This window comes from Methylocaldum szegediense, assembly GCF_949769195.1.
GTDB classification, from domain to species: domain Bacteria; phylum Pseudomonadota; class Gammaproteobacteria; order Methylococcales; family Methylococcaceae; genus Methylocaldum; species Methylocaldum szegediense.
Window position 1 is genome coordinate 346,028 of sequence record NZ_OX458333.1, and the last position, 57,671, is coordinate 403,698.

Below are 57,671 nucleotides of genomic sequence, written 5' to 3' on the forward strand. Positions count from 1 at the left end.
ATCTATCTGTTGAAACAGATGCTGGAAGGGCAGAAGGTCACGACGCGGACGCAGTTACACCTGGACCGTTGCCTAAGCTGCCGAGCCTGCGAAACGACCTGTCCGTCGGGTGTCCGCTACGGCAGGCTGGCCGATATCGGCCGTGACCTGTTGGAAAGAAAGGTCCAGCGTCCCTGGCTGCAGCGCTTGCAGCGGCTAGCTCTGCGCAAGCTGCTGCCTTACCCCAGGCGCTTCGCAACAATTTTGACGTTGGCTCGATTGATCCGGCCCATGCTTCCCGCGGCCTTACGCGCCAAGATACCGCCCAAGGTCTCAGCCCCGCAATGGCCAGCCGCGAGACACACTCGTCGGGTTTTGATGCTGAAAGGGTGCGTACAGCCTGCCATGGCACCGGCCATCGACGCTGCTGCCGCGAACGTTCTGGATCGCCTCGGTATCAGCGCGGTTCGCGTCGACGGCAGCGGTTGCTGCGGCGCGCTGAGTTACCACCTTGCGGCGCACGAGGAAGGCAAGGCGTTCATGCGCCGGAACATTGACGCCTTATGGCCGCACATCGAACAAGGGGCGGAAGCGATCGTCAGTACCGCTAGCGGCTGCGGGCTGATGCTTAAGGAGTACGCCGATGTGCTCAAGTACGATTCCGTTTACGCTGAGAAGGCCGAGCGCGTCTCCGCGCTGACGAGAGACATCGGCGAGATTCTGGCTGGGGAGGACTTGTCGTCGCTTCGGAGTTCACCTGTCGGAAGAATCGCGTTCCATTCGCCCTGTACCCTTCAGCACGGCCAGAAACTGAACGGACTGGTCGAACGCCTGCTGTCGGACTTGGGATTCGAACTGACACCCGTCGATCAGCCGCATCTCTGCTGTGGTTCGGCCGGAACCTACTCGTTGCTGCAGCCCGAGCTTTCCCAAAAGCTTCTGGCTGACAAAATCCGGGCTCTCGAACAAGGCCGTCCGGAATGCATTGCGACCGCGAATATCGGTTGTTGGGCCCATCTGCGCTCCAGTGCCACGGTACCCGTGCATCACTGGATCGAATTGCTTTACCTGTTGTTGGAAGGCCGTCATGCCAAATCAGCCCCTTGACAAGGTGTATCGTCAGGTGATAAAGGAGTGTTTATGCGAGGAAACGTATTGTTTCCTTGCTGTAGCTGATTGTATCCCAAGCGATTTGGAGGACGGTCATGAAGCGTTTGTATTACCTCACCGGTAATCTGGACAGTACCGAGCAGATTTCCAACGACATGCACCAAGCCGGCATCACCGACTGGCATTTTCATGTCGTCAGCAAGGATGAGGCAGGTCTTTACCGGCGCAATATACACGCTGCGAATCTCATTCAAAAACATGACGTTATCCGATCCGGTGAGCGCGGGGCGATGATAGGCGGTGTCGTCGGGTTGTTGTTGACGGCTTTTTTGATGGCCACAGAGCCCTTCGGGCCGGATGTCAGCGGTTTTGTTTACGTGGCGGCCTTTGGTTGCGTCACACTGTTTGGTGCTTGGGTCGGCGGTTTGGCAGGCTTGGCCACGGAGAATCACGCCATAGCACAATTCCACGACGATATTCACGCGGGGAAGTATTTGATCATGATCGACGTGCGCCGCAATCAGGAAGAGCGCGTTCGCTCGTTGATGGCGGAAAAACATCCGGAGGCAAAATTGATGCGGGTAGGCTCGACCTTCGTCAATCCGTTCGAGTTTGTGAAAGCGAAACCCGCCTAAAATATACCGATCTCCTAAGCTTGGCACTCGGCTTTGGAAAGACGCGAGCTCGGAGTTGAAACGAACGATCAGTGGCTAAATTTGATAAAATTTAGCCACTGATTCTTTTTCCAGCCGAGATGAGCCAGAAACTTTTCATTGAGACCATGGGTTGTCAAATGAATGAGTACGATTCCGCCAAGATGCGCGACGTACTCCACGCTTCCCATGGATTCGAGCTGACCAACAACCCTGAAGAAGCTGACGTCCTCTTGTTGAATACCTGTTCAGTGCGGGAAAAAGCGCAAGAAAAGGTTTTTTCCGAATTGGGACGTTGGCGCTCCCTGAAGAATAAGAAACCCGGGGTAGTCATTGGCGTCGGCGGCTGTGTTGCCAGTCAGGAAGGGGAGGCCCTACAGCGGCGTGCTCCCTATGTGGACATGGTTTTTGGCCCGCAAACCCTGCATAGGCTGCCGGAACTGCTGGACCGGGTGAAAACCGAACGAACACCGGCTATCGACGTATCCTTCCCGGAGATCGAAAAGTTCGACGCGCTTCCGGAACCACGCGCGGAAGGGCCAAAGGCGTATGTGTCGATCATGGAAGGTTGCAGTAAATATTGTACGTTTTGTGTCGTACCTTACACTCGGGGCGAAGAGATCAGCCGTCCCTTGGACGACGTTATCACGGAAATCGTCGCTTTGGCTGAGCAGGGCGTGCGCGAGGTGGTTTTGTTGGGACAGAACGTCAATGCCTATCGCGGCCTGATGGTCGACGGAGAAGTCGCTGATTTTGCTTTGCTTTTACATTATGTGGCGGCCATCGACGGGATTGAGCGCATCCGGTTTACGACGTCACATCCGGTAGAGTTTACGGATAGTTTGATCGAAGCTTACGCAGAGATTCCGAAACTGGCAGACCATTTGCATCTTCCCGTACAGAGCGGTAGCAATCGGGTTTTGAGCTTGATGAAGCGCGGCCATACCCGCGAAGAGTACATCGACAAGATCGAGCGGCTGCGGCAGGTCCGGCCTAATTTAAGTCTGTCGTCGGATTTTATCGTCGGCTTTCCCGGCGAAACCGACCAGGACTTCGAGGAGACCATGGACTTGATCGAAACTTTGGGTTTTGATCATTCTTATAGTTTCATTTACAGTCCCCGTCCCGGCACGCCGGCTGCAGAAATGAAAGATGATGTGCCCATAAGCGTAAAAAAGGAGCGCTTGGCCCGGTTGCAGGCAAAAATCAACGATATGTCGGCGAAAATTTCCCGCAGCATGGTCAATACCGTGCAGCGCATATTGGTCGAGGGCGTTTCGAAAAAGGATTACGCTCAACTGAGCGGACGCACCGAAAACAACCGCGTGGTGAATTTCTCGGGTCCGTCACGACTCATCGGGCAGTTTTTGGATGTCCTCATCGTTGAAGCGCTGCCAAACTCGCTCCGGGGCAGATGGGTCAATACCTCGACTTCCGATTTTTCAACCCACGAGACCAGCAGGCTCACCGTATAACTTGCTTAATCATCTGAACTCCTTGCACCTTACCCTAGAACCCGCAGACAACGAGCGGCTGGCTAGCTTGTGCGGCCAATTCGATGAACATCTTCGGCAAATCGAAAGACGCCTGGGCGTAGAGATCGCCAACTGCGGCAATCATTTCGAAATCATAGGCTCCGGCAAACCCGTTGAGGCTGCGTACAAAGTACTGCAAAGCCTGTTCGACGCAACCTCGCGTGAGGTGGTGACGCCGGAGCACGTTCACTTGTCACTACAGGATGCCAATATCGCCGCCATGCTGGAAAGTAGCGGCGATGAGGTCGAACCGCTCGTGATCCGCACCAAGCGTGGTGCGATTAAGCCGAGAGGCACGAATCAACAGCGCTATCTCAAGAGCATCCAAAGCCACGATATCAATTTCGGCGTCGGTCCGGCCGGGACCGGCAAGACCTACCTGGCCGTGGCATGTGCCGTCGCGGCGCTCGAACGGGAAGAAGTGAGGCGCCTGATTCTCGCGCGTCCAGCCGTCGAAGCCGGCGAAAAACTGGGCTTCTTGCCGGGCGACATGGCTCAGAAAGTGGATCCTTATTTACGACCTCTGTACGACGCTCTGTATGAAATGCTGGGCTTCGAGCGGGTCGCGAAGCTCATAGAGCGCAACGTGATCGAAGTGGCGCCGCTCGCCTTCATGCGAGGCCGTACCTTGAACGATTCGTTCATCATCCTGGACGAGGCGCAAAACACGACCGTCGAGCAGATCAAGATGTTTTTGACCCGGGTGGGCTTCGGCTCCAAGGCCGTGATCACCGGCGATATCACTCAGGTCGACCTGCCGCGCAACAAGGAATCGGGGCTCAGGCACGTACTAGAGGTGTTGCGCGACGTCGAAGGCATCAGTTTTACCTTCTTCACCTCGCAGGACGTCGTGCGCCATCCCTTGGTGCAGCGTATCGTCGCCGCTTACGAGGCTTACGAACGAGCGCAAGTGGCCGACCGATCAGCATGATCCACGTTGAAGTTCAACGCGCCACGGAACGGCAGTGGGTGCCGGAAGACGGAAAATTTCTGCGATGGGCGAGCGCCGCGGCGAAACGGGATGAAGCAGAGCTAGTCATACGGATTGTAGACGAGACGGAAAGCGCTCAATTGAACGAATATTACCGGCACAAAGCCGGGCCGACGAACGTTCTCAGCTTCCCTTTCGAAGTGCCGGAAGGCATTCCCACTCAGGTGTTGGGCGATCTTGTCATCTGCGCCGCCGTCGTCGAGCGCGAAGCGCACGAGCAAGGCAAAAGTCTCGAGGCGCACTGGGCTCACATGGTGGTGCACGGCATGCTGCACCTACAGGGTTATGATCACGTCTCTGAAACCGATGCCGCTGTTATGGAAGCGGAAGAGATCGCCATTCTCAAGAGCTTAGGCTTTCCCAATCCCTACGAGGAGATCATGACGTCATGAACGAGGAGCAAACGGGCGAGCATCGAAGTTGGCTCGAACGAATAGGCCTTTTCTTCACTGGCGAGCCCGAGGATCGTGAGGATTTGATGGAATTGTTGCGCGCTGCGCAGAAACGGAATTTGATCGAAGCGGAAGCGCTTTCGATGATCGAAGGGGTTATGCAGGTATCGGAACTCAAAGTCCGAGACATCATGATCCCGAGAGCCCAGATGGTGGTGGTTTCGCAGGATGCGGAACTGGAGAGCGTATTCCCATTGGTGGCCGAGTCGGCCCACTCCCGTTATCCCGTCATCGGAGAAGACCGCACCGAGGTGGTCGGCATTCTCCTGGTGAAGGACCTCCTGATTCACAGCCTCCAGGACAAGACCAAGCTGGTCAAGGAAATCATGAGACCTGCCCAGTTCGTTCCCGAGAGCAAACGTCTCAACGTGCTGCTCAAGGAATTCCGAACGACTCGCAGTCACATGGCGATCGTCGTGGACGAATACGGCGCCGCGGCCGGTTTGGTGACCATCGAAGACATTCTGGAGCAGATCGTCGGCGAGATCGAGGACGAGCACGATTTCGGGGAAGAGGAATACATCTTCCGGAAGAACGACCGCGAATACACGCTCAAAGCGCTGACACCGATCGACGAGTTCAACGATTATTTTTATGCCGATTTCAGCGACGAAGAATTCGATACCATAGGGGGGCTGATCGTTCACCAACTCGGGCATGTGCCCAAGAAGGGCGAGAAGGTGGATATCGATCGCTTCCGATTCATCGTCTTGCGGGCGGATAGCCGCCGCGTACACCTGCTGAAACTGATTCTTCTGCCGCAGTCGGAAAGCTCCTCTGAGAGCGCCAGCGCTCGCATGGATTAACAAGCCCCTCTATCGTGTTTCACGACATTTTGGCTTTGCTCGGCGGTTTATTGCTGCCGCTGGCCTTCGCTCCGTTCGACTATGCCGTTCTTGCCGTCGTCGGCCTGCTTTTCCTGTTCTCGAGTTGGCGGGACGCTTCATCGGGCCGGGCGTTTTTGCGCGGTTACCTGTTCGGATTAGGGCAATTCGGCCTCGGTGTTTCCTGGGTCTACGTCAGCATGCACGACTACGGCGGCGCCAGCGTCCCGGCCGCCGCCGCGCTGACCTTTCTTCTTACCGCATTTCTAGCGCTTTACCCCGCGCTGGCGGGTTGGCTCTCACGCCGATTGTTCGACGGAAGCCGAAGTTTCCAATTGTTGGTTGCCTTTCCGACAATCTGGGTTTTGGTTGAGTGGTTCCGTGGCTGGTTCCTGACCGGATTTCCGTGGCTGCAGATCGGCTACAGCCAAACCGATACCCCTTTGTCCGGCTACGGGCCCGTGTTCGGAGTATACGGCATAAGCTGGGTATTGGCCTTTGTGGCTGGGGCAATCTTGGCGACCGTTCAGCCGGCGCGTAAACCGAGAACGATCGCTGCCGCCGCAATCGTCGTCGTGCTCGGCTTGGGTCAGGCGTTGAGCGGCGTTTCTTGGACGCAGCCGGCGGGGGATCCGTTCAAGGTGACCCTGCTTCAAGGTAACGTGCCTCAACACATGAAATGGCAGCCGGAATTCCAACGGGCGACGCTGGACATGTACGCCGAGATGACGCGGCGATCCTGGGATTCGCGGCTAATCGTGTGGCCGGAAACCGCGGTTCCGGCTTTTTATCACCAGGTTAAGGACACCTATCTTGCCGACCTAGAGGCGGAGGCGAAGGCGCAGGGGACCGATCTCCTGATCGGTGTGCCTTATTACGATCTAACGCAAGATCGTTATTTCAACGCGGTTGTTTCGCTGGGAGAATCCGCTGGAGTCTATTTCAAACGACACTTGGTTCCTTTCGGGGAGTATCTACCGCTCCGCCCCGTGCTGGGCTTTGTACTGGATATTCTGGAAATACCCTTGTCGGATTTCGCCAGCGGAGACGGCAGCCAGACGGCACTGGTCGCTGCGGGCTACCCGCTGGCAGCTTCGATCTGTTACGAAGACATCTTTGGACAGGAATCCCTGGCCGCTTTGCCGGAGGCTGCCTATCTCGTGAACGTCACCAACGATGCTTGGTTCGGCGACTCGATCGCACCTTATCAGCATGCACAGATGGCCCGGATGAGGGCGCTCGAAACCGGGCGCTACATGCTGCGCGCCACCAACACCGGCGTCACGGCGATCATCAACCCGAAGGGTAAAATCGACGTGGCTGCGCCCTTGTTTCAGCGTACCCAAGTGAGTGGAACGATCACGCCTTTTGCAGGCAGCACGCCTTATACCCTGTGGGGAGACTGGCCGGTGGTAGTTGGTCTCGGAGCGGTTTTGAGTTTTGCTGCGTGGTGGCGTCGGCGTGAAGGACGAGGGTAGATCAGGAACCCTCTTCCGCCTGCAAATCGGGGATAGCCTTGACGGAAGCTGCAATTGAGTCGGACGAAATAAGTCTCAAGTGCCTTCTGGAGTATTGTCGAAGGGCTTGTGTGGTTTTAACGGCTTTTCCTCGGGCTACTGTGGGAACAACTGGGGCAAAGAGACCTCGACTTGCGTCTGCCATCTTGAATGGACAGACTCGACTGAGTTTTCTCCCACCCGCGCCTCAAGACAGGCTTCACTCGCGGACACGACTTCGACTCGCGCGCCTCGCGTTTTCTCTGTATCGCCACAATACGAGCTTCGATCCTTCACGGCGGACATTCGCCAGCTTGACCTGAACCCTAGAATCTCAGGACAACTCGTCTTTTCGGCGGGGGCGGGTTAGGGCTTCGCGAGCTAACCCGCCCTGGCTCACTCCGCGAAGCGTTATGCGACCGACTCACGGTCGAGGCGAGAGTGAGGTCTTACATCCCGCATGCCCGCCTCGCCATGTCTCCCTGTCAAGAGCGCGGTTTCAGAGAACCTTGACCCGCCTGCGAAGCTGCTGGTAGCCGAAGCCAAGGGGACCCATCGCGATCAGGGCGAGGGTCGAAGGTTCCGGGACTGTCTGCGCCTGGGCAAGAGCGTAACGATACTGGGCCGTGCCGAAGCCGGTCGGGTCCGTCGTGGTCAACACGGCCTTGGTGAACACGTCGCCGTCGGTCGCTAACGCGGCAAACAGACGAGCTCCCGCTAACCCCCTCAAATCGTGGGTGATCGAACCGACGAGGTCGTCCCCGTTGTAGAACTCCAGTGTTATGTTAACGGTGTTGAATACGACTGGCTCTGCCTCGAGGCCGAAGATGGAGAGGGGTTGGCTGAAGGTGAAAGTGCGAGTCGTTGGGTTCGGCATAGACCATGTTACCAGTGTCCGCGGCGTGCTGCTCTCGGTGTCCGGCGGAAAGCCCCACGTCCCCCACCCGCCGTCGGGTACCGTCCGCGCCTGCATCGTGTCGGAAAAGCCGATAATCAGATTCCCGTCGCTGAGGGAGGATATTGCGGCAAAATCATCGACAGTAATCGGAATCAGAGTCGTGCTGGATATGTAGTCGGCCGTCGGCTGGCTGATTGGGATCAGACCGGCCTGCGTGATTCCGGATTTCGCGACGAGGAAACTTGCGACGAGCCAAAAAAAGGCGTATTTTCATTTTTCTTATCTCCTCAAGACCCCATGCTGAACGTTCTACCGCTCACCCCACGATCGCGAGCGTCGACGCAGTTTCGTCATGAAAGAGTCCCCAAAGAAATTGATTGAAATTGATGTTGCTTTTAAGCAGTTTTCCAATCGGTGGCTGGGCTGGGTTTATTAAGCAAAATATCTGACAATATTAACAATATCCGTTTAAACAAAAATTTATAACGATTGCTCGATGAGCATCCGGCAGGTTTGTAAAATTTTCTGACAATTCTTTAGGGTGGGTTAGGCCGCTAGGCCGTAACCGGCCGCGTGCCGCGAAACGGCAGGGTATGCGGAACCACTGTGTCCTACAGGACAGCCTACGTGAGGGTGTGTCGTTTAAAGTTCGACTTTACTTTCGACACTTTGGGTGGCGCCTAGTGCTCCTGCGTGCTCGACCATTCTCAGGTTACTCGTTACCGCTAAATGCTTTCCGTATGGTCGGTTAGGCCGTATATGCAAAGCGAAAACGCTTAAGGGGTGTGTACTCCAGCAGATGTCATCCTTTATGCCGCCGCTATCGACGGCAACGGAACCCTCCGATTCTCTCGCAGCAGGCGGCCGAACTGCTCGGCTGGAAGTGGGCGGCTGGAGTAATACCCTTGCATGTCGTCGCATCGGTGACGGCAGAGGAAGGTCAGTTGTTCCAGGGTTTCGACACCCTCCGCGATGACCTTGAGACCGAGCGTGTGGCCCAGTGAGATGACGGTTTGCACGATCACGGCGTCGTTGGTGTCGGTCGCGATGTCGCGGACGAAGGACTGGTCTATTTTCAGCCGGTCGAACGGTAACCGCTTGAGATAACTGAGGCTGGAATAGCCGGTTCCGAAATCGTCGACTGAAAGCTTCACGCCGAGCTCTTTCAGCTTTTCCAAGATCGGGATGAACCGCTCGGGATCGTGCATGACCATGGTCTCGGTGAGTTCCAATTCGAGATAACGGCCTTCCAGTCCGGTTTCCTGCAAGATTTGGTCGACCAATTTGACCAAGTTTCCGCGTTTCAATTGTTTGGCCGACAAGTTGACGGCCACGTCGAACGGGGTCAGTCCTTGTTCCTGCCAAGCTTTGCTCTGCGCACAAGCGGTTTTCAGCGCCCAGGAACCGATGGCATGTATGAGGCCGGTTTCCTCGGCCATAGGAATGAAACGGGAAGGCAACACCAGCCCGAGGTCCGGGTGGCGCCAACGGATCAACGCTTCCGAGCCGATGATGGTTCCGTATTTGAGTTCGACCTTGGGTTGATAAAAGAGCTCGAATTGCTGCTGTTCCAGGGCCCGCCGTAGCGCGCCTTCCATTCTGATGCGTTCGATAGAGCGCTGACTCATCTCGCGGGCGTAAAGCCTGAAACCGCCGCCGCCTTCCTCCTTGGTGCGGTACATCGCTGTGTCCGCATGCTTGAGTAGGGTTTCCAGATCTTCGCCATCACTGGGATACACACTCGCCCCGATGCTGCCGCCCATGAACAGCTCGCGTCCTTCGATATGGAACGGCTTGGCTAGCGCCCGCAAGATCTTGGTAGCTACGAACTCGATATCCTCGACCCGTTCGAGGTCGGAGAGCAGGATGAGGAATTCGTCGCCGCCTTGCCTAGCGACGGTATCGCCTTCGCGGACCGACGTCAGGAGCCGTTCGGCAACGGCCCGCAGCAAGGCGTCGCCAAACGCGTGGCCGAAGCTATCATTGACATCCTTGAACCGGTCCAAATCCAGAAACAAAAGGGCCACCTGGCGCTCGGTGCGTTTCGCGTGGGCCAGCGCCTGCGACAACCGGTCGGCAAGCAGCGTCCGGTTGGGAAGGTTGGTCAGGGCATCGTGGGTCGCAAGATATTCGATGTTGGCCTCGTATTTCTTGCGTTCGGTGATATCACTGGCGACGCCGTCGAGCCGCACTGGATTTCCGGCTTTGTCGTAAATGACCTTGACCCGGTCTTCCACCCAGCGAATTTCTCCATCTGGCCGCTGAATGCGATATTCAGCGGTCAACACGCCTTTTTTTAGGAGTTCCTTGAGGGTGTTGCTCATCCGCTCGCGGTCGTCGGGATGGACGCTCTGTAGCCATAGGCCTTTGTCACTCATCAACTCCGCGACCGGCCGGCCCCAGACTTTTTCCGCCGCGGCGTTGACATATAAAGTCTCGCCGGTTGTCGGTGAAAGCGACCAGACGATGTTATCAATCGACCCGAGAATGCTGCTCAGCTTTTCTTCGGAAATCTTGAGCTCCTCCTCGGTGCGCTTACGTTCTACGAAAAGCCCGATCTGGTTGCCGATCGCGGTGAACATGTTCATCAAGTCTTCCTTGGGCTTGCGGATTTCCCGGCTGAAAAACTCGACGGCTCCAAGCACCCGGCCCTCGAAGCGGATCGGAAACCCGAATGCGGCGCGAAGTCCGGCTTTGCCCGCGAGTGAGGCACGCGGGAAGTTGCCGTCTTGCGAGAGATCCGCGATCCAGATGGGCTTTTCTGAGTTCCAGATTCGGCCCGGTAGTCCGACGCCAGGCGCAAACGTCATCAATCGGCTGCGTATGGAGAATTCCTCGGTATCGGAGCTCTCCCTGCGCCATAGACCCGCACACCGTACCAGTTTTGCCTTATCGTCCACCACCCATAGCGCGCCCACGTCCACATCCCAGTTCAGGGTTTCGCAAATGACTTGCAAAATGCTCGGGCTTGCCTCGGCGAGGGTCGCCGATTCCGCAAGAATACGGGCAACCTCGTACTGTGTTGTTAGACGCCGTTCCGCCCGATCGCGGGCCGCTTGGGTCTTGAGATTGGCCACGCCATAGGCGATATCGTCGGCCAACTCCTCCAGCAAGGCCTGTTCATCCTGTCCGAACGCGCCCGGTGCGTTGTCGTAAATGCTCAGCGCGCCGAAGACGTAGGAGTCGGTCTTCAAGGGGAGGGCGATGACGGAACGATAGCCTCGCGACAGAACGTTTTCACGCCACCCGGGCCATTCGTTCACCGCTGCTAAGTCGGGCACGACGACGGTACTGCCGCTACGGATCGCCGTTCCCACGGGCGTGTGGCGGCTGTCGGTTTCCGTTTTGGTAAATCGCCATTCCTGTAAGCAACCGGCTTCAGAACCGGCGTGGGCGACTGGGACTAGGGTCCTATTTTCCTCATCGCGGACGATGCCGATCCAAGCCATCGGATAACGACCGGCTTCGACCATGATTTGGCACATCTGGTCGAACAGTTCGTGCTCTTCGCGGGCGTGAATCAAGGCGTGGTTGCATTCCGCCGTCACGGCACGGGCACGCAAGGTCTGGCGTAAGGATTCCTGAGCCTGTTTGCGCTCGGCAATTTCGAGCTGTAGCGCCACGGCTCGCCGCTGAAGCTCGTCGTAAAACCCGAGATTCTCATAAGCGGTCGCCACCTGGGCGGTTATCGTGGCGGCGATATCCTCATCGATCTCGTCAAACTCCGCCGCGCCCACCTTGTTGGCGACGTACACCCAGCCGTATACACGGCTCGAGGAGGCGATCGGCAAGCCTAGGAAGGAATAAATCGGCGGGTGTGTGGCGGGTAGCCCGAGTATCTCGGGAGCGCCGTTCAATCCGGAGATGCGCAGAGGACGGCGTTCGGCCAGCAGGCGAGCGAGGATTCCATCTCGTGGCGACATCGGTTCTGGCAGATCTGTCGCACGGTTTTCCAGGCCGCGCGTGTAGACTTGGCATAGGTGCGACTCATCTTCCGCAAGCAGGCCAACGACGGCGTATTCGGCAGCGCATACGTCGTGCGCCGCGCGACAAAAGGTTTCGAGCAGCCGTTCCGGATCACGCAACGATGCGAGTTCCAGTCCCAGCTCGATGAGCGTGGCCAGCCTGAGGCTGATTTGCTGCAGTCGCGCCAAGGATCTGGAGAATCGCGCCGCCACGTCGCGCAACTGGTCGCGCTCTTCAATGAGCGCCGGTCCCGATTCGATAATGCGAGATATCGACTGGCGCACGCTTTCGATATCAGAGAAATAGTCGGTCAGTTGATCGGCCAAGTCGGTGAGTGACTCGGCACCGCGCTGCGCCGCTGTTTCGGGCAGGCGGCCCGGCACTATGGCAGGGAGCCCGAGCACGCGTTGCACGACGCTCAGAATTTCTTCCGGCGAGGAGGGCTTGGCCAGTACGGCGGAGACACCGCAGTCCTCGGCTAAGGTACGGGCCTCCGGCGTTCGATAAGTGGCCGTGTAGAAAATCACGCGAGTATCGGCAAGTGACGGCTCCGCGCGCAACCGGCTCACCAGCTCGTAACCATCGATGGCTGGCATCAAGATGTCGGTGATGACCAGATCAGGACGCTCAGTTCGGATGAGTTCCAGCGCTTCCGCGCCATCTGAGGCCTCAAGCAGGCAATGATCGCCGTACCCGAGCAGAGTCACCAGAAACTCCCGGTTCAGGGGACGGTCGTCAACGATCAGAATCTTTGCCATGCCAGGCTCCGTTCAGCCACATCTCATTGGCTTGATTGGGTTTAGATTAAAGCGGTGGACGATCTGGCTCGATCCGAGTTCCCGTGTTTTTGCATGCCGTCCTCGAGACCGCAACGGATAACAAAGGCTATCGTGCACGACGGGACCAGGCTCGGACAGATTCGGAGAAACTGCCGATGGATCACGTCGGATAGGTCCGGGTCGAAAACGAGTCAACGCAAAGCCGATTATGAAAAGGCAATAAGCGTACCATGCGTTTAAGTAAACGCGTGGGGGCCATGCACAGAGCGAGAGCCTCTCGCAGTGGTTTTCCACATCCCCCGACAGATTTGCAGCGAAGGGCCTAACGAATTCCGAGTCCATTGCGTGGACTGTCCTGGATCAGGTGCTGACATGCAGGCATCAATTAGGACACTTTGCCGGAAAGCTCAAGGTGAAGACACTGCCGCTTCCGTATTCGCTGCGAACGGCGATATGTCCGCCGATTAAGGAGGCCAGCTTCCGGCACAGGTACAAGCCCAGCCCGGTGCCTTCGACGGCGCGGTTGGCGGCGGCGTCCAGTTGGGTGAACGCTTGAAACAATTTCGCTTGGTCCTCCGGCTTTATGCCGATCCCGGTGTCGCTCACGCGGATGTCGATCATCGTGGCACCGTTGTCCTCCCGTTGCGCCAACCCGATTGATACTCCGCCCTGCAATGTGAATTTAATGGCATTGTTTGCAAGATTGATGAGGATTTGGACGAGGGCGCGGCGATCGGTTTCGACGACGATATCGTCAGGAGGAAGCTCGAGGTCAAACCCGAGTTTTCGCCGTTCCGCTAACGGGCGCAGGGTTTCGGCGACCTCCCGGATCGCCTCCTGGCATGTGAAGCGCTCCGCCTGGGGCTTCATTTTGCCCGCTTCGATCTTGGCGAGGTCCAGCACGTCATTGATCAAGGACAGCAGATGCTTGGCGCTGGTCTCAATGATCCGAAGTTGCTTTTCCTGAGCGGCTGTGAGGGGACCTGGCAGCCGCATCAACAAGGTGCCGGCGAAGCCGATAATGGCATTCAGCGGCGTGCGCAGTTCGTGCGATATGCTAGCCAGAAAGTGGTCCTTGGCCTGCTTGGACTGTTCCAGCGTGGCAATTTTCTCACGCAGTTCGTTTTCGAGTCGCCTCTGTTCGGTGAGATTGTGGATTGAGGCGATCACCATGGGACCGTCCTTGGCTTCGAAGGAACTGAGCCTGATGCCGAGGGGGAATTCGGAGCCGTCGCGGCGCAAACCGTAAAGGTCCGATTCCGCGTCGTTCGACCCACGCCGGGGTGTAGTGGAGAAGAGGCCACGGCTTCCGCCTGGTTCACGCCACAAGCGGTCGGGTACGAGCATATCGACGCTGCGCCCGAGCATTTCTTGACGCTCATACCCGAACAATTCCTCGGCACGGGCATTGACCAAAACGATCCGGCCATTACGGTCTACGACGATCATGGCGTCCGGTGCCCGCTCCAGAATCTCCGGGATATTCTCGATCCAGGCAGTGCCTCCGGGCGGGTAAACCGGGATCGTCGGGGCATTGTCGGATTCGATTAGCGACGGCATGGCTAAACCAAAGACTTAAGGTTTTCGGTCGAATTTTTTCGTATTCCGGAGCGCCGGGACGATTCTCGTTCGGCTCGGTTAAGCGTGATATTCATTCGTAGACCGTTCGTCATCGGAAAAAATCCTTTTTGGGCCGCGCAAAAAGGTGAAGCATTTTCCTGCCGCGGATGGCCGTAAGCCTGGTTGTCGGCATCCTTCGCCGACGCCTCTTTTATACGGGGTCGTGTCGGTGCCGGGATATAATCCTCCCATGCCTACGACTCTGTTGAATAGCCACCCATCGACGCCCTGCGAGCTCATCCGCCGTTTCACCGTGAGCGCACGGAAAACGCCGGACGGCATACTCGCGCTCGAATTCACCATCGAAGGTGAGATCGCCGGCTTGCGTTTGCCCGAACCGAGCGCGGCGCGCCGCACCGACGGTCTCTGGCGGCACACCTGCCTTGAGGCTTTTCTGATGCAGGGACAGGCATACTACGAATTCAATTTCGCGCCGTCGAGCGAGTGGGCCGTCTACCGTTTCGAAGCTTATCGGAAGGGCATGTCGGTCGTTCGAGAGGCCGCGCCACCGAAAATTTCTTTGACGCTCGATGCCCAGCGGCTCGTGTTGAACGCCGAGGCTGATTTGAATGGCTTGTTGGTTCAAAGCGAGAGCGTCGTTACGAAGCTGGCGTTGTCCGCCGTAATCGAAGAAAAAGACGGCAGGGTCTCGTATTGGGCTATCGTACACCCATCGGGCCAGCCGGACTTTCATCATCCGGACGGCTTCGCCCTCTTACTCTGATTCTGCAGACAACCGCCGATACACGCCACAAGGAGAGACTGATGAAGTTTGGCATCGAACGACTGCTGGACAGCCCTGATCTACGCAAGCCGCTCGTCGGCAGGCGCGTGGCGTTACTTGCGCACCCTGCCTCTGTTACGGCCGATCTGGTTCATTCCCTGGACGCGCTGGCCGCGCTCGACGACATCGATTTGGTGGCTGCGTTCGGACCCCAGCACGGATTGCGCGGAGACAAGCAGGACAATATGGTCGAATCTCCGGATTTTACTGACCCGGTGCACGGTATCCCGGTCTTCAGTTTGTACGGCGAAGTGCGGCGCCCGACCGACGCGATGATGGATCACTTCGACGTGCTCTTGGTCGACCTGCAGGACCTCGGCTGTCGGATTTACACATTCATTACGACCTTGCGCTACGTATTGGAGGAGGCGGCCAAGAAGGGCAAAACGGTTTGGGTGCTGGACCGACCGAATCCCGCTGGCCGTCCTATCGAGGGATTGCGGCTTCGGCCCGGCTGGGAGAGCTTTGTAGGCGCAGGAGAACTCCCGATGCGGCACGGGCTCACGCTGGGCGAGATGGGGCGCTGGTTCGTGGATTCGTTGCGCCTGGATGTGGACTATCGGGTCGTGACCATGGAAGGCTGGGAGCCCGAAAAGGCGCCGGGCTACGGTTGGCCGTTGGGCGAGCGTACCTGGATCAATCCCAGCCCCAACGCACCCAATTTGTGGATGGCGCGCTGTTACGCCGGCACGGTCATGCTGGAAGGCACGACCTTATCCGAGGGACGCGGCACCACGCGTCCCTTGGAGCTGTTCGGCGCGCCGGATCTCGACGCGCGCCGGCTCATCGCCGAAATGCGGAGGTTGGCGTCGGATTGGCTGCGAGGCTGCCGGTTGCGGGTGTGCTGGTTCGAGCCGACGTTCCACAAGCATTCAGGCAAGCTGTGCGAGGGGGTGCACATTCACGTCGAGGACGGTGCCTACGTTCACGACGGGTTCCGCCCCTGGCGTTTGCAATCGCTGGCGTTCAAGGCAATTCGAACCTTATGGCCGGATTACGACCTCTGGCGCGACTTTCCGTATGAGTACGAATACGACCGCCTTGCCATCGACCTCATTAACGGCAGCGAGCTTTTGCGCCAATGGGTGGACGATGCCGATGCAGCTCCTTCGGATCTCGACGCCCTGACGCTGCCCGACGAACGCTCATGGCAGGAAGAGCGGGAGGCGGTGCTGTTGTATCGGTGATCGGCCGTAACCTAGCGCCTATCTCGGCGGACTCGAGATGCCTGTCGACAAGTCAGCCCTTCGACGTCGCGCAGGCCGAACGGCCTATGGCATAGGCTCTTATTCGTCTGAGCGGCGATACAGAACGGTTTTCCGTCCAAATTCCTGTTTTCTTATTGAAGTATTTTTTGTTGCGCCGGTTTTTGGGACCGTCGGCGATGAACACGTTGCTTCCAGGTGATGGCCCAGCTCGCTTGTCACCAAGTTTTTCGAGGTGGCTGAGACTGTCCTGGCGGGATGGGTTCACGACACATGCTCGTTTCTTGTACCGGAAACGATTCGACTTTTCTTCTGAATATGCCGTTTTTAGTGTCAGGAAATTTTACGCATTTAACTCCTTGTTTTTATATGGAAAAGGGGGTAAGTGTCAAGTTTTTGTAACAGAATTTGTCGGCTAACTGGCCGGGTTGTTGCCGGTAGGCGTGTCAAAAATTTTTACGGGTTCGGGCAGCATGTCAGGAGCCGTGTCGTAAAAACAAAGGGATCGACTGCCGTTGCCGCAAATCATCATACGGTAGGGATCTCGAAAAACTTTGAGCCTCTTAATGATGGTTGAATAGGGCGGCTGCCTATAAGGCTACATAAGGCGAAGGGCTTATCCAGAGCTTCCCTAAATTTTTCCTCGGCGCAAGCGGATCGGGCGTATAAAGCACATTTACAAGCCTCGATATACAGCCCCCAGCTTTAATCTAACCCCCGTTCGTCCGCGTATCAATGATGTAACAGTCTGGCACAATTGATGCTATTTCGATTGTCTGTAAGGATTTGTCTTCGAGGGGAGCGTACCGCCATTCCCTATAACAGGACATTCCTGCACAGCCGTTACTTGACCAGACGAATATGGTTATGAACAAGGTATCTTCGTTAGTTTGGCGCCAACGCTTTTCCCTACTTCTGGGCTTATCCTTGCTGATGGGTTGCGGTATCGGTCATGCGAAGGTCATCGGTGGCAGTAGTGAGGCATACGCCATCGAGGCTGATGTCACCCTTGGTGGGCCGCTCGGATCTAGCCAAATTTCCGTTGACCCCACCCCGTTCTCAAGCGGCTCCGCGCCTCCGCCGTATAATGACTCACAACAAGGCGACAGTCTCCAGGCTCAAGGTGAATTACTAGGAATACCTCTCGTAAGCCTTACCATCGGTGAGTTGGAGGCAAATGCCGTCTCCGACATTGATGGCTCGCTTGGCGACAAATATGCGTCCGCCAATGCCACAGTCAAAAATTTCGTATTCGATGTGCTGGATGGACTGCTCACTCTCAGCGTGGCCCAGGCGAGTTCCTCGGCCACTGTTAGTGGCGACCACGGCGCATTAGGAGGTTTCGGCACAGTAACGTTGGACGGTGCAGTCATCAGCAGCTACATCACCGACGTCCCCATCATTCTCGATAGTAATCCAGCCCCGAACACCGCCGTTGACCTTTCGCCGCTTGGCCTGGGCGGGATCATCACTCTGGTCCTCAACGAACAGAAGACGGACGGGGATGGCATCAACAACTACGCTTTGACCGTGAACGCCATCCGTCTCACATTAGATGTCACGGATTTAGGCGTGTTGGAGCTACCGGTACCGTTGAACATCATCACCGGGGAAATCATCATCGCCCATTCCGCAGCGAGTATTTCAGCGCAACAGGGCCCCCGGGGAGACGCGGGACCGAACCCGGTAGCCGAGCCTGCCACGCTCGCCCTAATGGGCTTAGGGTTCACTGCCCTGTACTGGCAGGCTCGCCGTAAAGCGGCAGTCTCTTTCGCTTAAATCCAAATCGCTTTCTAGGTTAGGCCGCGAAGCCCAATCCCCTGACAGGTTTTGCATCGGTGGGTTACGCGGAGCTTGCTCCGAACGGAGCTGATGGCCTAACCCACCGATAATGTTCACTCGAATGCCGAACGCAAGAAGCCGGTTCCGAGCAAGCTCGAAGAGCGGATCATTCCCGGCGAACCGCTTCAATGCGCTGCAAAGCGTCTAAGCGTCCGGATCAAACATATCGTGTTTGATCGTATGGCGGTTGGCGATCAGTTCGTCGATCGTGGGTTCGTCGTTGAGTGCTCGTTTGATGGCCAGTTTGGTCGCTTCGTAATTGGTGTGGTACAGATCTTTCTCGTCCAGGTTCGGGTCCTTGGCACATTCGGGATCGATCCAAATCAGGCTGATGATGCAGAGGTTGTTGACCTGATCCCGAGGGATGATGCCTTCGATGACACAGTCCAGCACCGCATCCGCCGTAGCCGACTGAACTACGCCGCCGAACAGGTTGACGTAGGCACTGCTTTTCATGGTGACCTTCGGCACCATCAGCGTCGCTGGTCGTACCTGCTGATTGCAGGCTCTGATCGCGAACATGCGGGTATGTCCCGCGGTCTGCCCCATCAGATTGGCGAAGGCTTGCCCGACGGGGCCGTTCACGTCGCCGATGAGAATTTCCGGCATGGCATCGGTGTATTGACCTTCGGCGGCAAGCACGGTGGCTTCCCCGGTTTTGAAGATGATTTTCTCAGACATGACTTGTCTCCTTGTTTGTTTTAGAAAAAGTCGATATCGGGCGTAAGTCGCCGCGGATCTAAGCAATCCCGAGGCTGCGGGAATCTGTTCGGACCGTCGTCATTCTATTTCTTGACCCAGCGCCCCGAAGGCGATCTGACGTACTGGCCGGGCGGCGTTTTTTCGATCGCGGTTTTGCCGGCCAATGCTTCCACCACCTCTAAGCTGGTGCCGTTGGTCTTGGCGACCTGCTCGTATTTCTGGCGCCGCTTGGCGTTGATGTCTGCGATGAGCGCTCGGACGTCCGCCGGTGGATTGGGCACCACCGCATCAAGATAACCGTTGGGCTGCTCGCCCACCAATCCCTGCCTTTTCGCGTCTTCGAGACTGATCGCCCAGCTTTGGGAAGACCAGCCAGCGAGACCCAACAGCAACGCCAATAATGGAGCAATCGCCCCACGCAAAGGAATGTATTTGGACATGGTAAATCCTCGTTCGAATCAGAACAGTCCGCTCTCTTTAGAGAGAATGTTTTCCAAGTCTTTTTCGACTTTCACTCGGACTTCGTGGTCGATCTTGACGTTGAGGTTGATGGTGATAGGCTCCTGCGGCGCGGCCAGCTCGACTCGAGGGGTGCATGCCGTTAAGAGCGCCATCACAGCGAAAGGAGAGACCTTCGCGAAAAAAGCGTCTCGCATCATTGTTGTTGTCTTTACAGAGATAAGAGCGGCTGAGAATAGCATTGCGCTTTATGAGGGTCCAGGCGCCGAACGCCACGGGCTATTGTTTTTTGCGATAGCCTTCCTGGACCTGGCGCGTGACGCGCTCGGTCAAATCTTCGGCGACACTTAAGCTGTGTAGGAGCATCGGGATGTTTTCCTGGATGTTCAGGTTGAGATGTACGGGGCGGTTGGCCTGCCAGTCTGGATTGTGTCCCCGCAGCTCGACGCGAAGGTCCAGATCGCCTTTGGGCGTGCTGTCTGCCTTGATCTTCAACGTCTTGTAGTGGAGATTGCTCAGAGCTTGGGTGACGAACTGCAAGCCGATATTGTCTTCGGCCAAGGCTTTTGCGCCTCCCGTCGGCTGATAGCGAATCCAGCCGCCGGGTGCACGCGCGTGCAGCTCGCCCCCACGAATCGCGACGTGGTTCTGGGCGATCTGCAAGGGCAGGCGTCCGTCCAGAGTGCCCGAACCTTCTACACCTTGCTCCATTTCGAGGGCGATGATTTGGCCTAAGGAAAGTCCCTTCACATTCAAGATCATTGGGTGCCCAGGGCGAGCAGTATCCCATTGTCCAGGAACCGCATGCACCGCTCCGCCGAGAAGATTGGCATCGAACCGGTGTAGGTCGATATGATAGCCGGAGCCGTCAGCATGAGCCGTAACGGCAGCTTCTGCGGCCAGCCAGGTGATCGGGACTCCCGGATCTAGGCGTTCGATGCTGATTCGAACGGGGTCGACCTTTCTTAATCCGTCTGAGAGGACGAGGTAGGCGTCTAATCCTTTGAAAGGAATCGTCTTGAACTGGCCGGTAAGACCTTCGGCTTTGACGGTGATCTTATTTCGGAAACGCAGGGCTTCGCGAGAGCCGTCGCCGGTCGGGAGTTTCCAAGAGCCGCTGCCATGGGCCTGGATGCGGCCCGCGTGCAGATCTACGGGATAGGGCCATGGTTCCAGCAATTGCTTCAAGGTTGAACCGGATTCGCCGAAAACCACCGGTGCCAGGTCGAAGTACGCCGACCCGCGGCCACTCGACAACCGATGGCGAGCTCGACCGGTCAAGAGCAGTTTCCCTTGGGATAGCGCCGCGACGCTTTCGAAGTCGAATTGTTTCGAGTCTCCCTGGAATTTGATCGATACCTCGCCGGTGAGCAAGCGTTTGTCCTGTACGATCGACTTGACGCTTTTCGATCGCAATTCCCCCTTGGCTTCCCACCCGGCATCGCCGCGGGCGAGGGCGTTGATCTTGAGAGAGACAGGGTCGATCCGAATCTCTCCGCTTGTCCAGCGTAGCGTCGCAGGGCTCATCAACAGCTCGAAAGGTTCGAAGTTCCAGCGGGCAAGTTCGGGATCGGAGAGGAATTTCGCGGTGCGGGTGAGTGCGATATCCAGAGCGGAAAGGTACATCCCGTTCGATTCGATAGGCGAAAGACGCGCGATGGACCCGGCTGCGACATCGAAAACGAGACCCTCCGGCGCGAATTCGACCACGCCGGCCACTCCCTTCGGGAACATTATCACGGCAGCCGGCGCTGAGCGCGCATTCGATTTTCCCGTGAACCGGGCGGACAGCGTAGACGGCTCTTCGATCCGCCAGCGGATTTGGCGCCCTGCGACCGAAGCGCTCGCCCGAACCTGGGATTCGACGCTTCGGACCGAACCGTTCGGCGCTTCGATAGCGATCCGGAGATCATGATTGCTGCTGAGCTCGAAAGTGTCCAAGTTGTGATCTGTAACCGGAATGGTCCCCTGCCATCGGCTTTCGAGCCTTCCCTTCACCGGCGGCAGTTCCCGCCCGGACTCCAACCAGGGCTTCAGCAGGTCAGCAATACCTTCCAGGCTCGCCTGGAGCTCACCGTTGACGCTTAGGGCGCCATTCGTGACGCCTTCGCTGCGGACCGTGACGTCAAGGACAGGCGACGCGGAGTGCCCGGACGCCAGGACATTCAGTGTAAATTCGCCGTTAGTGTTCGTCTGTGCCGAAAAGATAAACGGTTGCTTTGCCGAGGATCGGAACTCGCCGCTCAGCATCGCTTTCCCATCCAGCACTTGGGCTGCCGCACGAGCAGCATAAATGCCCCCGCCGGACGTTTGGAAATCGACGTTCAAGTGTTCTAGGGACAGCTCCTCCGCCGGCAGTTCGGATAGCCAATGCCTCGGGTCGAACACGATCGGCCCCGATTCGTCGCCGGTCTCGTCCATCGACTGCGCCGCTTCGTCAAAGCGGCTCTCGATGTTGGCGGTCTCGATATGAATGCTGGTCAGCCTTCCCGACAACAATTCAAGCGGCCGATAGCGTATTTTGATTCCGGACGCTCTGACGACAAGCAACCGCTTCCCGAAGCGGCGGTTCGCTTGAATCGAATCGATGTGCAATTCATCCCGGGACGGCCGCCGGGCCGCTATGTCGACTTGCGTAAATCCGGCGAGAGCGAGTCGGAATTGAAGAAATTCCGCAATGACGCTTGGGAGCGCCCAATATATCGTGATAAGTGCCAGAAGCCCGGCCAACGAGATGAGCAGGCGGCGGTGTCGGGGTATGTGACCAGTGAATTTCGCGGCGAACATCGTGTACGTTCTCGAATCAAACTTGGCTATGAACAATCGGAGGGAAAGTCATGTCCGCCATGAAAACCGGACCCGACCATAAAAGGCTCGATCAGGTCGTTGCTGAAGCCCGGCGTCGACGCGAAGAGCGGGAGCGCGGTTATCGGGAACAGGCCTTAAAACTATACCCCTGGGTTTGCGGGCGTTGTGGTCGTGAGTTTTCACGCAGCAATCTCAGCGAGCTTACGGTCCATCACAAAGACCACAATCACGACAATAATCCGCCGGATGGCAGCAATTGGGAACTGCTCTGTATCTATTGCCATGACGACGAACACGCTCGTCATCTTGCTGCAGGACGATCGGAAGAGGGAGCGCGCCGAAACATCGGCACGACCTTCAAGCCGTTCGCCGAGCTGGACGTACTGTTGAGGAAGCAGGACCAATGAAAGTAAAGCCGGTTAGCCATCTTAAAGGTCGAAGCATGATAGAAGAACGCTTGGTGGACTTGGAAACCAAACTCGCCTACCAGGAAGACACGATCCAGGCATTGAACCAGGTCGTGTGCGAACAGCAAAAACAGATCGATCAATTAGCGGCGACCTGCAAACTTCTCGTCGATCGAATTAGACAACTGTCTGTCCCTGCCGAGACGGACGCGATCCTGGATGAGAAACCGCCCCATTATTGAGTGAGCGTCCGTTGGAACGAAATCGCTCTGTTTCAAAACGGCTGCCGTCATCAATGGAACGAGGTTTATGAACACCCTTAGAGATCCCCATCCCTTTTCGTCCCTAACACCCGATTGCGTCTTGAACGCCTTGGACAGTGCAGGGTTTCGAGGCGACGGCAGCCTGCTGGCGCTTCATAGCTACGAGAATCGCGTCTACCGAGTCGGGATGGAAGACGGTCCTCCGGTGGTCGCGAAATTTTACCGTCCCGGACGATGGAGCAATGCCGCGATTCTTGAAGAACATGCCTTCGTGCGAGAGCTCGCCGAATCCGAGTTACCGGTCGTACCGGCCTTGCCGGGCCCGGACGGGTCGACGCTGCATGAATTCAGTGGCTTTCGTTTCAGTGTATTTCCCTTACAAGGCGGCCACGTACCCGAATTCAACGACTGTGCGACATTTGAGCGATTGGGGCGGCTGGTCGCCCGCATTCACGCCGTCGGAGCGCTCAGACCGTATCGCGAACGTCCTACACTGGATATCGTGAGCTTTGGCGAGGAACCGCGCGATTATCTTTTGTCGCAGAACCTGATTCCAGCAGACATCGTGGATGCGTATCGCGATGCGTTAGATCGCGCTCTGGACGCGGCGAGGCGCTGTTTCGAACGCGCCGGTCCGGTGCGCGCCATACGGTTGCATGGCGATTGCTATCCCGGAAATATGTTGTGGACGCGTAACGGACCCTGGTTCGTCGATTTCGACGATAGCCGCATGGGGCCTGCGGTTCAGGATTTATGGATGCTGTTATCGGGAGAGCGTACCGAGATGGCGCGACAACTTGGGTGTCTCCTTTCCGGATATCGCAGCTTTTTCGACTTCGACATGCGCGAACTGCACCTCATCGAAACACTACGCACTTTACGGTTGATTCATTACACCGCATGGATAGCAAGGCGCTGGGACGATCCAGCTTTTCCCATCGCGTTTCCGTGGTTCAATACGCCGCGTTACTGGCACGACCGGATTCTCGATTTGCAAGAACAGGTTGCGTTGATGGACGAACCGCCGCTGTGCCCGGCATGAGAACGGAGGAACGATAGCAACCGGGCTTCGGCGCGGTCGACGCCTCCAATGAACGTTCAGGGACGGGGGAGTGTCCCGGCCTCGCTCGGAACGATAGGCGGTTGCGAGGCCGGGAGGAATGTGTTACCGGAGCGCCGGTCTAGCGAACATCAGTAGCGGTGCCCGCCGCCGAATCCGCCGTTACGTCTGCCGTTGAATGCACCGCCGGATCTTTCTTCACGCGGGCGTGCCTCATTCACGGTGAGGTTCCGTCCAGCAACTTCCTTGCCGTTAAGGGCGCTGATCGCGGCTCTTGCCTGTTGGTCGTTACCCATCTCAACGAAGCCGAAGCCTTTGGAGCGGCCAGTTTCCCGATCCGTAATCACGTTTGCGGACTGTACCGTGCCGTGTGGGGCGAAGAGCTGCTCCAGTGCGCCGTTGTCGATGCTGTAGCTCAGGTTGCCGACGTACAATTTGGTATTCATCAAAAAATTCCTCTGATTGGGAGAAAAAAATCACTAAAAAGCTCAGCTCGATTCCTCGCTCGGGAGCGGGCTGGCTGGACATCCTAATAAACACCTTTTCGGAAAAGGATTCTGTAGGTAAATGTCCGTGTGGGCGTATCGGTTCGCGGCCGGCGTCGGCCCGTCGTCCGATGCCTAACGTCTCCGACCGCGGCCGTGCCGCTCGCGGGGACGCTCTTGGTTGACTCGGAGGCTATTGCCCCGCAGGTTACGGCCGTTGAGCCCGGCGATCGCCGCGCGTGCCTCGTGGCCTTCCATTTCGACGAAGCCGAAACCGCGGCAGCGTCCCGAAAAAATGTCGCGAGCCAACTCGATCGAGCGGACCCGACCGTATTGCGCGAAAAGTTCGTTGAACTCCCGTTCGGTGGTATCGGACGGCAGATTTCCGGCATAAATTCTCAGCATGGGATGTCTCCTGTGGGCGCAACCGAGATTGGCGGCGTCTTGGTTGGATGATCCGACGGCGTGGATCGGCCGATCCTTGCCGTCGGGGTGGATTGCCGTAGCGGTCGGATCGGCCTTGAGGCTTCGATTTCGGACTGTCTGCGGCGTATAGCTCTCCGGTAAAGAAAGAGCCGGAAGTTGCGGCCGGACCGTCGTACGGCGGTCGATCGCGTCGGCTTGCGGATTTCGCGTATTCGTTACCCCGGGAGCGTACTGCGCGGGGGTGCGGCTCTGCCTGGCGACGGCCTGCAAGGGAATTTTGGATATGCCCTGAGAGCAAATAGGCATGTCATCTCTTTCTTGGCTCTTGCTTGCCGCGACGAACGAGGCACCGGTCGAGCACTAGCACGGGTTACTGTAACCACCAGACTGACCAAAGGTCAGTGCCTGGTGCGATTTGCGAGAGGAGGCGGGGACTAGCAGGTGCCGTGAGGCATTGACTGAAAGGGAAATTCCGTATCCTCGTGGCGCAGACCGGTCTTGCGCCGCGACAAACTAATTGCAGCGTACTCTAATTTCATTAAAGAAGCTAGCCCTAACTCAAAAAATTGCTCGAATTCGCAATCCAACTCGGTGCGGCCGCGCGCTGTTCCGAGGCGAGTGTTTCTCAGCAAGCAACGCCGTTTTTCGCGTTATTGAGGACACGTCAGGGTCAGGTCAGAGTCGGTGTAATCGATTTCTTATAGCGCTTTCATCGCTGGCGTACGCTTCAAAAAGGAAGCCGCCTTTGGCAGCAAGTGCGTTTGAAATAGGGCTCGCCCCGCCGGCGATGCTCGGGAGCGCCATAACGGACGATTCAGCAATGCCGGATAGCGGATTGAAAAATGCTCTATGGCATCGCCGAACGGGGCGTCCGGCGGTTTTCCGGCAAGTTCACCCGGACGTTGGGCGATGTCGGAAGAATAGGCTGGTTCTGCGCCACCAGACGATTCCGCTCCGCCCGCTGGGCGAGCTGTTGAAGCGTGCCGGGCGGAAGCCAGACCGTCGTGCCGGCGGGCAGGGGCGTCCGGTCGGATTTCGCAGATTCGGTCCAGGCCGCATTGAGGGCGAAAAGTTGCGACTTGTCAGTCTCGTAGTGACGCGCCAGGGTCGAGACGGGGGTATTCTGCGTTAGTACGACGCGATCCCAGTTCAGAGGTTTTTCATATCGAATCCCTTCGGCGAAAAAACGCTCGGGCTGAAGGGCTATTTCACGGGCAGCGAGAAACTCGGCGTAAAAATTACGGGACGCGAAACCGAATAATGGGTGATCGTATTCGGCAACAATACGCATGAAGTCGTGGCCGAATGACTGTTTGGCCCGCATCATGCCCCCAATGCCGTGGTTGTAAGAGGTGATCGCCAGAGGCCAGCTGCCGAGCTTATCGTAGGCATAGCGCAAATACCGAGCGGCCCCCTGGGCCGAAGCGATGGGATCGAGGCGCTCGTCGATCGCGGAATTGACACTCATGAACCGTTCAGCCGCCGCGCGCGTGAACTGCCACACACCCACGGCTCCGGCCGACGAACGCGCGTTCGCCTGGAACGACGATTCCACATGCGGCAAAAACGCCAAGTCTTCGGGAAGACCGGCCCGACGGAAAATTTCCCTGAAATGGCGGTCGTAACGACCGCTGATTTCCAAACCTCTCTTGAAGCGTTCCCGAAGGCCACGCTGAGCGCGAAGCCGTTCGCTCGCGCCGGCCAACAACGTTCTGAGATTGCCGTTCGGACTGATCTTTAGGGCCAGTTTTCGGTCATCCGCGGTCAGCGGCCTCCCAAACGTGACTTTTTGTTCCAGATCGCGCAGCCGGAACTGCCAATAGGCTTTTCGTTCCTCTACCAGGGCCTTTTGGATAGGCGTATAGCCCTCTTTGATCTCACCGGGTAGGTCGATGACCTCGTAGATGAGATCCATGAAACGATTGTCGTGCAGGACGACCTGAGATCGGCTCCAGACGCTGTACACGTTGCGCCAGAAGGCGACTTGGGGCTCCAAGCCTGGAGGCTTGGGGAACACGCCCGACGCGACCGGGATGTAGGCAGAGGCGTTGTACCGCGATGGCTTGCCAGGAGAGCGCTTCACCGAAAAAATCGATCCGGTGTTGCTGGGGGTAGGTGCAACGGCTTTCTGGTCGAAATTTCCGTGATGAATCCGCTGGATTTTCGTGGAAGGTGCAGAACAGCCATCTGCTAGAAGAACAGGCAGAACCACCAGAAGACGCTGGATCAGTCTTTGAGTCATTCGACGAACCCCCAAGCCGGCTCAAGATTATTTTCTTGACGTTTTTCGCCGTGCACTCAACCAACCCGGGATCGCGGTTGGAAATGCAGCTACGTAGATGTACTCATTGTAGCCCGCCTCCGCGAAAAGTTGAGTGGAATTTGCGTGAGCACTGTTTTTCCGACCGAAGCTCTCATGATCCGGACCGACATCCCGCTCAGGCTTCGTTCCAAGCCGAGTGGCGATGGACAAGGTGCAGGTCAATACCGATATTCAAAACCTGCGAACACCATGTGCATTGCGCCGGGATTGAATTGGGCGATGTCCTGTCCCTTAGCAACACCGGTGACGAAGACCGAGGCGGCGTAGTGCTCGTCGGTGAGATTGCGGCCGTCGACGAAGGTCTTCCAGTACTTGCCATCGTTAAGCAACACAATGTGACGTCGGTCGACTCGATAGGCCGGAAAACCGGTCGGAGGGACGCCCGTGCTCGAGCTCTGATAGGGATCTTTTTTCAGCTGTTTCTTTTGTGATCGCGGATACACCCTCGTAATCGAAATCCTGCAGGTCAACATGCAGGCGGGTTTCGTGGCGATCGTCCCGCCGGTAGCCGAGATTGCCGTAGCCGTAGAACAGGTCTTGCTCGTTATGCTTGCGGTTGCCGTTGAGCTTGATGTAAGAGAACGAGCCGAAAGCATCCCAACCGTTACCCAGCACGCCGCCACCACTGACCTGAGGTTTGACGTTGACGTTCGTGCCCAAGGTCATGCCACCCTCAGTGGATCCGAGGTATAGCCTGTCGGGGTCACGAATTGAGGACGCCCCCAGGTTGCTTACCCGTATTCTAGGGCAGTCGCGCCTCAATAGGCTTCGATGTGGTGGATGGGGTCTAAATTGATCGTTTCGGTATCCGTAGCGCGCGGATTTCGGCGGGATTGCGCCGCTCGCTCTGGTGTAGGCGCAGATACGTTTCCTGGGCTGAATCCGCTGCAGTTTCCGGACATCGGAGCCGGCGCATGAGAAAGGAAAAAATTTCCTCCCGCGTGACCGAGAACACGCTTTCGGTGCCGAGCGCTGAGGAATTCATGAATCGGCACCCGGATTCGAAGCGGGTTTAACGGGGAGCGGGGTGGGGTCGGAGCCTCTGTAGCGAACAGTCGTTTGGCTTTTCACGAGGGATGTTGGGAAATAGCTGGGTTTTCGAAAACGAGCTTCCGACTCGCATCTCGGCCACGGTCGCTCGATGTGGTCGCGGTCGGCCACGCCATCACGTACTCGCCGAGGTTAGAAAAAGCCGACCGCGAGCGCACCTCGAAAGGGCAAACAAGCTGTGTGCCAAATCGCGGCGTCTTGATTGCCTTGTACCTGACGCAGCTCAAAGGCGTGTCAGACGGTGCGGAAGAGTCCAATCGCGCAGTGATCTGTGTAAAAAACCATATCTACTGTTCGACACCGTATCTTATTGGCCACAATCCGCACCGGCGGCAGATTTGCACCGAGCTCACCACGTTTGACGGAGGGAAAACGGTTCAGGTTAGTGTCGACGACGAACACGACACGGTCATGTTTTCATGAATCCTCGAGACTCGGCGTTTTCCTCGACCGAACGATACGCGGTGAAAACGGAGCGCGACAGCGTTGGTTTTTCAAGTCGCTTTTCACCGGCGCCTCGGATTCGCCGGCTCGGAGGTTAGCGGATGACGACAACGGGCCAAGTCAGGTTCGTGGCGCAATGCCGCCAACGCCCTGTCTCTTCGACGTAGCGGGCAAACGGCTCATGATCGGTATAGACGGTTCCGTCGGAGATGAAAAAGTGGTGGAAAGGACCAAAACGTTCCGATGCGGCTCCGAAGCTGTCCTCGAAGTGGATGGACGCACCGGTGCGGCAGTCGCATCGAGAAAACGAATTGCCCTGAATCTCCCAGAAATGGCCTTGATAGCGGCCGACGATGTCATTATGCGGACCTTGACGGATGAGAGGGCCACTGATTCGGAAATACGGGGCCGGGCCCAAGGTAACGGCGTGTTCCGGAACAACAGACTCGAAGCTTAATCGGACCATGATCGCATCGCTCCATAGGATTTCTCGAATAGCTTCTCCATCCCGACACTGAAAAGGCACACAGGTTCCTCCACCGTTAGGTGACCGGCTGTAAAACCGTGCTGGCGGTGGTGTCTGTGCTAGGGCCTTTCTGTTTACGGAATCGGTTTGCGGCGGTCTGGAGGCGTTTCGATGGTTGTTTTCCAAAAAAGCTATCGACCGGTCAGCCGCATTGAGAGTTCACAGTCCCAGCGGAAATCGGCGCTATCGAGGGCGTTGCGACGCCTTCGCTTCGGGTCTGACCGATAGTTCATCCGATGGTAGCGGCGACATGTGCTGTCCGAGCCGACGATTTTCTTCCACCAATGCAGCGAGGTCGGCGGCATAGCCCTGCAGTTTTTCGTTCAACGCGATCCGCTGTTTCGGTGTTGCTGAGTTAAGCAATTTGGCAATCAATTCTGCATTCGCACGACGTGAAGTTTCGACGAACGCTCGTCGTTGCGGGTCGGTCTGATGGGCCAGTTCCGCGAAATAGTCACGCACCCAGTCGGTTGCGATCCGTTCCTGTGGCTTTTGCCGTTCGATTTTCGACAACAGAGCTAGGAATTCGCGTTGCCGGGCTTCGCGTTCGTCTGCCCAAGTGTAGTTGCCGCTATCGCTCTCGGCCGTGGCTTGCCGAATCATGGCTCGCTGCTGCTCGGTGAGTTTGCCCAGCCAAAATTCGGCACGCTTGATGACAAGTTTTGCCCTAGCTTGCGGGTTATCGTTCGAAGGGTCATGCGAATACCCGTATTCTTCGCGGAATTCCGCGGCATCCTCGTCTAGCTCGCGCCGGACCTGGGCGATCTGACTCGGCTTGAGCGTCAAAGCCAGTTTGGCGATTTCCGGCGCGGCTCGTTCGCCGAGCGTTTCCAGTCTCTGCCGGATCTTGTCTTGAAAAGAGATGATCTCGGACGGCGTGACTGGTCCGTTCAGTTTCGCCCGGATCTCGTCGAGCAAGGCAGCATAATCTTGCAATTGCGTCGCGCGGTGCCAGGCCAATAGTGCGCCGATTCGGTCTTTGGCGAGTTGTTTCTGTGATTGTTCGAGATCGAAGTACTGATCCAGCCTGAAGATCAAAAAGGTATCGGCATGGTTATAACCGAACCGAATGCTGCTACAGGCCGTAAGAGGCAATATGACGGCCAATACGATGATCAGGGGCCATCGGCGGATCGGAAAGGTGGGGAACGACATCTTCATAGCTCTTCCATGGTTTAGCGCGAAACCGTCCTGGTTCCGTTCTAAGGTACACTGTTTTGACCAATTGTGAAGAAAGTGTAAAGCTACGGGATTTTCCTCTCCCCCTGGGAGACGGTAGAGGTGAAGGCGATTCGAATAAGACTTTACGTACTTCACGAACGGTAAGGATAAAGAAAATCGAACTCACCGAGAACGTTTGCGGTGTCTTCAAAAAAACAATTTAGATTTCGACTACTGTCCCGAGTTCGATCACTCGACCTGGCGGTATTCGGATAAAATCCATGGCGCTTTGGGTATTGCCGGCCAGGCGAATGAAGAACTGCTCACCTGGAGAATTCGATGCCTGTTCGAGCGACTCGATGGAACGGGACGACTTAGAGCCTATTTGGGCGAGTTGGGCTGTAGGACGAAATCCCGCAACGTTCAGCCGTTTGCCGGGATTCCTTGCATCATTCCTGCCCGCTTTCTAACACCATCCAAGCCATTTTTAGACGCCCATTGGCCGATCCGAGTCCGGTGATTTTCGCCGCCAGGGCGTGCCTAAGCGCCGTTTTCGCGATAATCTCTTCTTTCGGTGGGGCGGGGATCGTATCGTCGCGATAGCTTGATCCAAATCTCCCATACTTAAAAGTACTACATAACGATCAGTGCCAGCTGCGCTCTGATCGGTCATAACGAACGCAGCGATTCGAGACGGTTCGACCCAGGCCAGACGCGAAATGCCGAGTCCGTTTTCGGACTTTACACGCGATCGGCGCGAGCCGCGCTCCATGGGGGTGGGGATGAAAGAACAACTAAAGACGCCAGCGGAGAAGCGGCTCAGGCGAAGCCGCAATTCCCTGCTGGAACAACAGCGCGCGCTGGCCTCGCTGACGCGCAGCGAAATTTTTTCTGCTGAAGACGCTTTGGAGGCGATTCGCCTACTGACTCGAACCACTGCCAGAGAACTCGAAATCGAACGGATCAGTGTCTGGCGGTTCTCCGAGGATCGGCTCGCCATTAAATGTATGGATCTTTACGAGCGTTCCCAGCAACGGCATAGCAGTGGGATGATATTGCGGCGCGAGGATTTTCCGAATTATTTCGAGGGGCTTGAAACCGAAGAAGCTATCGTGGCGGACGATGCGCGGCATCATGCGTTCACTGCTCAATTCACCGATGTCTATCTGCACCCTTTCGGGATCACCTCGATGCTCGACGTGCCGATCCACGTGTTCGGGCGTGTCGAGGGCGCTCTCTGCTGCGAGCACACCGGCGAACCGCTCAACTGGACGGCGGAAGAACGTTTTTTCGCTATCGCCGTGGCCAATCTCGCCGCGCTCGTGATCGAACAATGTGAACGGAGACGTGCTGAGGCGCTGGTGCGCAGCCAGAGGGACATGTTGGAGTTGATCGCCAACGGCGCGCCTCTGGAACACACTCTGACCGCCCTAGCGCGTACCATCGAGCAGCAGGACGACAAAATACTCTGCTCGGTTTTGATTTTGGATGAGGACGGCGTCCATCTGCGGCATGGGGCCGCACCCAGCATTCCCGACAGTTACATCCGGCAGATCGACGGCCTTGCCATCGGCCCTTCGGTCGGGTCCTGCGGCACTGCGGCGTTTCATCGGCAGACGGTGATCGTCAGCGATATTCGGACGGACCCCCGCTGGGCCGCTTATCGCGACATTGCCGAGGAATACGGGCTTCGCGCCTGTTGGTCGACCCCTATTTTCGACGCACGGCAGAACGTTCTTGGCACCTTCGCTGTTTACTTTCGCGAACCGCAGTGGCCGTCGGAAAAGCACTTGAGGCTGGTCGAGTCGGCGATTCACACCGCTGCTATCGCCATCGAACGAAGCCGGGTGGAGGATCGCATTCAGCGTCTGGCCTTTTACGATCCGTTGACCGGCCTTCCGAATCGTGCGTTGCTGATGGACCGAGCGGCGCAAGCGCTCGCGCTTTCAGCCAGGGACAACAAGGAAACGTCGTTGCTCTTCCTCGATCTCGATCGGTTCAAGATGGTCAACGATTCGCTGGGGCATCATGTGGGCGACGGGCTTTTGCGCAGCATCGCGGGCCGCTTGCGAAGCTGTCTCAGAGAATCGGACACCGTGTCCCGGCTGGGAGGCGACGAGTTCGTGGTACTGCTCCCGGAGACCGGGAGCGAAGAGGCTGCCCAAACTGCCGAAAGAATTTTGGGGGTAGTAGCGCAACCTTACCTCATTGAGGATTACAGGTTAAGCACCACCCCGAGCATCGGCATCAGCGTGTACCCTCGGGACGGCAGCGACGTGGAAGCTCTGGTCAAGCATGCCGACACCGCCATGTATCAAGCCAAGGAGAAAGGCCGCAATACCTATCAATTCTTCACCGAAGACATGAATTTTGCCGTGTTGGAGCGGCTTACGATCGAAAGCGGGTTGCGGCAGGCGCTGGACCACGGCGCATTCGTGCTCGAGTTTCAACCTCAATACGATATCGCAACACATCGCTTGGTCGGTCTCGAAGCACTGATTCGCTGGCAGCATCCGGAATGGGGGCGAGTGCCGCCGAGCCGGTTCATTCCGATCGCGGAAGACAGCGGTCTGATCGTGCTAATCGGCGAGTGGGTGATCCATGAAGCCTGCCGGCAAAACGTGTACCGGCAGTCCCTCGGTTTCGAAAAGGTGCCGGTCGCCGTCAACATTGCCTCGCCCCAGTTCATTCAGCGCTTTGAGGACGTAGTCGAGCGAGTCTTGTCGGAAACGGGCATGGAACCTCAGTATCTGGAGCTCGAATTGACCGAGGGCATTGTCATGCAAGGAGAAAGTTCAATTCAGAAACGCTTGCACAAGCTCAAGGACATGGGCGTCAAACTGGCCATCGACGATTTCGGAACAGGCTACTCCTCGCTCAGCTATCTGAAGCGTTTCCCGATCGACAGGTTGAAGATCGATCAATCCTTCGTGCGGGACATCATCGACGACCAAGATGATCTCGCCATCACCCGTGCGGTGATCAGCCTGGGTCACAGCCTCAGATTGTTGGTGATCGCCGAGGGTGTGGAAACCGAACAGCAATTGGCGTTTTTGCGAGAAGTAGGCTGCGATCAGGCGCAGGGTTTTTACTTCAGCCCTCCGCTCTCTATCAAAGCGCTTGGAGACTGGTTTTTCCAGAATTCAAAAGCATCCTGATGGCTCGAGTTTGGCCAGACGAGGGCGGCACGCCGGGCGCCGTGCTTGTCAGTCGCCGACGATGATCTGTTCCAGATGCACCCCGAGCGCTTCGGCAATGCGCTTGAGCTTGTCGATCCGGCAGGTTGGCCGCCCCCGTTCGACGAGCGCGACGAACGACTCAGTGACGCCCGCCCGCTTGGCCAGTTCCGCCAGCGTCAGCCTGCGGAACTCGCGCCAGATTCGTATGGCATTCTCTCCGCCCAAAAGCCGCGCTCTTAACTCTTCGGGAAGTTGCACCACCTCCGGCGCGACCTTCTCCTTGGTGTTCGTGTCGGAGGTCATGTCGATCGCCAGTTCGGCCAATTCTACGAGGGATAGGTAATCATCATACGGAATCAGCGCCCATTTCGCGTTGTCCTTTTCAATCAATTGCACGTCCATTCCGGCTCTCCTCACTATGGGTTTCGTCCTGATTTGATCGGGCTCGATTCTTTGCGTTGCAGCGGTCGCGCGCAAAGCTATTAACCCGACCCAATAATATCGGCCGGGTTAATCCGGCGCGGCGACAAACCGCGTGAGCCCAGGCTGGGCGTGACCGGCCTGGGCGGCGGCCCGTAAATACCAGGAGGGTATTTATGGGCCTGATTGAAGATCATGAAAAAGCGTCCACATCGCGACTGAAAGTCCTCGGCGAACGGTCAAAATATATCAAGGACCGTTCCTGAGCTTACAAGATGCGACGATCATGGAAAGACCTCTTGAAGAACATAGGCTCGACATCACCTTGCCGGACACGGTTATTTCGACGGAGTTGTTGACCGCCGGGGACGGGCCGCCCGTGGTTTTTCTTCACGGTATCGCCGACAGTGCCCAGACCTGGCAGTGGGTGATGCGGAATCTGACACCGCGTTATCGGCTCATCGCACCGAGTTTTCCGGGTTTCGGACAGAGCGATAAGCCGGCTGTCGCGTACTCGCCCGAATTGTTCACCCGGTTCACGCTGGTTTTATTGGATGCCTTGGGTCTGGAACGGGCCTGTCTCGTCGGCAACTCGCTCGGCGGGTTAGTGGCCTTGCGTCTCGCCCTTTCCGAGCCTGCTCGGGTGTCCGCCTTGGCGCTCATCGGTAGCGCCGGCCTGGGGCGCGCAGTCAGTCTGTCGATGCGGCTGCTTAGTCTGCCGGGGATGCGCAACATGGCGGTGCGCTGGTTTGGAACCCCGCTTGGAGCCCAGCTTTGGGTATCCCAATTGGAGGCCCTGCTGATCGCCGGCAGCAGCCCGTCGGGCTGGCGAGAACGGATGCATCGAATGGCTCGAACGCCCGGCTTTTTGGAAGCAGTTGCGGCAACGACCGCGAGTGGAATCAATCTGAGAGGTCAACGCGAGCTCCTTTTGGGCCAGTTGTCCAAATTGACGGTGCCTACCCTGATTCTGTGGGGAGAAAGGGACCGGATCGTTCCGGTGCGGCACGCCCGGGCGGCGGTCGAGAGGCTCGTTCAGGGACGGCTCGAGATACTGCCGGATTGCGGTCATTTGCCCCAGGTGGAGAAGCCCGATCAGGTGGCCGACCTGCTCGGTGATTTTCTGGACAAGGTCGACCGGTGTTGAATTGGTTTATGGGCATTCGCTGGCCTGCGGTGCCGGGAAACCAAACTCATCGACCGGATTGAGGTACGGCTCGTTTTCGGCCTAGGTCGGACAGTAGTCTCATCGGCCCCTTCTGACACAACATTCGAAGGCCGGCAAATGACGATCACGCGAGGCGGACTGAGGATTCTGCAAGCTCCGGCGAACACCCGGTTCCTCAGTGGCCGCAAGCAGACCGTCGTATAACGCCACATTGTCTTTCTCGGGCTCGACCGCACAGCGGAACGCTTCTGCCCGCGTATCCGGGGCCGTCACGTTCGCCGGTCAGCGGGGCAAACCACAGCGGTCGAACAGCGAGAGCAGGGCGGCGACATGTCTTTCCTCGGCCTCGACAATGTTGATGAAAGGACTAATCGGTCCGAATTTTTCGATGATTTTTCGATACGCGGTGCGCCTTGTATTCGTCATCGAGCGCTTCGGTCAGCCGATCCGTCAAGTTCGAATTCATCAGCAATTCCACGACCGTGTTGAGTCTGAAAAGCCCGGTTGGCTTTCATGTGGCAATACACTACGGAAAGGTGTGCGGGTCGGTGCCCTCGCATTCGGCCTCGGGATGATGTTTCTTGATGATGGCCTCGATTTCTTCGACGCGGTCTCGCGGCACATCGACCATCAGCAAGAACTCGCCTCGTTCTATGGCTTCCTGAAACTGCTCGATCCTTCGGTTACCGATGCTGCTGCCGATCATGCTCGACGCCAGGGCTCCAACGCCGGCTCCCGCCAAGGTGATAGCGAACAGTGCGCCGCCGCCAAGAACCAATCCGGTGGGCAAGGCGATCGCTACGAGCCCGGCCAAGAGCCCTGTCGCGCCGCCCAACGCCAGACCTTGCTCCAAGGCGGGGATAAAGTCCGTTTTTTGGAGGAAAGTAGCTTCCGGCAGGTCTTCCAGAGGGGTGCCCCTCTTGGCCAGTACATGAATGTGGCGCTCCTCGATCCGAGCCAGCAGCAACTCGTCCACGATTTTCTTGGTCGTTTCGATGTTGGGTACCAGGAAATAGATGCGTCGCATGATTCGTGCTCCGTTTCTGATAGGGCATCTCGAACTACTCGTTCGAGAGAGGATAGTCCCAGTTTGAACCTTGCGGCACCGAGCCGTCGCTCAATGGGTAGCGGATTAGACTTGATCTCAGGAAGGAAATTGCATGATCGTAAAAACTGCCTTTGGACGCGCCGGGCAGTGCGGTGGGCGGGTCGGCTGTCCGGAGCGAAGTCGAAGCGGGGTGCTCGGCGCGGCTCATGCCGGACCATCCTGGTCGGCACCCTACGGGCGGCTTTGCCGTGCACCCGTTCGTCGGGAACGAACGGGAACGTGCGGAGCACGGCCCGAAGGGCGAGTCTCAGGGATGAGACGAGTAAACCGGCACCAATCCTCCGGGAGAGGGTTGGGACGCGGAGCGCCCGTAAGGGTGAAAAACAAGGATGTTTTTCATCAATCCTGCCGGTTTGTCCGTTTCTCACCGCACCCAACGGGTTTTCTGCTGCGGGATGTGGTGAGCGGAGCCGGGGCCGGTGCGGTTCGCTTGGCTCACCGCACCCTACAGGTTATCGGTCGTAGGATGCGGTGAGAAAGCGAACGGCCTTTCGGCAAAGCTCAGGATAAGCATCATTCGCGGGCGCGATCGGCACGGTTCGTTCCTCACGGCACCCTACGGAATGGCGGTTGTAGGATGTGGTGAGCGAAGCGAACCGCATCATTCGCGGGAACGAATGCTCAGGACAAGCATCATCCACGGTGCCATACGCTCTCGATGCTTGAGGATGGCGGAGCCAAGCGGGATCACCGTACCGTTATACCGTGTCCAAATGGATGCCCCTCACCAACTCGATAGGAGGCTTACATGTTCTTTAAGCAGTTCTACTTGGGCTGTCTCGCCCACGCCTCTTACCTCATCGGCGATGAAGAGACGAAAACCGCAGTCGTGGTGGATCCTCAACGCGACGTCGAGCACTATCTGCAAGAGGCGCGCCGCCAAGGGTTCGAGATTCGCCATGTGTTCCTGACCCATTTCCACGCCGATTTCGTCGCGGGACACCTGGAATTGCGGGATCGTGTGGGCGCCAAGATCCATTTGGGGGCGCGGGCCGACGCCGAATACGCGTTCATTCCCCATCCCGACGGAGATGTCGTTGAATTCGGGCGGGTTCGCCTGAAGGTTCTGGAAACCCCGGGTCATACCCCCGAAGGGATCTCGATCGTGGTTTACGATCTGGCCAAGAGTGACGATGTTCCCTATGCCGTACTGACGGGCGACACGCTGTTCATTGGTGACGTTGGGCGCCCGGATCTGCTGGCCTCGTTCGGTGTTTCGGCCGAAGATCTGGCCGCCATGCTTTACGATTCCCTGCACGAAAAGCTGCTGCCCCTGCCCGACGAGACGCTGGTCTACCCGGCGCACGGCGCAGGCTCTATGTGCGGAAAGAATCTCAGTACCGATCTGTTTTCCACCATGGGTGCGCAGAAGCAGTACAACTACGCGCTGAAGCCTATGAGCAAGGAGGAGTTCATCCGCCTGGTCACGGCCGGCCAGCCGGAAGCGCCGAAATATTTTTCCTATGACGCGCTGCTGAATCGAAAGGAACGCGCCACCCTCGAAGAGGCTCTAGCGGCGGAATTGCAGCCGCTCTCGCTCGACGAGGTGCTTGAAAGGAAACGGGCGGGAGCGCAACTACTGGATGTGCGGGAGTCGGCGGATTTCGCGGGCGCGCATTTGGTGGACAGCATCAACATCGGACTCGGCGGTCCCTACGCTACCTGGGCTGGCACGCTGCTTGACCGCACCCGTCCCATTGTACTGATCGCCGAGCCTGGCCGAGAGCAGGAAGCCGCGATGAGGCTCGGGCGCATCGGCTTCGACAATGTCGTGGGTTATCTCCGAGGGGGCATGGAGGCACTGGACCAGCGACCCGATCTTATCCGGCGAACCGACCGCATTACCGCTCCGACACTGGCGGAAAAACTGGCTTCGGCGCAACCTCCGCTCGTCCTAGACGTGCGCACCGAGAACGAATGGGAACAAAAACGCATCCCCGGCAGCGTCAATATTCCGCTCAACCGAATCGCGGAGCGCAGCGGCGAACTGCCCCACGACCGCCCCATCGTGGTCCACTGCGGGACCGGTTACCGCTCGTCGATCGCGACCAGCCTTCTGCAAGGGCAGGGATTCGGCAATACGATCGATCTGGTGGGCGGTTTCAACGCATGGGAAAAGTGTTGTCCGGGTAACGTCGTCTCGCCGGGCTAGTCATGCCCGACTTCCATTCGATTAAAGGGCGTCGTCCCGGCAGGGATTGCCGGGGTCCAGATGACAGGGATGTAGACGCCTCGCCATCCTTGGTCTCTTGATTCCGGCAATCTCTGCCGGAATGACGGTTTTGCGGGTTTATCTGGACACCCGCGTCTAGGACGAGAGGAGGGGCCATCCTCCTTTGAATTCCCCGCCAAACGGCGATCATGCGGCTCGTTTACCAATAATATTTCTGTTCCTTGGACCAGAGAAAATTCTTGTATTGGGTCTTAAGCCGTTTGAACCATGCCCCTCGTTGCGCCTTGGGAACCTCTTGGTCGCCGCAACGATTGTAGCCCGAGTAGGCGAAGCAGGTGGTTGCCCGGTGCAAGGCATAGGCTACGTCTTCATCAGTTTTCTTCGCGTCACGCCGCTCAATGACCTCCTGATAATAGTCGAGGCTGGTATAGACCTTTCCGCCGAAAGCATCCTCGGCTTTCGTCGCCGGCAGTCCGTAGTCGGCGGCTTCGTGCCAGTGGTGGACGCCGAACTGGACGGGATCCTCATCGGCTATCGCCGGATCCGGATAATTCCAGCTCGAGGCGCGGAGAAAATCTCCCATACAGTTGAGCCAGCGAGCCGAATTTGGGTTCTGCTGCAGAGCGGCAAGCAACTCCTTAATGGCAGGACAGGTATAGCCGTCCTTCCGTCCTTCATAAGATAGCGGCGCAAGCTTGTCGCGCGACAATTCGAATCCAGAGGGCGGATAAGCGGTCAGAAGCTGCTCGGCCGCCTGGAAATTGCGGCGCCGTATCCATTGGCCGACCAACCGAAAATAGGCCAGGGATCTCGCGTGAGGTGGCAAATCGTCGCGCTTCAGGAGGCTTTCCAACAAAGCGGGCGTGGCTTTGTGAACGAAGTAATCCTGAATTTCGGGAACGGCGACGGGGGAATCCTTGGCGTAAACCTGGTCCAGCCGACCGGTCTCGTTCCAGGTCAAGGCCAACAACCATTGCGCCTGTATTTTCTGCCCGGGATGCTCGACCGTTTTTAGCGTTTCCAGCCAATGGCTTTCGGCTTCCGGAAATTGCCGCAGTGCCATCAGCGAGAGGCCGCGCAACACCCAGCGGCTGTAAGCCAGATTAGACGCTTTGGCCGCGATTTGCTCGGATGCGGTTTGCCGGATTACCTCCGGATAATTCTTTTCCACCCAGAAAACATGCGCCAATCCGAGGTAAGACCGGAGCGGTTCAAGGCCAGCGTTCGCGAATTCGGCGCGGTGGACGGCGAGATCGGCCGGTTCCACCGGAGATTTCTGCGGGCTGCCTTCCTCCTGTGGCCGCCAGGAGGCCAAGGTCCCTAGACTTGCGAGAACCGGTGAAGGCCAGAGGGCGTCGACGGCGTTCCCGGCCGGATCCACCTTGCGCTCCGTTTCGTCGATGAAACTCAGGACGATTTCGTTTGGCGTGCCGTTACCCAGGGCCGCCAGCCAGGCTTGATAATCCGCAGCTAGCGCCGCGCTATCCGCCGCTAGCCAGTGAATTTTCCGAAACAAGCCCTTCGCGGATTCGGCATATCGCCCTTGCGGGTACGCTTTCAGGTAATCGCCAAAGGCGGCTGCCGCCTGGTCCAAAAACGCCTTGTCGATATTCTCCGCGCTCGGTTCGCTCCACAAATCGAACCGGATTTGCGCCTGGTTAAGGGCCACCCGCCCCAGCATGTAAAGCGACGTTTCCCGCACCCAATCCGGTGCATCGGCCGAAAGGGCTTTGAACTGGGTCAGAGCCGGCTCGTACTGGCCGGCGTAGAACTTCGCCGCTGCTTCGAGATAATGGGCATAGGGCTTGGCTGTGTCCGATACCGGAAGCGGCTGAAAGGCTTCCATGGCTTTCTCGCACAAACCGGCGAAGCGCAAACGTTCTTGAGCCAGCAGCATCCCGTCCTGGCCGGGCAGGGAAGCGCTTTTGACCGCCCTCAGAAATGCCTCGATGGCTTGGGCGTTGTCGGTGAAACAACGGCCGTACCCGCTTGCCTCCAGGCGCTGCAAAGCGCTCGCAACACTATCGCTGGCGACACCGAGCTCGGCCGCCAAAGATGAGACGCCGTTTTCGGATTCCGCCGTGCTCGGGCTCGCTGGGTCCATGAAATCGCTGTAATGAAACGGAATGGCCTCTGTCCGGTAACGAACGGCGCCCCGATCTTCGAGCAATAAGCCCAGGTTACCGCGGCTATCGTTGTCGGGCGTAAGAAAATAGGCATTGGGATGCTCGCCGCACCAGAAATCGCACCCATCGCCCGAGGCCAGAGCCACGATGGGGGCGAAGGTGAGTGAGAGAATCGAAAGTACCGCCGACAGGCTTGGTCGAGACATTCTAGAACAGTGCGACGCAGGTCTTCCGTCAAATCGCGGCTGGTTGCCGCTTGGATCGCTTTTCATTCTTGTTCTCCGGGGTTTGTTTTTTGTATCGGGTTGGATGCAGATAGTGTAGGTAAGCCTGCGGAGTCCGCATAACGGGCGATATGGATTTGGTCGCGGCAAAGGGAGGGTGCGCTCGGGCTTCGTTGACCACTGGGAGTGGGCGACGGGATGCAATAGAGGGCGCTGAGGTACGACAAATCGGTAGGGTAGGCAATTTCTACGCGGAGCTGTCCGCACGGTGCCGCACACGGATTTGTGACATGAACTGAATCAATCGTGAGCGATGCCTGCTCTGAGCAAAGTTGAAGGGCGCTTCCTTTCGCTCAGCGCATCCTACGGTACTTCGATCTTAGCTTTGGTTTGGCTGCTATAAGCCACGTATGAATACTGCGGAGCAACTCCTTGGCGCTAAACTTTGATGGATTGCACTCGACCGTTGCTAACGGGACGGACCAACGCAAGGCGAAACGACGGTCCACGAAATCATCTTATTCGGGGAGATTAAAGATGAGCCTTTGTTTTGTCTTTACAGAAGCGAAAAACGAAGTCTTGCACCTTTACTCGAAGGATATTCCCTTGTTTGGACCGCCGGCTTCCACAATCTCCGGAGTAGCCGCGGATGCCTACAATCCTGCATCATCCGCGGCTGAAATGCCTCCGATGGTTCGTTGAGGCGGCCGCAGTCGGTTACTTGCTGTACCGGAATTCGGGCACCTCTTTCAGCGAATCCTTGGTTGCTCCTGGCAGAACGATCTTGGGGGTGACTTGGTTGAACTGCTGCACGGGGATGGCGACGCGGTGTGTTCCCATACCTAGAAATCCACCGACGTCGACGATGGCGACCGATAAAGATCCGTCAGGGGCGACAATGAAGTCTTCAATCTTGCCGATCTTCTGATTGTTGTCGTTGTAGACCTGCTGGCGAAGCAGCTTCGATACTCGCCAACCTTTGGTAACAATGTCGGTCTGCTCGACCGCAACACCAATGGTTGTCGTGCCCGCAACCGGAGCCTCCTCCTGACCCTGTGCGAAGGCTCCTCCAGTTACGCCTAAGCTGAAAAGCACGGATAAGATGAGCATTTTCATAAGCTTTAGTTCCATAACTTCACTCCTTGATAGTTAGGATTGTTGAAAATGCACGGCGGATTGCCTAACGCAACCGAAGGTGCAGTCCATGCCCGACTCGGAGCGCCCGCGTCGGCGTATTCGTACGTTCGGTCAAAAGGGAACCGACCGTACCTTTACCGGCGTTGTCATGTGCGCAACCGATCGGTTGCCCAGCTAAGAATCGATACGAAAAACGATTGGGTTCCCTCCTCAAATTCGGTCATCCGTTCGGTTGTCGCGGTGGGTGTGTAGTCTGCCAGGGACAGATACGACAACAACTGGGCTGAACCAATATGACGTGAAGCCACAACGAGCACCGGATCGAGACGTCATGCCACTCAATCTCCGACCGTTCAGCCCACAGTATATTTTTGATCTTGAATTCTCCGCCGAAGTTCACAATACCGGCCGAAGTATTGCTTGCCAGACCGCTACTTAAACTGGACGAAACTTGAAGCGTCTACTCACGGCCATGAGGCTTATCCTGCTCTTGATGCTTTAGTTTGGCGAATCATCGATCCCAACGGCCCGAAAAAGTGCGGGATGGAGGTCGCGAGGAACCGTACTGTGAGAGACATTTCCTCTCGATCGGAAATAGGGATTACTTCCCAGACGGCATCAGCTAAAGGCCGGTAAAGCTGACCAGCTTTATAGCGTCGCTCCTTGACGTTTCGCCTTTCGCCAGCGGCTTATTACTTCACGTTACACGCCATCAAGCAGCAGTTTGTTGGTGAAACGCGATGCGCCAAATACCGTCACGCTTGACGTAGAGCGTTGCACACAGAGCTTTCTCGGCTTCCTTTTTAAAGTTCCACCGGGCGATAGCCAAATAGTGCAGTAGCGCGACACCCGGCGCTAGCGTAAAGGCGCGCACATCTTGGAGATCGACCTCAGCCCAACGATGGCCGGCGACATTCTCCTCATGGATCGCGTTCAAAGCAAATTCGAGGTCAATTCTGCCGATTTCAGGAAAGATGATCACGGCATCCGGAAGAAACGTCCGACGATAAACCTCGATATCATTCGCCCATATAAGTCCGCTCGATTTGTGACAGCTCTTGGTCGAGGTTCATCGTTGTCTCCCACAATAGTTCAATCTGACGCTTAAAAGTAACCCAGGAATCGGCCACGTATATATTGCGACATGAGCGTCGTCACCGCTGATAAACGCTCGAAAAGGAAGCTGTCTTTGGCAGCGAGTCTCGCCACGCAGGCGAGTGACTTCGGCAAACCCGATCCGGGGTGCCTTTTGACGGTCCGGTGACAACGTCCTTTTCTGGGCACCATCCCCCTTCGAGCGAGCGGTGTTCGTCCCATTCCGTCTCTGGCGGAATAGTCGCTTCCGCCGAGGTTGCCTTTGTCTGCCAAAAAGCGTGCCCCAAAGACAAATCAGCCAGGAGCTAATTTGGACGCGTGAAGTGCCCCGCAGGGTTCGCAGCAAGAAACGTAAAAATCAGCGGGCACCCGAATGGCGTATTAATCCTGAATGCCCGTACCACCCCGGCCGTTCGGCAGGCCATTCAAGCGTCCACGTTGAGCGAGCGCGCCTTGGCCCAAAAGCATGGCATTAGCCGAACGACTGTCCACAAGTGGAAACACCGCTCCTCGGTCGAAGATGCCTCGCATCGGCCCCACACTCTCAGGACCACACTCACGCCCGCCCAGGAAGCCATCGTGGTCTATCTCCGTCAATCCCTGCTCCTCCCCTTGGATGATCTCCTGGCCGTGACCCGGGAATTTCTCAATCCCGCCGTGTCCCGTTCCGGACTAGACCGCTGCCTGCGCCGCCACGGGGTGGCCTCCCTCAAGGCCCTGCTCCCCCCTGCGGAGAAGACCACGTTCAAGCCTTTCAAGGTCTACGAGCCCGGCTTCCTTCACGTGGATGTCAAGTACTTGCCGGCTATTGACGGCGAACTTCGCCGATACCTGTTCGTCGCGATCGACCGCGCCACCCGCTGAGTGTATGTCGCCCTCAAGCCCAACCGCACCGCCTTAACAGGCTGTTGATTTTCTCGGTCCTGGAAGCCGCATAAATTCGTTGGATGGATCGCCTAAAATAGGCATAAACGATTGTTTGTCATGGCAAAATAATATTATTTCAAGATGCGTTGGACTCGTTCATGCGCGGCGCCGACATCACCCAGCAAGAACTCTTCAGTTATCGAACCTTGGAAGAGCGGATCCCCAAGGCTCATCCCCTTCGCAAGCTCCGGGCCGTGGTCGACCGTCTGCTGACCACGCTGGACTCGGAATTGGATGCCCTCTATGCCCGAACCGGCCGGGAATCGATTCCGCCGGAGCGGTTGCTGCGTGCCAGCCTGATCCAGGTCTTATTCTCCATCCGCTCCGAGCGGCAGTTGGCCCAGCAGATCGAATTCAATCTGTTGTACCGCTGGTTTGTCGGGCTGACCCTGGATGCCGAGGTCTGGGACCACTCCAGCTTCAGCGCCAACCGGGATCGGTTGCTGAACAAAAAGATTTCCCGGCAGTTTTTCGAGCGGGTCGTGCAGTTCGCGGAATGGCAGGACCTTCTGTCGGACGAGCATTTCTCGGTGGACGGCACGTTGATCCAGGCGTGGGCCTCGATGAAAAGCTTTGTGAACAAGGAGGGTTCCTCGCCCCCGCCGGAGGACGGTGGCCGAAATCCCACGGTCGATTTCAAGGGTGAGAAGCGCTCCAACGCGACCCACGCCTCGACCACCGATCCGGAGGCTCGCCTCTACAAGAAAAGCGAAGGGGATAAAGCCCAACTGTGCTTCATGGGCCATGCCCTGATGGAAAACCGGAGCGGCCTGGTGGTGGATGTGGAGGTGACTCACGCCACCGGCACGGCGGAACGGGACGCGGCCAAGATCATGATTGGCCGCACCGTCACGAAGCCCGGTGCCACGGTCGGGGCGGATAAGGCTTACGACGTGCCGGAGTTTGTGCACGCTCTCCGGAAACGGCGGGTCACACCGCATGTCGCCCGGAAGGACAAAGGCTCCGCCATCGATGGCCGCACCACCCGACATCCCGGCTACCGGATCAGTCAGAAGAGGCGCAAGCGGGTGGAAGAACTCTTCGGCTGGTCGAAGACCGTGGGCGGGTTACGCCAGACCCGGTTCCGGGGTTTGAAGAAGGTGGCGGCCCAGACCGTGTTCACGTTCGCCGCCTACAACCTGACCCGGCTGGGTGGGCTGTTCGGCTGGCGGTGGTCGACGGCCTAGGCGGGCGTCTGCCCGAAAGTCGCCGAAAGGTGGCAAAAACCCCCAAGCGGGGGGATGAAAACTGGCTCGAACCGGGATTTCAGAGCTAAAAGGACCTTCAGCACTCAAAATGAAGCCGTCAATAAAGGGTAAAGCCGAAGGCATGGCGGCGAATTTCAACAGCCTGTTAAGTGCAAAGGCCTTCCTCAAAGCGGTGATTCAAGCCGCGCCTTTCCGCATCCAGAAATGTCTGACCGACAACGGCTCGGAGTTCACCGACCGTTTCTTGACCCGAACTCGGCAGCCCTCGGGGACGCATGAGTTTGACCGACTCTGCGCCGAACAGGCCATCGAACATCGCCTGATTCCGCCTGGCCGGCCCCAAACGAATGGCCTGGTGGAACGCTTCAATGGCCGCATCGAGGAGGTGTTGCAAACCCATCACGTCGATTCAACCGCCGATCTGGAAACGACCTTGTACCGCTATGTCGACCTGTACAATCATCACATTCCTCAACGGGCCTTAGGCCATCTCACCCCGATTCAGGCTCTCAAAAACTGGCAAATGTCCCATCCCCATCTCTTTCGCAAGAGGGTTCACAATCTTGCGGGACTTGACACCTATTATACGGAGTAAGCTGAAACTATTGAGCCAAATGCTGAACAAAACCCGCGTAAAACATTTTAGTCTGTGTACGGGGGGCTTACGTCCATCGGATCAATCAAGGATTTCAGAGCGATCCGCGGCTTTTAAGGCACCAGTCAAACACGTTTCCCACGAGGCAGCGATTGACATAGGCGCTGATGGTTTTCCGTTGATGTGCGTCCAACTGGCGACGAGGAGGAACGAGCTGGCTTCGAGGCATGACCCGGACAGATAGGCTAAACAACTCGAGACTGTGTGGCGCCGCCCTGGATGTGGCGCTAACCTGGACACGACTAGGCAAAAAGCGCGTCCAAGTGCATCATTCGGTTCCGTGTGTTGGACGCGAGCGGATAGAAACTGCTCCTATTGCAAAAGGTCGTTTTAGTCGTGACCTGTCAACCACAATCCGCCACACCTCGCGGAAAGGCGGGATACGTAAGTCCGCTCTACTGCCTTGGACGAAACCTTAAAATCTACACCTCCGCCCGAATCGCTTCCAACGACCTCGCTCCAACCCCCAAATCCCGCCGTTTCGCCGGATGGCACGTAAAGAGCAGAATTTGATGCCGTGTCGCGGCATCGAACAGCACGCGTTTCATCTGCGCCAGCCGCTCCCCATCGCTGTGGACGAGTGCGTCGTCGAGGATGATGAGGGTGGGGCGGCCGGCTTCGCGGAGTAGCCCGGCGTAGGCGAATCGGCTGATGATGCCCATCTGTTCGCGGGCGCCGAAGCTCAAGTCTTCGAAGTCTTCGAGTTCCATTCCGTTCGAGCTGTTGCGCGTCAGCGAACAGGGAGAGAGGTTTTCGTCGATGTCGAGGGAGGCACCGGGAAATAGGAACTGGCGATAGCGGTTAAGGTGTTTTTGTAGCCGGTAAGGTGTGACGATGAAGGAATCGCATCGTTCGCGATAGATGCGGTTCATGCCTCACCGCATCCTACGGCTCTGGGGTAAAACTAAATCGGCCGTCGGAGTATAGCGAAAACGAGTCAGCTTGAATGTCTCGTTAGACTTTCCTTCGAGTATTTACATACCTCAATGTAACACCAAGTAATCTTGCTCTCTCTCGTAACTCTTGGTTTAGTTTTGCTTCGGTTACGAGAATGGCTTGGACATCAACTTCATATGGTGCGTGTTCTGCTTTTTTGACTTCGCGATATTTTACGCATTGGTATATGCCACGCTTAAAATCTTCGTCACTCGATCGCCGGGATTTCACTTCGATCATTCTGAACGAATTCCCGCAAGAGAAAACAACATCAACTTCATCACCAGATTGCAAGCGGACTTCTATCTTGCCTAGGCCAAAATCACGGTGCAAACCTATGCGCCTAGGGTCTTGTGAAACCCAAATCTTTAATTCCTTGTGTTCTTCACTTTCAGCTTCACCGCCATGACCTCCATTGAGATAGTCATGTTCATTACCTTGAGGTTTTCTTAGATTGTCAAGAGCCTCATTGCCAAACAATTCCTTATTTATATTTCGCCATTTCTTATAATTAAATATCTTTTCGCGCTCTCTCTGAATAACCTTAAGTTTACGATTCTCACGTAATTTATCCCAATTTCTTAGTCTCTCTTTTGGATAACGATCTGCCAAGTATCCAGCGACTCCATTTCCGGGTATACCATTTGGTCGAGTAATGAGCACGTTAATCAGTGGAGCACCTGGGTCGACCTCTAATATTCTATTCATTAGAGAGCCTGCAACGTGACCAATATGGGTTGAGAATATTTTTCCAGTGCTGAGCTGATATTCTAATTCTTCTGCTATTGCTCCATAAGTTAAAAATGGCTCGCCATTATCAATGCATCTCAACAACATGGCCATTGCATACTGCGGGCCATCTTTGCCCAGTTGTTTCAATGTATATGGCATTGCTTTTAAACTCCTTTAGCGATGGTGGGAAAATTACCGTAGTGCTTAACACCTACTTTCATTTATTAAGGTGCCGTATTAAAGATGTTAAATTGAATTGAGTGCCATTTTATTCGGGCAAAGTAATTATTAATTTAAACTCAAATATTTAATTTTTAAGTGAAATCAATGCTTAGTACTTCACCGGTATCATTTAACTCATCACAGACACAGCTGACCTCAGTTTTGGTGTTACATCTTTTGCAGACAACTTCGCCGAAAGCGGAGTGCTGAGTTGTATGATTTACAGATGGTTGTGACGCCTCAATTTCGAGTTGGAAGAGATCAAATTCAATCTCAACGACACAGTCTTCATTACTACAAGTAATCTTTGGCATACATTTTTCGTTGTACTTGGTTCGCAAACATCAAGCAGTCTCCCTAAGAGGCGCCTTATATTACGCTACTTGTGGAGGAGAAACTGATTTCGCTTTCAAGAACCGCCCAGATTTCAAGGCTTTGCTATCTTTAGCAGGATCGGTCGCCGTTGGTTTTATACACCTGCCTATCATGCGGAGTAAGCCGAAACTATTGGACCAAATTCAGGACAAAGGCCGCGTCAAAAATTATAGCCTGCGTTGAGAAAACGCTTATGTGCATAAGATCAACCAGGGCATTCAAATCGAACCCGATTTTTAACGTAACGCCAAACAGGGTTTTCGTAGGACAGAGATGACATTGGCGTAGGCGCTGGCGGCTCCTGGTTGGCGTGCGTCCGAGCCGGCGATAACCAAAGAGATGCTGTCTTCAAGACAGAGCGCGGCCAGAGACGCGAAGCAACGGGATACTGCGCGACGGCCCGAAAGGATCTGGTGCTCACCGGGTTGCGGCGAGGTGAACAACGCGTGCAGGTGCATCATTCGGGTCCGGCCTTTGGGCACGAATGGATAAGGGTGCCTCCTATCGTAAACAGTCGCTTTAGTCGTGACCTGTCAACCCCAATCCGCCATGCTTCGGGAAAGGCGGGATACGCAAATTCGCACTACTGCCTCGGATGAAACTAGAAAATCTACGCCTCCGCCCGAATCGCCTCCAACGACCTCGCCCCAACCCCCAAATCCCGCCACTTCGCGGGATGGCAGGTAAAGAGCAGAATCTGGTGCCGCGTTGCGGCGTCGAATAGCACGCGTTTCATTTGGGCGAGCCGTTCTTCGTCGCTGTGGACGAGGGCGTCGTCGAGGATGATGAGGGTGGGGCGGCCGGCTTCGCGTAGGAGTCCGGCGTAGGCGAGTCGGCTGATGATGCCCATCTGTTCGCGCGCGCCGAAGCTCAAGTCTTCGAAGTCTCCGAGTTCAGTTCCGTTCGAACCGTTACGCGTCAGCGAACGAGGCGAGAGGTTTTCGTCGATGTCGAGGCAGGCGCCGGGGAATAGGAGCTGGAGATAGCGGCTAAGGTGTTTTTGCAGCGGGGCCTGAAGCCTTTGGGTGAGGGCGCGGCGCTTGTCGCGTAGTAATCTCAAGAGATAGTCCAAGGCTTCGGCGCGGCGGCGTAGTTCTTCGAGTCTGCGCTTGGCTTGGGCGTGGTCGCGGGCGAGTTCGGCGCGGCGTTCTTCGAGTCCTTGGGCGCCTGCGGTCTGAAGTTCGATTTCCAGTCTCGTCAGTTGGTCGAGGCGCTCGTTGTAGCGTTTTTCGAGCTGCTCGGCGCTCCGGCGGAAGCGCTCGACATCCTGTTTCAGAATATCAGGGCGGGCTTCGGCTAATTGCCGGCTCAGCGCCTCGATACGGGCGGCCAGGGTGGATTGCTCGGCGCGGGCATCGACCAGGTCTCGGTTCGCAGCCGCTACACGTTCCGGCCGCTGAGGATCGTCGACTACGGCGCGCGCGGCGGCGAGTTCGCGCGTCGCGGTTTCGAACGCGGTCTGCTCTTTTCCGGCGGTGAGTCGCGCTTCGTGTAGGCTTTCGTTGATCTTTTCGAGCGATAGCCGGGCGGCTTCCTCGGCCGCTTCGGCCTCAGAGACGGAAGGGAGTTTTGCCGTCTGTGGCGTTTCGGGCGGTAGCAGGTTCAGGGCTTGTTCGAGCTCTTGCACGCGGGCTCGCTGGACGGCCACTTCGGTCCGAAGCGGTTCGATGCCTTGCGGTGCGAGCGCCTTTAGCGTCGCTTCCGCCGTTTTGATGTCGGCGAGATGTTGAGTGTAGGCTCGATAACGTGCTTCGGCGGCTTCCAGCGACGGTAAACCGAGCCGCTGTAGCAGGGCTTCGTACGTGTCGATGAGTTGTTTCGCTTCGGCGCGAAGCTGGGTTAGGTCCGAGCCGCCGGGTGCGATTTCGAGTTGTCCCAGACCCGGCAGCGTGAGAGTGGTCGTTTCCAGCAATAGTCTTTCACCCGTGCCGGTGACCGATTCGTTGCCGATTCCAATGCTACGGCCGTCTTCGAGTGCGAAGCGCAGCCGTGTCGCAGCCGCGGTGAGCCGAATTTGCATTTCGCGAATCTGCCGGTCCTGCGCGCGCAGTTGCTCGAGATCTTTAAGCTTGATTTCGGTGAGAGCCGCCTGGCGTTTCAACTCGACCAGGGCAACCTGTTCCTTTTCGGCCTTTTCGAGTGTGTCGGCGGCTTCTTTCACTTTCAGCCGGGTCGCTTCAAGTTCGCGCATCAGTTTGAGGCGAGTGTCCGCCTGGCGGGCGAGGCGCAGCGTTTCGCGTGCTGCTTCGTGGCGTGCCTCGGCTTCGGCGCGCTTCGACTGCCATTCCTGTACGAGCGCGGTTGCTCGTTCTAGCTTTTGCCGGATAGATTCGAGTTCGGCCTCGCGTGTTTCGAGTTCTTTTTCCTGCCGCGCAAAAGTTTCCAGTTGGCCGTGTAGCAGTTTGATCCGCTCGTCGAGTTCGGCCGCGCGCCGTTTTTCGTTGCTCAAGGCTTCTTCGATGCGCTGGATCTCTTCCAGCTTCTCGGCCGCGGCCCTTTCCTGTGTGCGAAAGCCGATCCAAGGTTTTTCGGCTTCATCGGCCGCGTGTTCACGGCGCAGGGCGGCGAGGGTATCGACTTTCTGGCGATAAGCCGCGATGTCCGCGTCGAGCTCGAGAATGTCGTTAGCCAAAGCCGCTTCCTGCTTGATTGCCTCATCGTACGCTCCCTTCGGTTTTCCAGTCGAAGGCGTCAGCAACTCGTTGCGGGCGGCTTCCACGGTCGCCAGCACGGAATCGCCGCTGCTGCTGGCGATTTCCCCTAGGGAGGCGTTGAGGGCGGTACGAAGATGGTCTATCGCATGCGTCACCGGGCCTTGGATGTCGTGCCCGGCACCTTGTTGAATCCACAACAGTCCGGGAATGCCCCAATGCATGGAATCGCTGGCGCCGCGGCCGGCGTAGCGAAAACCCAGGAGTTCCGCGAGATGATCTTCGGCCTCGGTGCTGTCGAGCCGGCGCGTGCCGATCTGCAGTTCGCAGCGTTTCTTGCCGAGAAAACTCTTGACCAGCCTGTAACGCGTTTCACCGATAGAGAACTCCAGCTCGACGGTAGGGGAGGCCGAGGTATCGCCCCAGGGGCGCAAGTCGTCCACGCTGGTGGAACGATGCCGTTCGAAGAACGCGGCGCGAATGGCGGAGACGATGGTGCTCTTACCGGCTTCGTTCGGACCTGTGAACAAATTGAGGCCCGGTTCGAGGTCCTTGATCTCGATCGGTTGCCGGAATTTTTTGAACTGTTCGATACGGATGCGGGAAAGTCTCACAATCAACCTCCGGCTTTCGCGTGTTGGGCGTCGAGAATACCCGCGAGTAAAGCGAGCGCTTCCCGGGCGATCTCGGCGTCTGCTCCGTCCTGGTTTGCGCGTAGCTCGGCGATGACTTCGCCTAGGTAGCCGTCCGCTTTCAAGGCATCGATGTCCTCGGCCGTCGGTTCGAGGCGTAGAGCGGACAAATCGGCGAGCACGCTCCGGGCCTTACCGCGGGCCTGCTCGATGGCGGCACAAAGACGCCGGTATCCGCCGAGATCGGTTTGTCCGGACAGCTTGAGCTCCACGACGTCCGCCGGTCCGAAGGCGGAAATGGTCTGCAAGGCGAATTCGACGTCGCTTGGTACCCGGAGCTCAAGCGTTTCCGAATGCCAACGGTATTGGCCCGTTTCAAGCGGAGTCACCGCCGGCAAAGCACCTTGCTCCGACAGCTCCACCAGCAGCGCGCGGCCGGATTCGTTGGAACGGAATCGATCGGTTTCCGGCGTACCGCTGTACCAAGTGCGAGAGTCGATCTGTTTCACGCCGTGCCAGTCGCCCAGCGCGAGATAGTCGAGGCGCGCCTGCTCGGCACGGCCTGGGACTATCGGATTGGGCGAATCGATGTCCTCCGGCAGGACGCCTTGAACGCTGCCATGGGCGAGTCCGATTCTCAGCATGTCGGCGGGTGTTTCCGCCGAGGCGAACCATTCGGTGAGATCGGTGTAGGTATGGCGCTGGGTTAGCGGTGCCGGGAGTAAGGCAACGCCGACCGAGTCGAGCAGCACCGGCTCCGGCTGAAGACAAACGGTCACATTGGGGGGAATGGCCTTGAGGCGTTCCGCACGGGTCCAGACGGATTCGGCGAGGGCGGCATCATGGTTCCCGGGAAGCAGGATCCAGGGGCCTTGGAAACCCGCCATAGCGTTGAAAAGACGATGGATGGTCTTGTCGGCTACGCCCTGGGCGTCGAACACGTCTCCTGCGACTAGCACGAGGTCGACCCGGTTTTCGGTTGCAAGGCTCGCGAGTTTTTCAACGGCCTTGAATCGCGCTTCCGCGAGGAGGGCGCCGTCGTCGGGTTTGAACTGTCCGAAGAGCTTGCCGATTTGCCAGTCGGCGGTGTGCAGTAGTTTGATCAAATGAGCGTCCTGGTTGGTAACGAATTATTGACAATGTACGAATAGTTTAGCGTGCAGAACCGATTGACAAGCTCGATTGTCTTCAAGTAAAAACCGCATAACTTACATGGAATTTGGGGCGGGGTAACCACCGCAGGTGCTAAGCGGCGCGTAAAGGAAGCTCTGATTACGTCTCCGGTGGGAGAAGCGACCTGTGCAACTGATTGATCTAAAAGGCCCTCACCCAACCCTCTCCCAGAGGGAGAGGGCTTATTCAGAGCTTCCTAAAGGGAAAGCGAAACCACCGGACGATGCGTCAACGATATTTGAGCCGCGCCTGAGGGTGGCCAGCGCCTGGGTTCGCTCATTTCCGCGATCAGTCGATCCATACGAACGAAGAGCAGGGGGTGGATGGTGAATTCCGAAAGCTTTTACGATGTGATGCGCCGGCAGGGCATCAGTCGCCGCAGTTTTCTGAAATACTGCGGGCTGACCGCGTCGGCGCTGGCCCTGGGACCGCAGTTTGTCGGCCAAATCGTCCACGCCATGGAAACCAAGCCGCGCACGCCGGTCCTTTGGCTGCACGGGCTGGAGTGCACCTGCTGTTCCGAATCCTTCATCCGCTCGGCGCATCCCTTAGCCAAAGACGTGGTGCTGTCGATGCTCTCGCTCGACTATGACGATACGCTCATGGCATCGGCCGGCCATCAGGCGGAAGCGATACTCGAAGAGACCATCAGCAAATACAAGGGCCGCTACATTCTCGCGGTGGAGGGCAATCCGCCGCTGAACGAAGACGGCATGTTCTGCATCGTCGGTGGCAAGCCGTTCGTGGAGAAGCTGCGCTACGCAGCCAAAGATTGTCTCGCTGTGATCGCTTGGGGTTCCTGTGCTTCCTGGGGTTGTGTACAGGCTGCCAAGCCGAATCCCACCCGGGCCACCCCGGTGCACAAGGTCATCACTGACAAACCGGTGATCAAGGTTCCGGGCTGTCCGCCCATCGCCGAGGTCATGACCGCCGTCGTCACCTACATGCTGACCTTCGACAAGCTCCCGGAGCTGGACGCCCAGGGACGTCCCAAGATGTTCTACGGCCAGCGTATCCACGACAAATGCTACCGTCGCCCGCATTTCGACGCCGGCCAGTTTGTCGAGACCTGGGACGACGAGGCGGCGCGCAAGGGTTATTGCCTTTACAAAATGGGCTGCAAGGGGCCGACCACGTACAACGCCTGCTCCACTGTGCGCTGGAACGGCGGTGTGTCGTTCCCGATCCAGTCGGGCCATGGCTGCATCGGCTGTTCCGAGGACGGATTCTGGGACAAAGGGCCTTTCTACAACCGCGTGACGGCTTTGAACGCCTTCGGTATCGAGTCGAACGCCGACAGGGTGGGGCTGATCGCGGCCGGTGCGGTCGGTACGGCGATCGCGGGCCATGCCGCCGTTTCCATCGGCAAGCATGTGAAAGGCAAAGAGTCCAAGAACGATAAGCACGAGCGAGAAGAAGCATGACCGTCACCCAAACGCCTAACGGCTTCAAGCTGGACGACAGCGGCAGGCGCATCGTCGTCGATCCGGTCACCCGCATCGAAGGCCATATGCGCTGCGAGGTCAACCTGGACGAAAACAACGTGATCCGCAACGCGGTGTCCAGCGGCACCATGTGGCGTGGTCTGGAAGTGATCCTGAAGGGCCGAGACCCGCGCGATGCTTGGGCCTTCACCGAACGGATCTGCGGCGTCTGCACGGGCACACATGCACTGACTTCGGTGCGCGCGGTCGAGGATGCCCTGGGGATTACGATCCCTGAGAACGCCAACTCGATCCGCAACATCATGCAGCTGACCCTGCAAGCCCACGACCATCTGGTGCATTTCTACCATTTGCACGCGCTCGACTGGGTGGACGTCATCAGCGCGCTGAAAGCCGATCCCAAAGCGACCTCGGAACTCGCGCAAAGCATTTCGCCGTGGCCGAAGTCTTCGCCGGGGTATTTCCACGATATCCAGACGCGCCTCAAGAAGTTCGTCGAGAGCGGCCAGCTTGGACTGTTCGCGAACGGCTATTGGGGCAATCCGGCCTACAAGCTGCCGCCGGAAGCCAATTTGATGGCGGTTGCCCATTACCTCGAAGCGCTCGATTTCCAGAAGGAAATCGTCAAGATTCACACGGTTTACGGTGGCAAGAACCCGCATCCGAACTGGCTGGTGGGCGGCGTGCCCTGCGCGATCAACGTGGACGACGTCGGCGCGGTCGGCGGGATCAACATGGAACGTCTGAACCTAGTCTCGTCCATCATCGACCAGACCATCGAGTTCATTGAACAGGTTTATCTGCCGGACCTGCAAGCCATTGCGTCTTTCTACAAGGACTGGCTTTACGGCGGCGGCCTATCGTCGACCAATGTGCTGGCCTACGGCGATATACCGGAAAAGGCCAACGACCCATCCCCCGACAATCTGCGTTTGCCGTGTGGCGCCATCATCAACGGCAATCTAAAGGAAGTTCACGAGGTCGATTTGAAAGATCCGGCCCAGATCCAGGAGTTCGTGACGCATTCCTGGTATCGCTATCCAGACGATGAAATCGGGTTGCATCCCTTCGACGGCGTGACCGAACCGAACTTCGTGCTTGGGCGTAGGACCAAGGGTACCCGCACCAATATCGAAAACCTGGACGAGAGCGCCAAATACTCGTGGATCAAGGCGCCGCGCTGGCGCGGCCATGCCATGGAAGTCGGACCGCTGGCTCGCTACATCATCGGTTACGCGAAGGGGGTACCGGAGATCAAGGAGCCTGTCGACAAATTCCTGCACGACCTCGGTCTGCCGTTAAACGCGCTGTTTTCGACTCTGGGCCGTACCGCCGCTCGAGGGTTGGAAGCTCAGTATTGCGCAAGGCTGATGCGGCATTTCCAGGACAAGCTGGTGAAAAACATCAAGGCCGGCGATCTGAGCACCGCCAACGTCGCCAAATGGGAACCGAAGACCTGGCCCGCCGAAGCACGAGGGGTTGGTACAACCGAGGCTCCACGGGGTGCTTTGGGGCATTGGATCAAGATCAAGGACGGGAAGATCGAAAATTACCAGTGCATCGTGCCGACCACCTGGAACGGTTCGCCGCGCGACCGGGCCGGCAATATCGGCGCATTCGAAGCCGCATTGATGAACACCCGGGTCGAAAAAGCGGAAGAGCCTTTGGAGATCCTACGCACCCTGCACAGTTTCGATCCTTGTCTCGCTTGTTCGACCCATGTCATGGACCGGGACGGGCAGGAATTGACGCGAATCCGGGTCCGCTAGAGCAGATTTTCATGCTTTAAGCAGAGGGAGTTCGCAAAACCATCCGGCAAGACACCCTCTCCCAGTGGGGCATCTGGCAAGGCTTGTGATTTGGATGCGTGGGTGCCGTTTGCAGCTCTGCATTAGGAATGTGCGGATCAATTGGGATGAGGGTGATTCGAAGAGGCTTCTTGACGCGCGGTACCGTAAGGAAGCTCTGAATAAGTTCTCTCCAGCCGGGAGAGGTTTTGGGGCGTGGCCTTTAAAGCAATTAGGTGTGTAGGTCACTTTTCTCGCTGGAGACGTATTCCATTCCGCATTCGGATGAACAGGAATCGTAGGATGGGTAGAGTGAAGCGAAACCCATCGATGATGGGTTAGTCCGTCGGATTCGCTCGGAACACAGGCCCTTTGACCGGCTCAGGGCAGGTCCGAGGTCGCGCGGTGGGTTACGGCCTCACGGCCTAACCCACCCTACAAAAATGAATGCCTTTTGAAAGCGATTTGGGATTATCCAACTGCAGGATTGTGGACGCACAATCCATCCGGTGCATTTTCTAGCTAGTGCAGCTCAAGGCAACGACGTTCGGGTGTTTCATGCGTGACAGGATTCAAAAACCTTATACATCGGGGAATCTTATGCGTCTCAAATACGTACTTCCTTTGCTGATTCAACTCCTCTGGGCCCGCCAGTCCTTCGCCCATACCGGTTTTCACCCGGTGGAAGGGTTCGCGAGTGGTTTCGTTCATCCTCTACTCGGCGCCGATCATCTTGTGGCGATGGTGTGCGTGGGCGTGTGGGCCGCGTTAATGACCGCCGAGCCGGGGCGTTTGTGGCGATTGCCGGCGACGTTCATGGCGGCCATGGTCCTGGGCGGTGCGCTGGGAGCATTCGGCGTGGAAGTTGCCGGGATGGAGTCTGCCATCGCCGCATCGGTTCTGGCCCTGGGGCTGCTGCTCTTGGCTAAGGTTCGGCTTTCGGGCGTGCTCGCGAGCCTGATCGTCGGTCTTTTCGCCGTCGCCCATGGCTATGCCCACGGCCTCGAAATGGCTCAAAACACGGCATTCACCGCTTATGCGGGCGGATTCGTGATCGCGACGGGTGCGCTCCATATCCTCGGTATCGTGCTGGGTCGTTGCCTGCTCCCCGCGCCCGGCATGTACCGTATCGCCGGCGGGGCCGCAAGCGTGTTCGGCATAGCTCTGCTCGCTCAGGTTTGGTGAGGGGGCTCCATGTCCGCGATCGATTCCGTGCAGAACCCGGTTTATGTCTACGAGAGGCCGGTTCGGCTGTGGCATTGGGTGAATGCGCTGGCACTGGTGGTGCTTGCCGTTACCGGCTATTTGATCGCTTCGCCCTTGGTCGTTTCGGACGGTGAAGCCAGCGAGCACTATTTAATGGGCTATGTTCGCTTCACCCATTTCGCCGCCGGCTACCTACTGGCGGTCGGTTTCATCGGCCGCGCCTACTGGGCGTTGGTCGGCAACGAATATGCACGCGAGCTATTCGTTCCGGCGATACACCGCGCTGACTGGTGGGAAGGTCTCTGGCACGAAATCAAATGGTATCTGTTTCTGGTGCCGGAACCACGCAAACATGCCGGCCACAATCCGCTCGCCAACCTGGCCATGTTTCTGTTCTACGTGCTGGGCGCGCTGTTCATGATCGTGACCGGTTTCGCGCTGTACGGCGAAGGCCTAGGGCAGGGGAGCTGGGCCAGCCGCTGGTTTGGTTGGGTGATACCACTGTTCGGTGAGAGTCAGGATGTTCATACTTGGCACCACGTGGGCATGTGGTATCTGGTCGTGTTTACCGTGATCCACGTCTATATCGTCATCCGCGAACATCGGATGTCTCGGCAGACGGTAGCGACGACCATGATCGACGGGTGGCGCCATTTCCGGGATGATAGGCCGTGAACCGAATTTTGATTCTCGGTATCGGCAATGTACTATGGGCTGACGAAGGTTTCGGCGTGCGTGTCGTGCAGGCGCTGCAACGAAACTATGATTTTCCCGAATCGGTGCGGCTGATGGACGGCGGCACCCAGGGGCTGGCCTTGCTACCCTACGTACAGGAAGCCGATAC

General features: G+C 57.3%; 47 protein-coding genes and 2 pseudogenes (2 of these 49 running past the window's edge). 25 read left to right on the forward strand and 24 right to left on the reverse strand.

The window, feature by feature from the left end; all coding sequences use genetic code 11:
• From glcF to lnt, 7 genes are all read left to right on the forward strand, one after another.
• On the forward strand, window positions 1-1,086 hold the 3' portion of the coding sequence (gene glcF, locus QEN43_RS01510) for a glycolate oxidase subunit GlcF (protein ID WP_026610519.1). The gene continues 153 nt to the left of window position 1, outside the view; the window shows 1,086 of its 1,239 coding nt (coding positions 154-1,239); the start codon falls outside the window, past its left edge; its stop codon occupies window positions 1,084-1,086.
• 98 nt (window positions 1,087-1,184) lie between these two features.
• Window positions 1,185-1,724, forward strand: coding sequence for a hypothetical protein (locus QEN43_RS01515; protein ID WP_036268912.1), 540 nt, complete (start codon window positions 1,185-1,187; stop codon window positions 1,722-1,724).
• 119 nt (window positions 1,725-1,843) lie between these two features.
• Window positions 1,844-3,217, forward strand: a complete 1,374-nt coding sequence (gene miaB / locus QEN43_RS01520) for a tRNA (N6-isopentenyl adenosine(37)-C2)-methylthiotransferase MiaB (RefSeq protein ID WP_026610521.1) — start codon at window positions 1,844-1,846, stop codon at window positions 3,215-3,217.
• A 1-nt stretch (window position 3,218) separates the two neighbouring features.
• Window positions 3,219-4,208 carry a PhoH family protein gene (locus tag QEN43_RS01525; RefSeq protein ID WP_235726614.1) on the forward strand — a complete coding sequence of 330 codons (990 nt, stop codon included), beginning with the start codon at window positions 3,219-3,221 and terminating at the stop codon, window positions 4,206-4,208.
• Complete coding sequence (gene ybeY / locus QEN43_RS01530; protein ID WP_026610523.1) at window positions 4,205-4,660, forward strand: rRNA maturation RNase YbeY; 456 nt, start codon at window positions 4,205-4,207, stop codon at window positions 4,658-4,660. The genes QEN43_RS01525 and ybeY overlap by 4 nt, the downstream gene beginning before the upstream one ends.
• A complete protein-coding gene (locus tag QEN43_RS01535; RefSeq protein WP_026610524.1) occupies window positions 4,657-5,526 on the forward strand; it encodes an HlyC/CorC family transporter in 870 nt (289 codons plus the stop codon). Before ybeY ends, QEN43_RS01535 begins: the two co-directional genes overlap by 4 nt.
• A gap of 14 nt (window positions 5,527-5,540) precedes the next feature.
• Window positions 5,541-7,022 carry an apolipoprotein N-acyltransferase gene (gene lnt / locus QEN43_RS01540; protein ID WP_051331741.1) on the forward strand — a complete coding sequence of 494 codons (1,482 nt, stop codon included), beginning with the start codon at window positions 5,541-5,543 and terminating at the stop codon, window positions 7,020-7,022.
• Between the two features lie 517 nt (window positions 7,023-7,539).
• Here the strand turns inward: lnt and QEN43_RS01545 are convergent.
• The 3 genes from QEN43_RS01545 to QEN43_RS01555 all read right to left on the reverse strand — a co-directional run bounded on the left by QEN43_RS01545 (window position 7,540) and on the right by QEN43_RS01555 (window position 14,243).
• Window positions 7,540-7,917, reverse strand: coding sequence for a PEP-CTERM sorting domain-containing protein (locus QEN43_RS01545; protein WP_026610525.1), 378 nt, complete (start codon window positions 7,915-7,917; stop codon window positions 7,540-7,542).
• 830 nt (window positions 7,918-8,747) lie between these two features.
• Window positions 8,748-12,662 carry an EAL domain-containing protein gene (locus QEN43_RS01550; RefSeq protein WP_317963638.1) on the reverse strand — a complete coding sequence of 1,305 codons (3,915 nt, stop codon included), beginning with the start codon at window positions 12,660-12,662 and terminating at the stop codon, window positions 8,748-8,750.
• 402 nt (window positions 12,663-13,064) lie between these two features.
• Window positions 13,065-14,243 (reverse strand): sensor histidine kinase, encoded by a 1,179-nt coding sequence (locus QEN43_RS01555; protein ID WP_051331743.1) that lies wholly within the window; start codon window positions 14,241-14,243, stop codon window positions 13,065-13,067.
• Between the two features lie 250 nt (window positions 14,244-14,493).
• Here QEN43_RS01555 and QEN43_RS01560 point away from each other — a divergent pair, with 250 nt between their 5' ends.
• The 3 genes from QEN43_RS01560 (at window position 14,494) to QEN43_RS01570 (ending at window position 18,071) form a co-directional block, all read left to right on the forward strand.
• Window positions 14,494-15,027 carry a DOMON-like domain-containing protein gene (locus QEN43_RS01560; RefSeq protein ID WP_026610526.1) on the forward strand — a complete coding sequence of 178 codons (534 nt, stop codon included), beginning with the start codon at window positions 14,494-14,496 and terminating at the stop codon, window positions 15,025-15,027.
• A 41-nt stretch (window positions 15,028-15,068) separates the two neighbouring features.
• Window positions 15,069-16,274 (forward strand): exo-beta-N-acetylmuramidase NamZ family protein, encoded by a 1,206-nt coding sequence (locus QEN43_RS01565; protein ID WP_317963639.1) that lies wholly within the window; start codon window positions 15,069-15,071, stop codon window positions 16,272-16,274.
• A gap of 885 nt (window positions 16,275-17,159) precedes the next feature.
• A complete protein-coding gene (locus tag QEN43_RS01570; RefSeq protein WP_026610528.1) occupies window positions 17,160-18,071 on the forward strand; it encodes a PEP-CTERM sorting domain-containing protein in 912 nt (303 codons plus the stop codon).
• Between the two features lie 207 nt (window positions 18,072-18,278).
• Here the strand turns inward: QEN43_RS01570 and fae are convergent, their stop codons facing one another.
• The 4 genes from fae to QEN43_RS01590 all read right to left on the reverse strand — a co-directional run bounded on the left by fae (window position 18,279) and on the right by QEN43_RS01590 (window position 22,082).
• Window positions 18,279-18,815: a formaldehyde-activating enzyme gene (gene fae / locus QEN43_RS01575; protein WP_026610529.1), complete on the reverse strand. Its 537-nt coding sequence runs from the start codon at window positions 18,813-18,815 to the stop codon at window positions 18,279-18,281.
• Between the two features lie 104 nt (window positions 18,816-18,919).
• The gene (locus QEN43_RS01580) at window positions 18,920-19,276 is read right to left on the reverse strand and encodes a YdbL family protein (protein WP_084162103.1); all 357 of its coding nucleotides are present in this window, start codon (window positions 19,274-19,276) and stop codon (window positions 18,920-18,922) included.
• Between the two features lie 18 nt (window positions 19,277-19,294).
• Window positions 19,295-19,495 (reverse strand): YnbE family lipoprotein, encoded by a 201-nt coding sequence (locus QEN43_RS01585; protein ID WP_396662208.1) that lies wholly within the window; start codon window positions 19,493-19,495, stop codon window positions 19,295-19,297.
• 79 nt (window positions 19,496-19,574) lie between these two features.
• Window positions 19,575-22,082 (reverse strand): YdbH domain-containing protein, encoded by a 2,508-nt coding sequence (locus QEN43_RS01590; protein WP_026610531.1) that lies wholly within the window; start codon window positions 22,080-22,082, stop codon window positions 19,575-19,577.
• Window positions 22,083-22,132: 50 nt separating this feature from the next.
• Here QEN43_RS01590 and QEN43_RS01595 point away from each other — a divergent pair, with 50 nt between their 5' ends.
• The 3 genes from QEN43_RS01595 to QEN43_RS01605 all read left to right on the forward strand — a co-directional run bounded on the left by QEN43_RS01595 (window position 22,133) and on the right by QEN43_RS01605 (window position 23,815).
• Window positions 22,133-22,510, forward strand: a complete 378-nt coding sequence (locus QEN43_RS01595) for a YajD family HNH nuclease (RefSeq protein ID WP_202901144.1) — start codon at window positions 22,133-22,135, stop codon at window positions 22,508-22,510.
• Window positions 22,507-22,752, forward strand: a complete 246-nt coding sequence (locus QEN43_RS01600) for a SlyX family protein (protein ID WP_235726615.1) — start codon at window positions 22,507-22,509, stop codon at window positions 22,750-22,752. The genes QEN43_RS01595 and QEN43_RS01600 overlap by 4 nt, the downstream gene beginning before the upstream one ends.
• Window positions 22,753-22,819: 67 nt before the next feature.
• Complete coding sequence (locus QEN43_RS01605) at window positions 22,820-23,815, forward strand: serine/threonine protein kinase (protein ID WP_026610534.1); 996 nt, start codon at window positions 22,820-22,822, stop codon at window positions 23,813-23,815.
• Window positions 23,816-23,964: 149 nt separating this feature from the next.
• Here the strand turns inward: QEN43_RS01605 and QEN43_RS01610 are convergent, their stop codons facing one another.
• From QEN43_RS01610 to QEN43_RS01630, 5 genes are all read right to left on the reverse strand, one after another.
• On the reverse strand, window positions 23,965-24,279 hold the full coding sequence (locus tag QEN43_RS01610) for an RNA recognition motif domain-containing protein (protein WP_026610535.1): 315 nt from the start codon (window positions 24,277-24,279) through the stop codon (window positions 23,965-23,967).
• 174 nt (window positions 24,280-24,453) lie between these two features.
• Window positions 24,454-25,050 carry a hypothetical protein gene (locus QEN43_RS01615; protein ID WP_235726616.1) on the reverse strand — a complete coding sequence of 199 codons (597 nt, stop codon included), beginning with the start codon at window positions 25,048-25,050 and terminating at the stop codon, window positions 24,454-24,456.
• Window positions 25,051-25,591: 541 nt separating this feature from the next.
• A complete protein-coding gene (locus QEN43_RS01620; RefSeq protein WP_051331744.1) occupies window positions 25,592-26,986 on the reverse strand; it encodes a lytic transglycosylase domain-containing protein in 1,395 nt (464 codons plus the stop codon).
• Between the two features lie 239 nt (window positions 26,987-27,225).
• Window positions 27,226-27,399: a hypothetical protein gene (locus tag QEN43_RS01625; RefSeq protein WP_156912779.1), complete on the reverse strand. Its 174-nt coding sequence runs from the start codon at window positions 27,397-27,399 to the stop codon at window positions 27,226-27,228.
• Window positions 27,389-27,733, reverse strand: a complete 345-nt coding sequence (locus tag QEN43_RS01630) for a hypothetical protein (protein WP_036268924.1) — start codon at window positions 27,731-27,733, stop codon at window positions 27,389-27,391. The genes QEN43_RS01625 and QEN43_RS01630 overlap by 11 nt, the downstream gene beginning before the upstream one ends.
• A gap of 477 nt (window positions 27,734-28,210) precedes the next feature.
• On the opposite strand from QEN43_RS01630, the gene QEN43_RS01635 reads away from it, so the two are divergent.
• The gene (locus QEN43_RS01635) at window positions 28,211-28,540 is read left to right on the forward strand and encodes a hypothetical protein (RefSeq protein ID WP_036268927.1); all 330 of its coding nucleotides are present in this window, start codon (window positions 28,211-28,213) and stop codon (window positions 28,538-28,540) included.
• A gap of 115 nt (window positions 28,541-28,655) precedes the next feature.
• On the opposite strand, the gene QEN43_RS01640 is transcribed toward QEN43_RS01635, so the two are convergent.
• The gene (locus QEN43_RS01640; RefSeq protein WP_026610541.1) at window positions 28,656-29,027 is read right to left on the reverse strand and encodes a hypothetical protein; all 372 of its coding nucleotides are present in this window, start codon (window positions 29,025-29,027) and stop codon (window positions 28,656-28,658) included.
• A 243-nt stretch (window positions 29,028-29,270) separates the two neighbouring features.
• Complete coding sequence (locus QEN43_RS01645) at window positions 29,271-30,248, reverse strand: DUF6279 family lipoprotein (protein ID WP_026610542.1); 978 nt, start codon at window positions 30,246-30,248, stop codon at window positions 29,271-29,273.
• Window positions 30,249-31,030: 782 nt separating this feature from the next.
• Here QEN43_RS01645 and QEN43_RS01650 point away from each other — a divergent pair.
• Entirely contained in the window at window positions 31,031-33,406 is a 2,376-nt protein-coding gene (locus QEN43_RS01650; protein WP_317963640.1) for a sensor domain-containing phosphodiesterase, read from the forward strand.
• A 48-nt stretch (window positions 33,407-33,454) separates the two neighbouring features.
• Here QEN43_RS01650 and QEN43_RS01655 read toward each other — a convergent pair whose 3' ends face one another.
• On the reverse strand, window positions 33,455-33,829 hold the full coding sequence (locus QEN43_RS01655) for a helix-turn-helix domain-containing protein (RefSeq protein ID WP_026610544.1): 375 nt from the start codon (window positions 33,827-33,829) through the stop codon (window positions 33,455-33,457).
• 304 nt (window positions 33,830-34,133) lie between these two features.
• Here QEN43_RS01655 and QEN43_RS01660 point away from each other — a divergent pair, with 304 nt between their 5' ends.
• Window positions 34,134-34,994: an alpha/beta fold hydrolase gene (locus QEN43_RS01660; RefSeq protein WP_317963641.1), complete on the forward strand. Its 861-nt coding sequence runs from the start codon at window positions 34,134-34,136 to the stop codon at window positions 34,992-34,994.
• Between the two features lie 303 nt (window positions 34,995-35,297).
• Here QEN43_RS01660 and QEN43_RS01665 read toward each other — a convergent pair whose 3' ends face one another.
• Together QEN43_RS01665 and QEN43_RS01670 are read right to left on the reverse strand one after the other, a co-directional pair.
• Window positions 35,298-35,441, reverse strand: a complete 144-nt coding sequence (locus QEN43_RS01665; RefSeq protein ID WP_202901145.1) for a ferritin family protein — start codon at window positions 35,439-35,441, stop codon at window positions 35,298-35,300.
• A gap of 100 nt (window positions 35,442-35,541) precedes the next feature.
• A complete protein-coding gene (locus tag QEN43_RS01670) occupies window positions 35,542-36,042 on the reverse strand; it encodes a DUF1269 domain-containing protein (protein WP_026610546.1) in 501 nt (166 codons plus the stop codon).
• 829 nt (window positions 36,043-36,871) lie between these two features.
• Here QEN43_RS01670 and QEN43_RS01675 point away from each other — a divergent pair.
• The gene (locus tag QEN43_RS01675; RefSeq protein WP_026610547.1) at window positions 36,872-38,275 is read left to right on the forward strand and encodes an MBL fold metallo-hydrolase; all 1,404 of its coding nucleotides are present in this window, start codon (window positions 36,872-36,874) and stop codon (window positions 38,273-38,275) included.
• A 220-nt stretch (window positions 38,276-38,495) separates the two neighbouring features.
• On the opposite strand, the gene QEN43_RS01680 is transcribed toward QEN43_RS01675, so the two are convergent.
• From QEN43_RS01680 to QEN43_RS01690, 3 genes are all read right to left on the reverse strand, one after another.
• Window positions 38,496-40,628, reverse strand: a complete 2,133-nt coding sequence (locus QEN43_RS01680) for a tetratricopeptide repeat protein (protein WP_026610548.1) — start codon at window positions 40,626-40,628, stop codon at window positions 38,496-38,498.
• A 735-nt stretch (window positions 40,629-41,363) separates the two neighbouring features.
• Window positions 41,364-41,777: a PRC-barrel domain-containing protein gene (locus tag QEN43_RS01685; protein WP_026610549.1), complete on the reverse strand. Its 414-nt coding sequence runs from the start codon at window positions 41,775-41,777 to the stop codon at window positions 41,364-41,366.
• A 718-nt stretch (window positions 41,778-42,495) separates the two neighbouring features.
• Entirely contained in the window at window positions 42,496-42,765 is a 270-nt protein-coding gene (locus QEN43_RS01690; protein WP_235726617.1) for a nuclear transport factor 2 family protein, read from the reverse strand.
• A 497-nt stretch (window positions 42,766-43,262) separates the two neighbouring features.
• Between QEN43_RS01690 and QEN43_RS01695 the strand changes: the two are divergent.
• From QEN43_RS01695 to QEN43_RS01705, 3 genes and pseudogenes are all read left to right on the forward strand, one after another.
• Window positions 43,263-43,739: pseudogene (locus QEN43_RS01695) on the forward strand (IS481 family transposase); the annotation flags it as partial.
• A gap of 164 nt (window positions 43,740-43,903) precedes the next feature.
• The gene (locus tag QEN43_RS01700) at window positions 43,904-44,992 is read left to right on the forward strand and encodes an IS5 family transposase (protein ID WP_317963642.1); all 1,089 of its coding nucleotides are present in this window, start codon (window positions 43,904-43,906) and stop codon (window positions 44,990-44,992) included.
• 169 nt (window positions 44,993-45,161) lie between these two features.
• A pseudogene (locus tag QEN43_RS01705) lies at window positions 45,162-45,608 on the forward strand (integrase core domain-containing protein); the annotation flags it as partial.
• 482 nt (window positions 45,609-46,090) lie between these two features.
• Here the strand turns inward: QEN43_RS01705 and QEN43_RS01710 are convergent.
• From QEN43_RS01710 to QEN43_RS01725, 4 genes are all read right to left on the reverse strand, one after another.
• Window positions 46,091-46,540: an ATP-binding protein gene (locus QEN43_RS01710; RefSeq protein ID WP_317963643.1), complete on the reverse strand. Its 450-nt coding sequence runs from the start codon at window positions 46,538-46,540 to the stop codon at window positions 46,091-46,093.
• Between the two features lie 82 nt (window positions 46,541-46,622).
• On the reverse strand, window positions 46,623-47,495 hold the full coding sequence (locus tag QEN43_RS01715; RefSeq protein ID WP_317963644.1) for a hypothetical protein: 873 nt from the start codon (window positions 47,493-47,495) through the stop codon (window positions 46,623-46,625).
• A 1,048-nt stretch (window positions 47,496-48,543) separates the two neighbouring features.
• Window positions 48,544-51,198, reverse strand: coding sequence for an AAA family ATPase (locus tag QEN43_RS01720; RefSeq protein WP_317963645.1), 2,655 nt, complete (start codon window positions 51,196-51,198; stop codon window positions 48,544-48,546).
• Between the two features lie 2 nt (window positions 51,199-51,200).
• Window positions 51,201-52,322, reverse strand: a complete 1,122-nt coding sequence (locus QEN43_RS01725; protein ID WP_317963646.1) for a metallophosphoesterase family protein — start codon at window positions 52,320-52,322, stop codon at window positions 51,201-51,203.
• A 390-nt stretch (window positions 52,323-52,712) separates the two neighbouring features.
• Here QEN43_RS01725 and QEN43_RS01730 point away from each other — a divergent pair, with 390 nt between their 5' ends.
• The 5 genes from QEN43_RS01730 to QEN43_RS01750 form a co-directional block, all read left to right on the forward strand.
• On the forward strand, window positions 52,713-53,813 hold the full coding sequence (locus QEN43_RS01730) for a hydrogenase small subunit (protein WP_026610555.1): 1,101 nt from the start codon (window positions 52,713-52,715) through the stop codon (window positions 53,811-53,813).
• Window positions 53,810-55,603 (forward strand): nickel-dependent hydrogenase large subunit, encoded by a 1,794-nt coding sequence (locus QEN43_RS01735; RefSeq protein ID WP_026610556.1) that lies wholly within the window; start codon window positions 53,810-53,812, stop codon window positions 55,601-55,603. The genes QEN43_RS01730 and QEN43_RS01735 overlap by 4 nt, the downstream gene beginning before the upstream one ends.
• 618 nt (window positions 55,604-56,221) lie before the next feature.
• Complete coding sequence (locus QEN43_RS01740; RefSeq protein WP_026610557.1) at window positions 56,222-56,806, forward strand: HupE/UreJ family protein; 585 nt, start codon at window positions 56,222-56,224, stop codon at window positions 56,804-56,806.
• A gap of 9 nt (window positions 56,807-56,815) precedes the next feature.
• Window positions 56,816-57,502, forward strand: coding sequence for a Ni/Fe-hydrogenase, b-type cytochrome subunit (cybH, locus tag QEN43_RS01745; protein WP_026610558.1), 687 nt, complete (start codon window positions 56,816-56,818; stop codon window positions 57,500-57,502).
• Window positions 57,499-57,671, forward strand: the 5' portion of a protein-coding gene (locus QEN43_RS01750) for a HyaD/HybD family hydrogenase maturation endopeptidase (protein WP_026610559.1). The gene runs 430 nt beyond the window's last position; the window shows 173 of its 603 coding nt (coding positions 1-173); its start codon is at window positions 57,499-57,501; the stop codon falls past the right edge of the window. The genes cybH and QEN43_RS01750 overlap by 4 nt, the downstream gene beginning before the upstream one ends.

Excerpts from the sequence above, each read along its gene's own strand:
- QEN43_RS01730 (WP_026610555.1), top strand. The coding sequence starts at position 52,713 with ATGGTGAATTCCGAAAGCTTTTACGATGTGATGCGCCGGCAGGGCATC.
- QEN43_RS01595 (WP_202901144.1), top strand. The coding sequence starts at position 22,133 with ATGTCCGCCATGAAAACCGGACCCGACCATAAAAGGCTCGATCAGGTC.
- QEN43_RS01610 (WP_026610535.1), bottom strand. The coding sequence starts at position 24,279 with ATGAATACCAAATTGTACGTCGGCAACCTGAGCTACAGCATCGACAAC.
- QEN43_RS01655 (WP_026610544.1), bottom strand. The coding sequence starts at position 33,829 with ATGGACGTGCAATTGATTGAAAAGGACAACGCGAAATGGGCGCTGATT.
- QEN43_RS01680 (WP_026610548.1), bottom strand. The coding sequence starts at position 40,628 with ATGTCTCGACCAAGCCTGTCGGCGGTACTTTCGATTCTCTCACTCACC.
- QEN43_RS01545 (WP_026610525.1), bottom strand. The coding sequence starts at position 7,917 with ATGCCGAACCCAACGACTCGCACTTTCACCTTCAGCCAACCCCTCTCC.
- QEN43_RS01535 (WP_026610524.1), top strand. The coding sequence starts at position 4,657 with ATGAACGAGGAGCAAACGGGCGAGCATCGAAGTTGGCTCGAACGAATA.
- QEN43_RS01620 (WP_051331744.1), bottom strand. The coding sequence starts at position 26,986 with ATGACTCAAAGACTGATCCAGCGTCTTCTGGTGGTTCTGCCTGTTCTT.
- QEN43_RS01590 (WP_026610531.1), bottom strand. The coding sequence starts at position 22,082 with ATGTTCGCCGCGAAATTCACTGGTCACATACCCCGACACCGCCGCCTG.
- QEN43_RS01605 (WP_026610534.1), top strand. The coding sequence starts at position 22,820 with ATGAACACCCTTAGAGATCCCCATCCCTTTTCGTCCCTAACACCCGAT.
- QEN43_RS01685 (WP_026610549.1), bottom strand. The coding sequence starts at position 41,777 with ATGGAACTAAAGCTTATGAAAATGCTCATCTTATCCGTGCTTTTCAGC.
- QEN43_RS01645 (WP_026610542.1), bottom strand. The coding sequence starts at position 30,248 with ATGAAGATGTCGTTCCCCACCTTTCCGATCCGCCGATGGCCCCTGATC.
- QEN43_RS01710 (WP_317963643.1), bottom strand. The coding sequence starts at position 46,540 with ATGAACCGCATCTATCGCGAACGATGCGATTCCTTCATCGTCACACCT.
- QEN43_RS01580 (WP_084162103.1), bottom strand. The coding sequence starts at position 19,276 with ATGTCCAAATACATTCCTTTGCGTGGGGCGATTGCTCCATTATTGGCG.
- QEN43_RS01570 (WP_026610528.1), top strand. The coding sequence starts at position 17,160 with ATGAACAAGGTATCTTCGTTAGTTTGGCGCCAACGCTTTTCCCTACTT.
- QEN43_RS01675 (WP_026610547.1), top strand. The coding sequence starts at position 36,872 with ATGTTCTTTAAGCAGTTCTACTTGGGCTGTCTCGCCCACGCCTCTTAC.
- QEN43_RS01630 (WP_036268924.1), bottom strand. The coding sequence starts at position 27,733 with ATGACCTTGGGCACGAACGTCAACGTCAAACCTCAGGTCAGTGGTGGC.
- miaB (WP_026610521.1), top strand. The coding sequence starts at position 1,844 with ATGAGCCAGAAACTTTTCATTGAGACCATGGGTTGTCAAATGAATGAG.
- QEN43_RS01735 (WP_026610556.1), top strand. The coding sequence starts at position 53,810 with ATGACCGTCACCCAAACGCCTAACGGCTTCAAGCTGGACGACAGCGGC.
- QEN43_RS01550 (WP_317963638.1), bottom strand. The coding sequence starts at position 12,662 with ATGGCAAAGATTCTGATCGTTGACGACCGTCCCCTGAACCGGGAGTTT.
- QEN43_RS01600 (WP_235726615.1), top strand. The coding sequence starts at position 22,507 with ATGAAAGTAAAGCCGGTTAGCCATCTTAAAGGTCGAAGCATGATAGAA.
- QEN43_RS01700 (WP_317963642.1), top strand. The coding sequence starts at position 43,904 with ATGCGCGGCGCCGACATCACCCAGCAAGAACTCTTCAGTTATCGAACC.
- QEN43_RS01670 (WP_026610546.1), bottom strand. The coding sequence starts at position 36,042 with ATGCGACGCATCTATTTCCTGGTACCCAACATCGAAACGACCAAGAAA.
- QEN43_RS01715 (WP_317963644.1), bottom strand. The coding sequence starts at position 47,495 with ATGCCATATACATTGAAACAACTGGGCAAAGATGGCCCGCAGTATGCA.
- QEN43_RS01515 (WP_036268912.1), top strand. The coding sequence starts at position 1,185 with ATGAAGCGTTTGTATTACCTCACCGGTAATCTGGACAGTACCGAGCAG.
- QEN43_RS01565 (WP_317963639.1), top strand. The coding sequence starts at position 15,069 with ATGAAGTTTGGCATCGAACGACTGCTGGACAGCCCTGATCTACGCAAG.
- QEN43_RS01740 (WP_026610557.1), top strand. The coding sequence starts at position 56,222 with ATGCGTCTCAAATACGTACTTCCTTTGCTGATTCAACTCCTCTGGGCC.
- QEN43_RS01585 (WP_396662208.1), bottom strand. The coding sequence starts at position 19,495 with ATGATGCGAGACGCTTTTTTCGCGAAGGTCTCTCCTTTCGCTGTGATG.
- ybeY (WP_026610523.1), top strand. The coding sequence starts at position 4,205 with ATGATCCACGTTGAAGTTCAACGCGCCACGGAACGGCAGTGGGTGCCG.
- QEN43_RS01650 (WP_317963640.1), top strand. The coding sequence starts at position 31,031 with ATGAAAGAACAACTAAAGACGCCAGCGGAGAAGCGGCTCAGGCGAAGC.
- QEN43_RS01640 (WP_026610541.1), bottom strand. The coding sequence starts at position 29,027 with ATGGTCCGATTAAGCTTCGAGTCTGTTGTTCCGGAACACGCCGTTACC.
- QEN43_RS01555 (WP_051331743.1), bottom strand. The coding sequence starts at position 14,243 with ATGCCGTCGCTAATCGAATCCGACAATGCCCCGACGATCCCGGTTTAC.
- QEN43_RS01660 (WP_317963641.1), top strand. The coding sequence starts at position 34,134 with ATGGAAAGACCTCTTGAAGAACATAGGCTCGACATCACCTTGCCGGAC.
- QEN43_RS01665 (WP_202901145.1), bottom strand. The coding sequence starts at position 35,441 with ATGACGAATACAAGGCGCACCGCGTATCGAAAAATCATCGAAAAATTC.
- fae (WP_026610529.1), bottom strand. The coding sequence starts at position 18,815 with ATGTCTGAGAAAATCATCTTCAAAACCGGGGAAGCCACCGTGCTTGCC.
- cybH (WP_026610558.1), top strand. The coding sequence starts at position 56,816 with ATGTCCGCGATCGATTCCGTGCAGAACCCGGTTTATGTCTACGAGAGG.
- QEN43_RS01615 (WP_235726616.1), bottom strand. The coding sequence starts at position 25,050 with ATGCCTATTTGCTCTCAGGGCATATCCAAAATTCCCTTGCAGGCCGTC.
- QEN43_RS01560 (WP_026610526.1), top strand. The coding sequence starts at position 14,494 with ATGCCTACGACTCTGTTGAATAGCCACCCATCGACGCCCTGCGAGCTC.